Origin of the sequence: Corynebacterium sp. KPL1824 (assembly GCF_000478095.1) — a bacterium.
In the GTDB taxonomy this organism is placed as follows: Bacteria; Actinomycetota; Actinomycetes; order Mycobacteriales; family Mycobacteriaceae; genus Corynebacterium; species Corynebacterium accolens.
In genome coordinates, this window is record NZ_KI515750.1 from 99,512 (window position 1) to 156,836 (window position 57,325).

The following is a 57,325-nucleotide window of genomic DNA, read 5'->3' on the forward strand; positions in this document are numbered from 1 at the left end:
ACATCACTACGCAGTGTATGTGCCATCCGCAGCGCTCGTTCGACCAGGTATGTATCTTGCACGCTATCCATAGCCCAGCCCAGTACCCTGCGGGAATGACCGTCGCGAACTGCGCATAAGTACAACCAGCCCTCGCCGGTGCGCAGGTAGGTAATGTCCGACATCCATACTCGATTGAGCTCGCCGGTATCAAACATGCGCTTTACCAGGTCAGGAAGAGCAGATTTACGCTTAGATTGAATCGTTGTCACCGGCACAAAAGCACGCGGTGAAATCCCTTCAATGCCCATCAGACGCATCCGCTTGGCCACAGTCTTGCGATTCACACTGATCTGGTAGCGCTCACCTAGCTCTGCGGTGATCCGCGGAGCACCATAGACCTCATCGGAGTCTTTCCAAATCTGATGAATCTTGCGATCAACATCATCGTAAAATGATGCACGATCATCCTTACCGGTTAAGCGTTGCTGCTGTATATGGGTCCATTTGTAGTATCCAGACCGAGATACCTTCAACAAGCGTGCCATGCGCTTGATGCTGTAGTTCGCCTTCTCCTGCTGCATTAATTCGAACTTTTCTGCTCGCGTTGCTTTGCGGCGAAGAAGGCTGTCGCTTTTGACAAAAACTCATTATCCATCTTGGCTTCTGCCAGCTCACGACGCAGACGAGCATTCTCAGCACGAAGATCAGCCTCGCTTAATCCATCGGAAGATCCTCGGCGTTGACGCTCATTTTTTACCCATCGGCCTAAAAGACCAGGTGCGACACCAATTTCTTTCGCTACATGAGCAATTGGGCGCTGCGATTCGATTACCAGGTTCGCGGCTTCGCGTCGATACTCAGGTGTGTATTTCTGGCGTTGTTGACTCACAATGAACATCCTCTCTTACGGACACAAGATCCGCACTAATCGGGTGTCCACTAAACGAGGGTAACCTCACGATAGGCTAGATACACCATGGCTACTTCATCTACTCCCCGCCCTCTTGCCCTGTCGCCCTCGCGCGCCTCCGACTACCAGCAGTGCCCGCTGCTCTATCGATTCCGGGCCATCGACAAGATTCCCGAGCCCAAGACCATCGCCCAAGTTAAGGGAACCCTGGTCCACGCGGTCCTAGAAGAAACGCATAAACTCCCGCGTGAAGAGCGCACCTACCCGGCAGCGGTAAAGATGATTAAACCAAGCTGGGCCGCGATGACAGAAAGGGACGCTGAACTGCTCGAGCTCGTGCCCGAAGAAGAAACGTATGACTTCTTCGTCGCGGCCCGCGAGCTGCTCAAGGGCTATTTCCAGATGGAAAACCCGCAGGGCTTCGACTGCCAAGAAACCGAGATGTATGTCAATACGGTCCTGCCCAATGGCGTACCCGTGCGCGGGTTTATTGACCGCGTGGACCGCGCGCCCACCGGCGAGGTGCGCGTCGTGGATTATAAGACGGGAAAGAAACCGGCACCGCGCTTTTCCCACAGCGCCCAATTCCAGATGCGGTTTTATGCCCTGGTGTACTGGCGCCTGCTGGGCACCATCCCCCACCAGCTGCGGCTGATGTATCTCAAGGTGCTGGATTCGATGTTTTTAGCTCCTACCCAGGAGGAACTCGAATACTTCGAGCGCGATCTAGGCCAACTGTGGGCCAAGATTGAAGCCGATGGGCGCGCCGGGGATTTTCGCCCGAAGCGCTCCAAGCTCTGTGATTGGTGCGCGCATCAGGCGATCTGCCCTGAACTTGGCGGCACGCCACCGGAGTACCCGGGGTGGCCGGGCTCCGCGGCGGATTAACTCCTTTTAGAACAGTCCGGATACCGTGCCATCGGCGGCGACGTCAATATTATTGGCCGCCGGCTTCTTGGGCAGGCCCGGCATGGTCATCACGTTGCCGGTAAGCACCACGATAAACCCCGAACCGGTGCGCGGCAGTAGCTCACGCACGTGCAGCGTGTGGCCTTCCGGAGCGCCCAATGCGGTTGCTTCATCCGAGAAGGAATACTGCGTCTTGGAAATGACCACGGGTAATTTATCCCAGCCATTGTCCTTGATGTATTGCAAGTCCTTCACAGCCTTTGAGCCGTATTCCACGCGGTCCGCGCGGTAGATCTCGCGGGCGATGGTCTCGATGGAGGCCTCGATGCCTTCTTCCGGATCGTAGAGCTGCTGCGCGCCGCCCTCGAGGTTCTCCAGCAAGGTCTCGGCCAGCTTCGTCGCTCCCGCGCCGCCTTCGGCCCAGACGTTGGCCTCTTCCAAGGCCACGCCGAAGTCCTTGGCCCAATCGCGCATAAACTGGCGCTCCGCCTCGGTATCGGACCAAAAGAGGTTCAGCGCGACGACGGGCTTGATCCCAAACTTGCGCAGGTTTTCTACGTGGCGCTCAAGGTTGACGATGCCCTTCTGCAGCGCCTCAAGGTTTTCCTCGGTGAGCTTGTCCTTGGCAACGCCTCCGTTGTACTTCTGCGAGCGGATCGTCGCCACAACCACCGCGCCGGCCACGTCCAGGTCACCAAACCGGGACTTGATATCCATAAACTTCTCGCCGCCAAGATCCGCGCCGAAGCCGGCTTCAGACAGCACGATATCTCCGAACTGCAGGGCGGTCTGCGTCGCCAGCAAGGAGTTGCAGCCGTGCGCGATATTGGCGAAGGGACCACCGTGCACGAGTGCGGGAACCCCGCCGAGGGTTTGCACGAGGTTCGGGTTCAAGGCATCGCGCATCAATGCGGTCAGCGCACCTTCCGCATCGAGCTCGCGCGCGGTTACTGGGCGCTGGTCATAGGTAAAGCCGACGGTAATATCGCCTAGGCGCTGCTTGAGGTCATCGAGGCTCGTCGCCAAGCACAAAATGGCCATGATCTCGGAGGCCGCCGTAATGGTAAAGCCAGTTTCTGCCGGCACGCCGTGTGCCGATCCACCAAGGCCGGTCACCACGTTGCGCAGTGCGCGGTCGTTCACGTCGACGCAGCGCTGCCACGTCACGCGGCGCGGGTCGATGCCCAGCTGGTTGCCCTGGTGAATGTGATTGTCGATGATGGCCGCCAGCGTATTCGTTGCCGCGGCAATGGCGTGGAAGTCACCGGTGAAGTGCAGGTTGATATCCTCCATCGGCACAATCTGGGCGTAACCGCCGCCCGCGGCGCCGCCCTTGATGCCCATTACCGGGCCCTGGGATGGCTCGCGCAGGGCCACGATGGCCTTCTTCCCAATCTGGTCCAAGGCATCGGTCAAGCCGATAAGCACCGTGGATTTTCCCTCGCCGGCAGGTGTTGGGGAGACTCCTGTCACCAGCACGAGCTTGCCGCGCTTGTCTTTGGCGTAGTCCACCTTGGTGATATCCACCTTGGCCTTCGTGGAACCAAAGGGAATTACTGCATCTTCAGGGATACCTGCTTTGGCTGCGATCTCCGCAATCGGCTGCAGGTTATGGGCTTGTGCGATTTCAACATCGGATGGCTGCGTAGTCATAGCACCTACCCTACCGATTTCTGGCATAAGCCAAGTCGCATGGGGTAAGAAATGTGAGACACAACATTCTTCGGGTGGGGTTGCCACATAAAAGTGGCGCCCTCTCTGCGGAGAAGACGCCACTGGGAATGCGAATTGAAGGACTCGCTAGATGATTACCGCGCCGAGTGCGTAGCCCAAGAGCACGGAACCGAAAATGCTGACCACGCCGGGGATGAGGAATGGGTGGTTAAAGACGGCCTTGCCGATCTTGGTCGTGCCCGTATCATCCATTTCGACTGCTGCCAGTAACGTTGGGTAGGTAGGCAGGATGAACAGGGCAGATACTGCCGGGAATGCGGCCACGGCGGTAACCGGGCTTACTCCCAGCGCCAAGGCGGCGGGCATGAGTGCCTTGGTGGTGGCGGCCTGCGAGTACAGCAGGGCTGCGGCGAAGAAGAGCACCACTGCCAGCAACCATGGCGAAGCTTCGATGACGTCGCCGGCCAAGGCCTGAATATCGTCCAAGTAGTGGTTGATGAGGGTGGTTCCCAACCACGCGACACCCAGCACACAGATGCAGGCGGACATGCCCGATTTAAATACCGGGGTGTTGAGGACGTCAGCTGCCGGAATCTTGGTCTTGAGCACGATGATCGTTGCGGCCGAAAGCATGACGGTCATAATCGCCTCATTGCGCGGCAACGTGGGATCCGTAATGAGACCAACCTGCTCGGAAGAAATGGTAGCCCATGCCATGACGATAACGATGGCGATAAGAAAGATAACGACGGAAGACTTAGCGCCTTCCTTTGGCTCATATTTGCTAGCACCAATCGGCTCTTTGACTAGGCCCTGCGCCTTGCGCTCTTGGTAGACGGGGTCATCTTCCAGTTCCTTGCCAAACCTATTGGCCAGCCACGCTGCCGGGAAGATGGACAGGAAGGTAGCTGGAATCAGCACGCCGAGCACCTGGAGGTACCCCACGCCCATGGGCTCAAGTAGGCCGGCCAGGATGACCACTGCGGCCGAAATTGGCGAGGCACAGATACCCATCTGCGCGGCGACGACCGCGATAGACAGCGGGCGCGACGGACGAACCTTGCCCTCCTTGGCCACCTCGACGATCACCGGCAGCGTGGAAAAGGAGGTGTGGCCGGTACCGGCAAGGACCGTCATCAGCCACGTCACGATGGGTGCGTAGTACGTAATTTTCTTAGGGTTTTTGCGCAGGAACTTCTCGGCCACGTGAACCAAATAGTCCATGCCGCCGGCTTTTTGCATGGCGGCGATGGCCGCAATCACCGTCATGATGATGGCGATGACATCGAACGGAATGTCTTCCCTAGTTACGGGAACTCCCGAAACACCCAAAAGGAGAACGCCCAGGCCACCGGCCATGCCGATACCTATGGACCCAATTCTCGCACCCAAGATAATGGCCGCGAGAACGATGACAATATGAACAATAACCATGGATACACTCCACACGTTCTCAACTACACGTAGTGGACCCGCCTTGACCTGCCGGTCGTGGACCACCCTTACACTTCTATTTTGCCCTGAATGTGTTGTTTTATTGACACAATATGCCCGTTTGTGTCGGTTCCCACATGTGTTCTACCTCGCGTTATAAACCGTTCGGTATATTTCCATGGCACTGCGCTATGGAAGCGGGAGACACCAATTCGGGCATAGACGAAAGAGGCCGCACACACCGTGGAGTACTCCCCTCCCGTTTTCCACGGGAAGAGTGAGCACGGTGTGTGCGGAATGTTGCGCTATGGCTCGTGGGCTTTACTTAGTTTTCGTCCAAGAAAAGCTGGCCGCGGAATTCTGGGTGCATGAGGTTTTCTACCGACAGCACCTTGTTCAGCGTTGCCTCATCCAGAAGGCCCTTCTCCAGGACGAGTTCCTTGACGCCCTTGCCGGTCTTGAGGGATTCCTTGGCAATCTCGTCACCGTTGTGGTGGCCAATGAATGGGTTCAGGTAGGTGACGATACCGATGGAGTTCTCCACGTACTGGCGGCACACATCGGCGTTAGCGGTAATGCCGGTGACGCACTTTTCGCGCAGCGCATCAACCGCGTTGCCCATAATGCGGATGGACTGGAACAGCGCCTCACCGATGACCGGCTCCATCACGTTGAGCTGCAGCTGGCCTGCCTCTGCGGCCATGGTCACGACGTGGTCATTGCCGAAGATCTTGAAGCAGGTCTGGTTGACAACCTCTGGGATAACTGGGTTGACCTTACCCGGCATGATGGAGGAACCTGCCTGGCGGGCCGGCAGGTTGATCTCGCCAAGGCCAGCGCGTGGACCGGAGGACAGCAGGCGCAGGTCGTTACAGATCTTGGACAGCTTCATGGCGGCGCGCTTGATGGCGGAGTGCAAGAATACGTAGGCACCGCAGTCAGAGGTGGCCTCGATAAGGTCGCTTGCAGTCTTCATCTCCAGGCCGGTGACTTCAGACAGAGCGGCGGTTACCTGGTGGCGGTAGCCGGCTGGGGTGTTAACGCCGGTGCCGATGGCGGTGGCACCGAGGTTGATCTGCAGCAAGCGGCTCTGTGCGTCGCGCAGAACGGCCTGCTCCTCGTTCAGGTTATTGGCAAAGCCCTTGAATTCATCGCCCAAGGTCATGGGGACGGCATCCTGTAGCTGGGTGCGGCCCATCTTCAGGATGTCTTGGAACTCATTGCCCTTGTCTTGGAATGCGGAACGCAGGCTGTCGATGCGCACGACGAGGTCATCGATGGCAGCGTACAGGCCCAGACGGAAGCCAGTTGGGTAAGCATCGTTGGTGGACTGGGACATGTTGACGTCATCGTTGGGGTTGATGATGTCGTAGGAACCCTTCTCCTCCCCCAAGTGCTCAAGGGCTAGGTTGGCAACGACCTCATTGGTGTTCATGTTCAACGAGGTGCCGGCGCCGCCCTGGAATACATCGAGCGGAAATTGGTCCATGCAGCGGCCCTCGTCCAAGATCTGGTCACACGCCCAGATGATGGCCTCCGCCTTCTTCTTTGGCAGCACGTGCAGGCGACGGTTGGCCATCGCGGCAGCCTTCTTGACCTGCACCATGCCGCGGATGAAGTGCGGAATGGTGTTAATGGTCACGTAGGAAATCTGGAAGTTATCCATCGCGCGGACGGTGTGGACACCAAAGTAGGCATCAGCAGGAATTTCCAAGGCACCGATCAGGTCGGTCTCCGTACGAGTGTTCTTGCTCGACGTCTTTGGCTGCTTCTGCTCCGCTACCTTTTGCTGCGCAGAATGGGTGGTCTTATCCTCCTGCTGCTTTTCCTGCGCGTCCTTTGCGGCGGGCTTGGTGTCTTTGTCTTCTTTCTTAGACGACTTTGCCATGATGGCGCGGCTCCTTTGCCTGTCGAGAATGATGTCCGAGTAAATGTTCTCAAGCGCCAATGGTAGCCACGTTTCGCCCCAGTTGGGACGACCAAGAATTTAATACTCCCCCTAAAAGCGGGCAATGCGGAGATCGGAAGCCAAAATTGCCTCCGCACCGAGTTGGGAAAGTCGATCCATAATCTGGTTGGCTTCCTTCTGCGGAACCATCGCACGCACCGCCACCCAGTCTTGCCGCGCCAACGGTGAAACCGTTGGTCCAGTCAGGCCCGGAGTAACACCAGCTGCTTTGTCCAGGTTTTCTTCCGCGATGTTGTAGTCGATCATGAGGTAGGTGCGGGCGTGCAAAATTCCTTGGATGCGGCCCAAGACCACCTGCTCTTCCGGCGTCACCTCTGCATCGTGGCGTTTGATAACCACGGCTTCTGAGGTCACGATGGGCTCGCCAAAGGGCGCCAAACCCTGCTGCCGCAGCGTAGTACCAGTTGACACGACATCAGCAATGACATCGGCCACGCCCAAGTGGATGGAGATTTCTACCGCCCCGTCTAGGCGGATGACATCGGCGGAAATTCCCTTCTCCGCCAGGTCCTGGCGGACCAAATTCGGGTACGACGTAGCCACACGCTTGCCCTCCAGGTGAGAGATATCCCACCCCTCTCCTTGGGGTGCGGCGTAGCGGAATGTCGAGTCACCGAAGCCGAGCGAGAGGACCTCTTTAAATTGGGCATTGGAATCGAGCGCCAAATCGCGCCCCGTAATCCCTAGATCGAGCACGCCGCGGGCAACATAGATCGCGATGTCCTTCGGGCGGAGGAAGAAGAACTCCACCCCGTTATCCAGATCCACCACGTTCAGGGTTTTGGAGTGGCCGCGCCCCTTGTATCCGGCCTCACCAAGGATTTCTAAAGCCGCCTCCGATAAGGACCCTTTATTTGGTACTGCAATTTTGATCATGCTGTTCTCCAGGATTTTTGCTCCACCGCAGGTGGCAACAAGTTATAGGTATTTATAAATATCTTCAGGGCGCAGCCCGCGCTTGATCATCATGACCTGCGTCCAATAGATAAGCTGCGACATTTCTTCCGCCAGTTCCTCATCGGACTGGTATTCGGCGGCGATCCATACCTCGCCTGCCTCTTCGATGATCTTTTTGCCAATATGATGGGCGCCTTCTTCCAGCGCCTGGACGGTCCCAGAGCCCTCAGGCTTCTGGTCTGCTTTGTTTAGTAGCTCAGCAAAAAGTGTCTCAAAATCCTTCACGGCTACCTATTGTTCCACAGGTAAGCAGACAATGCGAAGGGTTTTATTTCATTTCCTGGATAGCCCGGAACCACTCGTAGACATCCGTGTGGAGCGCGCCGGCGAGGTGGCGAGAATCGCGCAGCCGAGAGATTTCTACTACCCCGTCCGGTACTTCCACTCCTTCATCTTCTGGCAGACCGATAACGGTGCATCCCGCGGCCACGGCAGCGCGCATACCTGCCGGGGAATCCTCAAATACGAGGCACTGAGCTGGATTAAGCTGCAGGCGCCGGGCCGCTTCCAAGTACATGTCTGGAGCAGGCTTGCCGGTGGGAACTTCATCGCCGCAAATAGTGTCTACGAAATACTCGCTGCCGATGACAGCAATGGCGGCGTCTGCAACGTCGCGGTCCGTATTCGTCGTAACCATCATCGGCATGCCGTCGTGGTGCAGCGAAGTTAAAAGCTCAGGGATGCCGGGAAAGATTTCGAGGCGGCCGGCAAAAAGAGTCTTCATATAATCAAACATCTTGTGCCGGTAGGCCTCGACATCGCCTGCGCCCAAGACAACCCCAGCGTTGTCGGCGCAAATGCGCAGCGTCGTCGTAAAAGTAGCCCCCACGGTATCCATCCGTTGGCTTGGGGTAAGGCGTTTTCCCAGCACTTCTGAAAGGTAGTACGTCGCCTCGCCCCACAGGGGCTCCGAGTTGGTTAAGGTGCCGTCCATGTCCCAGAAAATCGCCGCTGGACGGGGCAAAAGCTGGGAATTACTCACTGTGGTCATACACACTCCACCGGATTTTCCGACATAGAATTAAGGCTCAGCGAGGGAGAAATTCGCGCTGCGCGGTGATCGATCAACTTCACCTTAGGAATCTACCCACGGCGGGCTGGCGCCGTAAAGAGGCTTAGAAGTCCAACTCGGGAATCTGTGATAGCGCCTCATCATCGGCACCGGTTGCCGCGGAGGCGTTGTACATAAGCTCGGCGATTTCTTCTTTTTCCTCCGGCTCCACCACGGCATCGTGTTGCTTGCGATTAAAGGTGGCGAGTTTTTTAACGGTCTTATTCAGCACCGCGGCGAGCTGGCCGCCATCAGGATCATCCGGCAGCCCGTCTAGCCCGTCCAGCATCTGCTCGAGGTGGCCTTTAAGTTCTGGTAGCACCGCCGCGTTAAACGGCGCCTCCCAGAACTCTTTTTCCTCATCCTTGAGGTAATCACCGGTGGCAAAGGACTTCAGATCAGCAATGAACTCATCAACGGTGGGTTGGAAATCTGCGCGAATGCTCATGCTGTCGATATTGCCCTAAGTTGGCTAGGCCCGCACGCCGAGCAGCGAATCAAGTGCGGTACGCACCAACTGCGCAGCCCCTTCCTCGTCCTCGCCACGGTCACTGCCTGCCCAATTGTCGATGGCGCGCAGCGCGGCGGGGGTATCGAGGTCATCGGCAAGCGCTTGGCGAAGCCCCGCTACCGCATCCTCCGCAGCCGACAGGGCCCCAGGGGCCTCCAGGGCGGTCCGCCAGGTGGCCAGGCGGGCCTTGGCCTGGTCGAGCACCTCATCGGACCAGTCCCGCTCGGCGCGGTAATGGCCGGAGAATACGCCAAGGCGAATGGCGGAGGGATCCTCGCCCTGCTCCACGAGCTTGTGGACGAAGACCAGGTTGCCCAGGGACTTGGACATTTTCACGCCGTCGAGGCCAATCATTCCGGTGTGGACATAGAACTGCGCCATGCGGTCTACGCCCAAGGCGGCCTCTGCATGCGCGGCGGAAAATTCGTGGTGCGGGAACTTCAGATCGCTGCCGCCGCCTTGTATATCAAAGGTGCTGCCCAAGTAGTTGGTGGCAATGGCAGAGCACTCGATGTGCCAGCCAGGGCGGCCTGGACCGAAGGGAGACTTCCACGCCGGTTCGCCTTCGCGGTGGGCGCGCCAAATCAGGGCGTCCATGGGGTGCTTCTTGCCTGGGCGGTCGGGGTCGCCGCCGCGCTCGGCAAAAAACTCCCGCATCTGTTCCATCGAGTAATTGGATTCGTAGCCAAATTCCTCGGTGGCATCGATGGAGGCATATACATCCGGGTACTCTGGGTCATCGACCACGTAAGCGGCGCCGTTATCCAGCAGCTTTTGCACCATGTCCACGATCTCATCGACCGCTTCCATGGCGCCGATAAAGTGCTGTGGCGGGATGACCGATAAAAGCTCCATATCGGAGCGGAAAAGGTCGATCTGGGAGGTGCCGAGTTCGCGCCAATCAACGCCGTCGCGCTCCGCGCGCTCAAAGAGTGGGTCATCGACGTCGGTGATGTTTTGCGCGTAATTGACCTTCTTGCCAGCGTCCAGGAACTGCCGGTAAATCAGATCGAAGGTGAGATAGGTGGCTGCGTGGCCCAAGTGGGTCGAATCATACGGCGTAATGCCGCACACGTACATGGTGGCGGTATCCCCCTTTACCTGCACAGGGGCCTTGGTTTGATTCGCGGAATCGTAGAGATAGAGCTGCGCCGCGTCGCCTGGGACGCGACTATAAGAAGGTGTTGGCCAAGAATGCATGGCACCTATCCTAACGCGAACTTATGGGGTGCTTTAAATGGGCTGTAGGACTCCCAAGGCCAGCAGAATCATCACGAGGATGCCCACTGGGATGCGGTAGGCCGCAAACCATGCAAAGGAGTGGTTGCCCACGAAGTTCAGCAACCAGGCAATCGACGCGTAGCCCAAGGCGAAGGCAATTCCGGTGCCGACGAGCAGCTGCATACCGGAAGCGGCTTGACCGGCCTCGGGCGCGAAGGCATCGGGAAGCGAAAAAAGCCCCGAAGCCAGCACTGCCGGAATGGCCAAGAGGAAGCTAAAGCGCGTGGCCACCTCACGATCAAGGCCCAAGAAAAGACCACCGGAAATGGTGCCGCCCGAACGCGAAACGCCAGGAACCAGCGCCAAGCACTGGCACAGGCCCATGATGATGGCATCCTTCATCGTGAGCTCGTCATAACCGCGCTTTTTGGAGCCCACGCGCTCTGCGGCGATGAAGACGAAGGAGAAAAGGATCAGCATCGCGGCGGTGATCCACAGGTTGCGCAGCGCACCGCGGATGGCATCTTCAAAAACCAACCCGATAACGCCGATGGGAATGGATCCGGCGATGACCATCCAGCCCATGCGCCAGTCCTGTCCGCGCGAGGCGGGGTTGGTCCACCCACGCAGCCATCCGGAGAGGATTTGCCAAATCATTGGAGCAAAATAGACCAGCACGGCAAGCTCGGTGCCGAGCTGAATGACGGCTGTAAAGGAAGCACCGGCATCGTTGCCCCAAAAGAGCTCGGAAACAATGCGCAGGTGCCCCGAGGAGCTTACCGGGAGAAACTCCGTAAGCCCCTGCACAATGGATAAAACGATAACTTGTGCCCAAGAAACTGCTTCGGTCGCGGTATCAGAAATCACCCGCCATACACTACCGCCGCGCACGGCTTCGGGAAATCGCAACGCGCGCTGTTAGGATAAGTATCCGTGAAATCACGATCCCGCTCCACACTCGTACTATCCAGCTTGCTAGCACTCTCCACTGCTGCGCTGGCCGCCTGCGATTCCACCGTGGGCGTAGGCGGTGATCCCGAAACCGCAGTGAAGGGCAACGCCACCCCGGCCGCTTCTCCGAGCGACATCGATCCAGCCGGCACGGTCATCGACCTCGATGAAGACATCACGGATCTGGCCGCGGTCAAAGATACGATTGCCGTTCGCACCGCGGACCAGGTGCGCATTGGCAGCCAGGATGACTTTGCCGCCAAGAAGGCCAAGAGCATCGATGTCGATTCCACCTGCGGCGATTTGAGCTCCTCCGAATCTGGATTCGTCTTGGCTTGCCCGGATAAGGTCCTACTCATTGATCCTTCTGCGCCGGAGTCACCGGAAGAAATCAAGATGGAGGAAGACTTCCAGGTCACCGCTGCGACCCAACTTTCCACCGGCGAAGTCTTTGTCACCGCAAGCGACTCCGCTGTGGTCGGCCGGTACAAGGATGGCACGCGGGACGGCGAAATCTCCGTCGAGGCCGGCTCGGACCAGATGCTCGCCGTTCCCAATGCGGACGGCGATGACGGGATTGTGCGCATTCAGCGTTCGGATTCCACCATCCAGAATATCGATTGGCCCAATGACCGCGCCGGCGGCCGGTTGCGCGCTGGCCAGGGTGTCGGCCAAATCGCGGTGGGTAATAACGGCGTCGTGCTCGCCTCCGATACCGAGGGCGGCCGGATCGCGGTCTATACCTCCGATGACGTCGTCCGCCTGCACCAATACGGCGTGGTCGACGGTACCCCGTGGGCGGTGGCCTGGGATGACTCGCGCGAGCTCGCGTGGGTTACCACCACCGATAACAACATCGCACACGCCTATTCCATTGACAAGGGCGTTCCCGAATCCCGCGGCGAGATTGCCACGCTTGCCGATGCCCAAAATATTTCCGCTCTTTCCAATGGCACCATCGTGGTTGCCTCCGCATCCGGCCAGGGGCTGCAGTTCGTGGCGGATCCACACCTGACAAAGGCAAAGGAGTCTTAATCCATGGTTTCGACCTTCGATTCGCTGCGCAAAGGCGCCTATCAGCTGGCGCTGCGCGGGATGTTTCGCTTAAGCCCCGAGCGCATCCACGGCATTATCAACTCTGGCCTCCACGGTCTGCACGCGGCAGGGCCTGCCAATCGCGCGCTTGGCCGCATCCTGCCGGTCAACGATCCGGTCTTGACACAGGAAGTATGCGGGATCACCTTCCCGCGCCCGCTTGGCCTGGCGGCTGGGTTTGATAAAAACGCCGCTGCCGCCGATGCCTGGTCGCCGCTTGGTTTCGGCTATGCCGAGCTGGGCACCGTCACGGCGCAGGCGCAGCCGGGCAACCCGACTCCCCGCCTCTTCCGCCTCAAACAAGATTCCGCCATCTTAAACCGGATGGGTTTTAATAATGAGGGTGCGGCGGCCGTGGCAGAGAATCTGCGCAAGCGCCGGTACAACGACGTCATCGGGATTAATATCGGCAAAACCAAGGTCACCCCAGCCGAACGCGCCGTGGATGATTACCGCCGCTCCGCGTCCGTTTTAGGCGGTCTGGCGGACTACCTGGTGGTCAATGTCTCTTCCCCCAATACCCCTGGGTTGCGGGACCTGCAGGCGGTCGAATCGCTTCGCCCCATCCTGCGCGCCGTGCAAGAATCCACCGATGTCCCCGTCATGGTAAAAATCGCGCCGGACCTTTCGGATGCCGATGTCGATGCCGTTGCCGATCTCGCCGTGGAACTGGGCCTTGCCGGCATCGTCGCCACCAATACCACCATCTCCCGCGAGGGACTGAACACTCCCCGCGCGGAGGTAGAAGCCCTTGGCGCCGGTGGTATTTCCGGCCCACCGGTGGCCGAGCGCTCCTTAGAGGTACTCCGCCGCCTGAATGCGCGCGTGGGCTCGCAGCTTGTCCTGATTTCCGTCGGTGGGATTACCACCCCGGAACAGGCGTGGGAGCGAATTGCCGCCGGTGCCAGCCTCCTCCAGGGCTATACCGGGCTCATTTACGGCGGGCCGGACTGGATTCGGGATATTCACAGGGGCATCGCCAAGCAGATTCGCGCCCATGGCCTAAGCAATATCTCTGAGGCAGTAGGCTCCAACCTGCCGTGGAAGGCAATAAACTAGCAGCTCATTAGATAGCACAATGCCACGTGTTTCCACACGTGGCATTGCTTATTTATAGGCCCGCTTAGGAGGTCGCCATAACGCTGCGCCGCAAAATTAAGGCACAGATGGCGGACATGCCGGCATAAAAGAGCAGCCAATACTGCTGCTGAATCAGCAAATCGTGTTGCGGAAGAAAGCGACTAGCAATAATCAAGAGCACCGCCACCGCCAAGGCGATGATCTGTGCGCGGCTACCGGCATGCTCCTTGCTCATCGTGCTGAAGGCACCCACCATCACCGCTGCAATAATGATCGCGAGGTTGCTGTAGGTCCAGACAAAGGGTGCGCCCCATCCTTCACTAAAAACGGAAATGAGGGCGAACAGGACCAGCACAAAAGCGACGACCAAAAAAGCGCCGCCCACCCGCAGCGCTGCGGGTGGGGTCACGGGATTCTTAGAAGCGGAGCTCGCCATTACTTGGCCTCGTACCAGCCCCAGAGGATTGCCCGGCCCAGTGCATGGAAGTGCAAGTTGAAGCCGAGGACGGTGGGGGAAGAATCCGGATCGATATCAAGTTTTTCGATGTCTACGGCGTGGACTGCGTAGAGGTAGCGGTGCGGAGCGTGGCCGGCCGGCGGGTTGGCACCGAAGTGGGTGCGGTTGCCGGAATCATTGCGCAGGCTAATAACACCGTCGATGCCAAGATCCTCTGCCGCACCGGCATTGGTGGGCAGCTCCGAGACATCGGTGGGGATATTAAAAGCGGCCCAGTGCCAGAAACCGGAGGCAGTCGGTGCGTCTGGGTCAAAGCAGGTTACCGCCAAGGACTTGGTTCCCTCCGGCAGTCCGGACCATGCCAGCTGTGGGGAGACGCTTTCCGGCGCGCGGTGCTTTTCTGGGATCTCATCGCCTTCTACCAAATCGGTAGAAGACAACCCAAAGCTGGGGAGATCGCGTAGCGGGGCGTACGGATCAGGTCCAGGGAATCGAGTGTCATCTGCATAAGAAGTCATGTACCCCTTTGTACCGCAGATCACACGCGCTTGTCGATGTCCCTCCCACTCACCCCACCACCGTCCAGCTGGTTTCAAACCGTGCTCCTATGTAGGCGCTGCGGCCACCCAAGTTACATGGATGTATTTACCCGCCTTGCGATCGTCCGGTTTATGAGCGCCTAACTGGCGATTTGTATTCCAAAGGACGGACACGATAAAGTTTCGAGGTGCCCAACCGAGAGGTTGCAAACACCCTGCCCGGGTGGCGGAATGGCAGACGCGCTAGCTTGAGGTGCTAGTGTCCTATTAACGGACGTGGGGGTTCAAGTCCCCCTCCGGGCACACTGTGAAGTCTCGAGACATCGTTCCTACGGTGCCTCGAGATTTTTCTATAAGTACTGCTCTTTTCTAAAAGCACGGCCGCGCCGACTACGATACGAACGCATGACCACTTTCCGGGATTGGATACGCAGCTTTGGTAGCTTCTGCGTTCAACTCGCCCACTCTGCGTGGGGCTCAGTCCGCGCGTGGTCACCGCGACGCTGGGCGCTTATCATCGCGCTCGCGCTTGCTGGAGTTGCGCTTTTTGTCTGGCTCGACATTCCCGATCTCTCCCAGATGCGGACGGCCGCTGCCCACCTGGGTGCGTGGTTTCCGGTTACCTTCACGCTAGGTTATGTCATATTTACGCAATTTCCCCTGCCTCGGACCATCTGGACGGTTGCAGCAGGCATCCTTTTCGGCCCCTGGCAGGGTCTTGCCATTTCGCTATTCGCGCTCACCATCTCGGCCGTATTATCGCTGCTGATTGTGCGCAGCCTGCTCGGAGAATGGATCAGGCCGCACCTTGCCCACCCCGCGGTTTATACCATCAATACCCACTTGGAGCGGCGCGGTTGGCTGGCCATCGCTTCCCTGCGCATGGTCGCGGGGGTGCCCTTTAGCCTCCTCAACTACGTCGCTGCGCTTACCCCCATCAGCGTTTCGCACTTTACGGTGGCTACGTTTGTGGGCTCGATTCCCACTACGGTCATCGGCGTCTTTTTCGGCGATGCGCTTACCGGTACGGCCAGCCCTGGGATCATCGCTGCCTTTATCGTCTTTGCCCTCGCCGGCATCGGCGGGCTTGTACTCGATTCGCGCCTGCCGACTCCCGTCCAGTCAAGGTTAAGCGGTAGACTGTAACGAACTGCTCGCAATAAAGGAGGATCCTCGTGCTCGCTGTCCATGCCCGCTACCGTGGGCGTTCCGTGCGCCGCGCTGAGCTCGTGCAGCGCTCGGCCGCCGCGCTATCCACCCTCGAGGGCGTCAGCGAGTTTCACGTCCTTGGCGTGGAGGATATTTGCGCCGTTGTCGATTCCGCCACCGCAGTCTGTGAGGTCGTCATGGCCTTGCTTGCCGATGGCGACTGGGCCATCGGCATCGGCATCAGCCCCGGCAACCAGGCAGACGAGGAAAGCGCGCGCCACGTGGCCACCGCTGCGCTGAAAAATTCCGCGCGCATGGGGCAGGTCTATACCAAGCTCAATAAGCGCGGCCGTTCCGCAGAGGCAAGCGATATCGCCGCCGCCTTCGCGCTCATTGGATACGTGCTGAATAAGCGCACCATCGAGGGCCGCGAGGCAACCTCGCTGGTACGGGCGGGGCTCAATCAAAATGAGGCCGCGGAAGAATTGGGCATTTCCAAACAGGCGATGTCCCAAAGGCTACAGGCTGCGGGCTGGAGCGCCGAGATGGCCGGGTGGCAATTGGCGGTCAACCTCATTGAACGCGCCAATCTAGCCTAGGCCCAGAAAACTCGGCCCGCGGCGGCTTAGACAAGGTCTGATTTGTGCAGCTCCGGCGTGGTCACAAAATCCACCAGCCGCTCGACCGCCCCGATAAGGCTCGAGTCCAAATCCCGGAAAGAATGGACCGCGTTATAAACGTGGCGCCACCCATCGGAGGGATCAGACCATCCCACGCGGCGGCAAATCCCCGTTTTCCAATCTTCACCGCGCGGTACCTCCGGCCATGCTTGCAGGCCTACCCGTTGCGGTTTTACTGCCGCCCAAATATCCACAAAGGGATGGCCGGTGACTAGAACGTGTTCCCCCACTGACTCGGTCATTCGCGTTTCTTTCGACCCCTTGACCAGGTGGTCCGCGAGCACGCCGACCCGGCGGCCAGGGCCAGGCTGAAATTCGGTGAGCCTTTCTTCGAGGTTGTCCAAGCCTTCTAGGTATTCCACGACCACGCCTTCGACGCGCAGATCGTGCCCCCACACCTTTTCCACGATGGCGGCATCGTGGACGCCTTCGACCCAAATGCGCGATGGCGCTGCTACCTTGGCCTCTACGTTTTCTACCCGCCTAGAGCCCGAATTCGATTTGCGGGGTGCTTGCTTGGGCACATACCGAGTGAGCGTCACCGGCTGGCCTTCTACTAAGAATCCGCCCTTGATGAGGTTAAATACCCGCTCGACACCGTGGCGGTCCTCTAACCGGACGACCTCACCAAAGACGGTCTTATCCACACCTAAAACGGCGCCCACAAAGTCATCACCGCGCACTTCCACCACCATGCCCGGCTCTGCCGGCACTTCTGGGTACTGGGTGGGCTTGCTGCGTCGGTGCCCAGCAAAAATATCTCCGCCATAAGGATCTAAACTCATGGCCCGATAGTCTATCTACTACACTTGCTCGCCATGGATATGCGCGCCGAAGTGTGGTCCCCTCTCCAAAACTCCGCCATCTGGCTCGCTGCGTGGTTGTGGGGACATGAGACAACAGATGAGCTGCTCGATGCCCTGACGGAGCTGGGCGGGCGCCCCGAATGCCTCGATGAATCCCCCTTCATCGATCTGCTCGCCCTGCTGCGGGCCGAAACGAATGAGCTCACCTCTCAGCCAGGCGCGGGCGGGGAGCCCCTCCTCCGGCTTATTTTATCCGGCCCAGGTGAAGCGCCGGCGCTTCCCGCAGGTTCAGAATCTACCCGTGCGGCGGCACAAAGTTCAGCGGGCGCCATCGTTGTGCGCACCAATGATCCGGAAGTCTCGCTCGTCCTTATCCCCCATCCCCGCCGAGCCCATACGGCATGGCAAGTGATCCGCGAGGATCAGCCGCTGCCCTCACCAGCCTGGCTGAGCCCCGGCGAAGCAGACGCCTTGTTAACAAAAGCAACGAATGAATCCGCCGATCTCATTACGGCCACCGGTTACCAGTCCACCGCGCTGACTAATCCCCGGCTCACGGTGGGTACCCTGAGCGATTTTTATGACACGCCCGGCCTGCCATCGGCCACCCCGCCCCGGGCCGCGAAGCTTTTTGCGCGCGCGGATCGCGTTGCCGCGATCATCGAAACCGTCACGGATAGGATCAACGATCACAGCCTCGACCCGGAGCTTCTCCGCCTGTGGCGCCATATCCGGCAGGCGCGGATGACGGGAGTGGCTTATTCGGCAGCGGAATTCGCTCGCTGAAGCAGGCTCGCACGCGGGCCCTTTAGTGGGCGCGGATATCGCAGCAGCCTGCAGCGCAGGGCGCGCCGTTGGTGGTACACCCCTGGACGGTGACATTCCCGCTGGTCTCCCACGGTTGCCCTTGTTCGAGTTCTTCCACCAGATCCACGATCATGCCGGCAAAACGCTGGGAGGGGCCAGCGGTACGGGCGCGTTCGACCTGTACGCCCATTTCATCGGCAGCGGCTTGCAGCTCAGAATCCAAGTCCCAGATGACCTCCATGTGATCGGAGATAAAACCGATGGGGCACACAACGACGGCGTCTACGCCGTCGTGGTCATGGATTGTGGTGGTGTGGTCCACGATGTCAGGTTCTAGCCACGGCGTCTTCGGATTGCCGGAGCGCGATTGCCACACCAAATCGTAATCCGAGATTCCGGCGCGCTCGGCCACCAAGCGCGAGGCTTCGGCTACTTGCCGGGAGTAGAGGTTCTTGTCCCCGTCGGCGCCACCGACATTATCGTGTGCATTCGGCACGGAGTGCGCCGTAAACAGCATGCGCGCGCTGTCCATCTTCTCGGCGGGGATACGCTGCCAGGCCTCGGCGACGGCATCGACCATCTCCGCGATGAACTTGGGGTGATCATAAAATTGCCGAATCTTGGTGAACTCGATTTCTGGCAGCCCCTTATCTGCAAGGTGCTGGCGCATCGCCGCAATGTCCTCATCGTATTGCCGGCACGCGGAGTAACCGCCCCAAGCCGAGGTGGCAAAGACGGCCACGTTGCGGATCCCTTCTTCCGCCATTTTCTCTGCGGTAGCCGTACCAAAGGGGTGCCAGTTTCGGTTGCCGAAATAAACCGGTAGATTATGTCCGCGTTTTTTCAGCTCGCTTTCGACGTTATGGATAATTTCCCGATTCAACCCGTTGATCGGGCTTACCCCATCAAAGTGGTAATAGTGCTTGCCCACTACTTCTAAGCGCTCGCGCGGAATGCCTCTTCCCCGCGTAACGTTCTCTAAAAACGGAACGACCTCCTCGTTTCCTTCCGGGCCACCGAAAGAAAGAACGAGGAGGGCGTCGAATTTTTGGGCAGGATGCTGTGCGTCAGTCATGCCCTAAATAGTAGCAACCACAAGGCTAAGAATTAGAGAAGGCGCACGACATCCGGGGTCGCACCAGCCCAGCGCACAGGGGAGACCTGTACGTTCTGCCCAGACTGCGGGGCTTCAATCATTTGGTCATTGCCCAAGTAGATTGCCACGTGCTGGCTGCCGCCGGCACCGTAGAAGATGAGGTCACCGCGTTGCATGTTATCGCGCGAGACCTTATTGCCCATTTGGTACTGCGCACCAGAATAGTGTGGAAGGTCTAGGCCGGCCGCGGCGAACGCGTACTTAGTCAATCCAGAGCAATCAAAGCCGGTTCGGGCGTAGTCGCCAAAGCTATCGGCAATGCCGCCGTCCCGGAGTCCACCGGTGGGGCCATTATTGTCGCCACCGCCCCACACGTATGGGGTTCCGACAACAGATTCTGCGCGAGCGATGACCGCCTCAATCTGGCTGCTGTTGCCCGGGGCAGCGCTGGATGGGGTTCCCGATCCCTGACCGAAGGCGGAAGGATCAGTGCTTGCCGATGGCGCCGTATCCGGGCTGCCAATCCCCAACAGGTCCGCAGAACCCGCCATCAGCGCCCGCACATCGTCCTGATCGACGGCTGCGGCGAGCTCGCCGGCAATGTCCATAACATCCGATGCCGAGGATCCGGTGCCGTAGTCCACCGTGTTAAAGGACGGCGTTGCCCCTTGGTTAAGCGCGGTGCCGAACTCTGCCTTCGGGGTAGTCGAGTGAGCCTGCCCCTCTACAGCGGCGCCATCGTTGGCCGCCTCAGGTAGTGGTGCTTCATCCGGAACGATTTCGTCGGTAAAGTCTTGGACCTTGTCTTTATTCAAGCTTTGGGATTTGACGGAATCATCGGCAAGCGCATCCGCATCTACCCTAAAATCAAGGTTATTATCTTGATTTTGCGCACTTGGAAGGTCGCCCTGGTGGGTCACTTCCCTTGCCTGCTGCTGGTGTGCAAAAGAGGCCTCGGCGAAGTTGCGCGTGGCATTCATTTGCGCTTCCCGCTGGGCCAAGTTGCGGCGGTGCTCGACCAATGCCGTCTCGGCCGCGCGCTTCTCGGCATACGCCTGGTCAAGCTCTGCCGCATCGTCTGCAACCTCAGGGTCGGCCGAAAGCTCGGCGATGCGATCCGTCGCGGCCGCTGCTTGTTCCTCTGCCTGGTCGAGCAGCTGCCGTAGCTGATCTACCTCCCGCTGCTGAGCATCAACATTGGATACAGCGCGGGCGATGGAGGCATCGGCATCGGCCTGGGCGGGATCGGGGTACTCTTCTGCTCCCGCGGGAGCGACGGCGGTCAGGGGTGCTAGCGCTGCGGTACCTGCGACTGCAGCAATGATTGCGCGAACGTGTCGAATGCGCGGTAAACGAATGGTGGCCACTGGAATTCTCCTTGTTGGATCACCTTCCTTTTTAAGATTGGGACACAATGAGCCGTAAATGGACATAGGAATGCCCGAGATCTTTAGCTTGCGCATTTCGCACAGCAGCAAGCCCTGAGTCTTTAGTGGTATATTCCACATCCGATAGCTACCTACCCAGAGGATTATGGGTAGGCGTCTTCGCCCTGGCAGCCCTCGGCTCCAGGAGGTAAACGGCACATGAGCCCGAAAATCTAGAGACTTCACCTAGGGAGTGCGCACGTCTAAAGCCCTATGCACTGATGCTTAACTGTGCTGCCTCACGGCTCAATGCCCATCACTCGCTACTATTTCCCCATACCAGCGACGTATATGGTGCACTTCTCCCACGTGTCTTACGCGGTTTATTGTGAGCGTGAGCGCCCTAGCCTTGCGGGAAGCATCTATGCTCCCATCGCAGTGCCAATCCGGGAGATCCGGAATTGGCGCATCTTCATCGAGCTTCGCTTATGGCGTGCGGTGAGTTTGGGTAGCTGGCAGAGTCCAGGCCCCCTCGCACGCTGCGCTTGGCATAGTGAGAACTGCCCTATGATCCTTGGCGCGACTCGCCGCGGCGCAGTGAAAATACAGCTCCAAATCTGGGCTTATCCCTGCGAGGGCAAGCGGCCACAAACCATGAACAGGCCACACGATGCTGGCCCTAGTGTGATTTCGGTTCCCTCTTTCTCTCATTCTGCGCGTACCCGACTGCGCTCCTCCGCGAACCTTGCGACCGGGTCCCGCTTCACCGGGAGTCCAACGTTGAAGGGTTCAGGGAGAACCACATCCGCATACCCACACGATGGAGCTCTAGCGAACTCGTCTCACCACTTTTAAGGAAGGTGGGTTGATGTTTATTTTTTCGAACATTGTCATCGCTCAAGTGAAAAGTTTTTCTACCCTCCCGTTCGAGAGGTCCCTCTGGTTCATTGACTTCCAAGTACCGCCAATTCCTCGATTCCCGCGAGGCGTGCTTCCCCACATACCCGTGTGAATCTTCAATTGACCGTCAAGGCTAAGCCCATGAACTCAAGAAGATATTCATGTCCCTTGAGTCGACACTCGAACCATACGTCACGACACGCCCTTTTCGCACACATTCCACTTAATTACGTGGAGTCAAGTTAAACCACATGACACAACAGGCGTACCTAACCTGCAATGATTTTGTTACCATCCCGTTATTGTGATGTTCATCACTTCAACTTCTAGATTTTACGGCCTACCCGGCCGTGAGTGTCGCCAAATTCAGGACCGATTCACCGCCCGAGAACCACTCCCCCGGCCCCAGTCAACCACTAAGCCTTTACTTGGACCCCTCCCCCGCTCCCCTGGCTCCCTTTAGGCGTGTGGAGTTTTCTTCATTCGCGGGCGCCCGGTGCCACCCGGCGGAGGCCTATAGCTGCCCCAACTATGACGCCGCCGCTTGACGATCATTTTCTATAAATCTCGGTGCGGCTTCCCCACGCCTTTCGGCGCGACGGGCCACGGGGACTCCCTCACCCTTGAAATTTCGGGCCCGCATCGGCGGATAATTTGGAGCCATCCTGGAGCCTCAAAGAGCGGAAAATGTCCACTATTTTTTCGAACAAACATGTCTGGAAGCTGGCTAGTTTCGAGGCCGCTTTTCGCCCTACTCCTAACTTCCCTGAGGGGTGCTACTTACCCTCGCGTTTCGCGATACCGGGAGGCGCGCCGGTAACTTAGGCCGCCAAAAACTAGGGCGAGAATTAAGACGGCGACGACGATAGCGATCATCGGAAAGCTGCTGTGCTCAAGCCCCGCGTAGTACCGCTCTAAGAGATCGACCTGATTGAGCCCCGGCGTTAACTGCGCTTGGGTGGATTCAATATCCGCGCGGCTATAGTTCTCGCTGACCGAGGAGACATGGCGCGGGGTCTGCACGATGACGGTCTGTAGTCCCGTGGCGTCATATAGTTCTTGCGCAATATCGCGCGCGTCTGCGGCCTTGGAGACAGAAACGTCGACGACGGCAAGCCCGTCACCCTCGCGCAGCTGCTTGGCGACGTCCGCATTCAGCTGAGCGTCCGATTCCAATGAGGGCGCGGAATAAGCAACGCCATCCTCCTTGAGCTGCTGGGCCAACTGTGGAACGTCCACTTCATCTGGAACCATTCAATCCCCTTCCCTCTTCTTCCCTATTACGGGGGCTTGTGCACCCGAGATCGGGGGTTATGCACTGCGCTTGTGCCTGGGCCTTTCTTCGTTAACGATAAAGGTTACTGCCATCGCACACACGGTTAACGCGCCGAGTGCAAGGAAATGTTTTAAACAGAACGCTTGTCCCGTTACAATGAGAGCAACGGAAGGTTTTTACCTCTACAATAAATAGGTGAACCATCGCGTTCTTTGCCGTCTTTGGCACTGCGGGCCCCATGGCTTCGTTTCGATCACTATGTGGTCACACGCCTTTTGCTTATCCCGCAACCCCAGTAGGCGGCGAGTACAAAACAGAACAAACTGTTTATCAACAAGGAATGGAGCTCCCTGTGACTGAAAGCTTGAACTCCTTCGACGCCAAGAAGACCCTTGATGTCAACGGTAAGTCTTACGACTACTTCGACATCAACACGGTTCCTGGCATGGAGAAGTTGCCGTACTCCCTCAAGGTGCTGGCAGAAAACCTGCTGCGCAATGAGGACGGCAAGAATGTAAACGAGGACCACATCAAGGCCCTTGCCAATTGGGACCCAAAGTCCGAACCGGATACTGAAATCCAGTTCACCCCGGCCCGCGTCCTCATGCAGGACTTCACCGGCGTTCCCTGTGTCGTCGACCTCGCAACCATGCGTGAGGCTGTGTCCGCTCTTGGCGGCACGCCAGACCAGGTGAACCCGCTGAACCCTGCCGAGATGGTTATTGACCACTCCGTTATCGTTGAGGCCTTTGGTTCCACCGACGCTCTTGAGAAGAACGTCGAAATCGAGTACCAGCGCAACGAAGAGCGCTACCAGTTCCTGCGTTGGGGTGCTGAGAACTTCTCCAACTTCCGCGTTGTTCCTCCGGGAACCGGTATTGTCCACCAGGTCAACATCGAGTACCTGTCCCGCGTTGTCTTTGACAACGAGGGCTTGGCATACCCAGATACCTGTATCGGTACTGACTCCCACACCACCATGGAAAACGGCCTGGGCATCCTAGGCTGGGGCGTCGGCGGCATCGAGGCAGAGGCTGCCATGCTCGGCCAGCCGGTATCGATGCTCATCCCGAAGGTCGTCGGCTTCAAGCTGACCGGCGAAATCCCGACCGGCGTTACCGCAACCGACGTCGTCTTGACCATTACGGAGATGCTGCGTGAGCACGGCGTTGTCCAGAAGTTCGTAGAGTTCTACGGCAACGGCGTTAAGTCCGTCCCGCTGGCTAACCGCGCCACCATCGGCAACATGTCGCCAGAGTTCGGGTCCACCGCGGCCATCTTCCCCATCGACGAAGAGACCACCAAGTACCTCGAGCTCACCGGTCGCCCGCAAGAGCAGATCGACCGCGTCGAGCAGTACGCTAAGGCCCAGGGCATGTGGCTGGCAGAGGATACTCCGGAGCCGGAGTACTCCGAGTACATCGAACTCGACCTGTCCACCGTTGAGCCGTCCATCGCCGGCCCGAAGCGCCCGCAGGACCGCATCCTTCTTTCGGAGGCCAAGGAGCAGTTCCGTAAGGATCTGTCCAACTACACCACCGACGAAGTATGCGTCGACGACTCCTCCGTTGAGGCTAAGCGCATGTCCGGTGAGGGCGGCGCGCCTGGCGATGATGATGTCACCGGTGGCTTGAACAAGTCTCGCGAGGGCCACGGCGAATCCGCCGCGGTTGGTGCTAAGGGACGTCACTCCAACCCGATCACCGTTGAACCTGACAACGGCGGCGAGTACACCCTTGACCACGGCATGGTGGCCATTGCCTCCATCACCTCGTGCACCAACACCTCTAACCCATCCGTCATGGTGGGTGCTGGTCTGATTGCGCGTAAGGCCGCTGAAAAGGGCTTGCGCTCCAAGCCATGGGTCAAGACCATTTGTGCGCCTGGTTCCCAGGTTGTCGATGGCTACTTCCAGCGTGCAGACCTCTGGAAGGACCTCGAGGCTATGGGCTTCTACCTGTCCGGCTTCGGCTGCACCACCTGCATTGGTAACTCCGGCCCGCTGCCAGAGGAAGTTTCTGCAGCCATCAACGAGAACGACTTGGCAGCTACCGCAGTTCTGTCCGGTAACCGCAACTTCGAGGGTCGTATCTCCCCGGACGTCAAGATGAACTACTTGGCATCCCCAATCATGGTTATCGCTTACGCTATTGCCGGCACCATGGACTTCGACTTTGACAACCAGCCGCTGGGTCAGGACGAAGACGGCAACGATGTCTTCCTGAAGGACATCTGGCCTACCCCGCAGGAGATCGAGGACACCATCCAGTCCGCCATCTCCCGCGAGATGTACGAGGCCGACTACGCCGACGTCTTCAAGGGCGACGACGCATGGCGCAACCTGGATGTTCCAGAGGGCGAGACCTTCGAGTGGGATGAGGACTCCACCTACATCCGCAAGGCTCCGTACTTCGAGGGCATGCCGACCGAACCGGACCCAGTTGAGGACATCAAGGGCGCTCGCGTTCTTGCGAAGCTGGGCGATTCCGTCACCACTGACCACATCTCCCCTGCTTCTGCCATCAAGCCGGGCACCCCGGCCGCGCAGTACCTGGATGAGAACGGCGTGTCCCGCTCTGACTACAACTCCTTGGGTTCCCGCCGCGGTAACCACGAGGTCATGATGCGCGGTACCTTCGCCAACATCCGCCTGGCTAACCAGCTGGTGGATGAGACCGGTGGTTACACCCGCGACTTCACCCAAGAGGGCGCACCTCAGGCATACATCTACGATGCATGCGAGAACTACAAGGAAGCCGGTATCCCACTGGTCGTTATCGCTGGTAAGGAATACGGCACCGGTTCTTCCCGTGACTGGGCTGCAAAGGGCACCAACCTCCTGGGTGTTAAGGCAGTCATCACCGAGTCCTTCGAGCGCATCCACCGCTCGAACCTCATCGGTATGGGCGTTATCCCGCTGCAGTTCCCTGAGGGCGAGTCCCACGAGTCCCTGGGTCTGGACGGCACGGAGACCTTCGACATCGAAGGCATCACCGGATTCAACGACGGCTCCATCCCGAAGACTGTTCACGTCACCGCTACCAAGCAGGACTCCGACGACGCCGTCGAGTTCGACGCTAACGTACGTATCGACACCCCGGGTGAGGCAGAGTACTTCCGCCACGGCGGCATCCTGCAGTACGTGCTGCGCCAGATGGTGAAGAACTAAGCCATTTGATGCGACGACAAAGTACTAAGTCCCTTGGGCTTAGTACTCGTCGCTGAGCTTGAAGACGCGGGGTCGCACCGCTCTCTCCCGTAGAGGGCTCTGCGGCCCCGCGTTTCTTCGTTGTCGTTCTATGTTCGTTTTAGAACATACTTAACTTGAAGCATTAAACATTCCTAAAAGGAGACGACCTCACCATGCCAATCGTGAGTGAATCTGAGTTAAATCGGCGCAGGCACGAAATTCTCGTCGGAGCTCGCCGGTGCTTTGCCGAACATGGCTATGAGGGCGCGACTGTCCGCCTCTTAGAACAAGCCACGGGGAAATCACGCGGCGCCATATTCCACCACTTTGGGGACAAGGAGTCCTTATTCCTCTCTTTAGCCCGCGAGGATGCCGCACGCCAGGCAGAAGTAGTGGCCAATAACGGCCTCGTCGAGGTTATGCGGGAGATGTTGCGTCACCCAGAACGCCACGATTGGCTTGCCACGCGTCTGGAGATCACTTCCCTCTTGCGCACGGACCCATCGTTTGCTGCTCGGTGGAAAGAACACCAGTCCATTCGTGACGAGGCTATCCGCGCCCGCCTCGCTTCCAACGCGGAACAAGGCCGTCTGCGAGACGATGTCGATATAGATACCCTGGTGTGCTATTTGGAAACCTTCATGGATGGGTTTATTAATAGGCTCGCCTTAGGGGATACGGATGGCCTGGAGCGTGTCCTCGATCTGGTGGAGCAATCCATTCGGAGTTCTAGGTCTCCACAGCGCTAACCGTGTTATGTCCATGAGGTTTTTGGACTTGGAGTCCAGCTACTTTGTGGACTCGGAGTCTTGGGACTTTGTGGACGCGGAGTCTCCCCGCTTTTTGGACGCGGAGTCTCCCCGCTTTTTGGACGGGGAGTCCACGGAGTTTTTGTACTGGTGCTAGCTTGGCTTCTTCCGGCGGCTTGGCCGTGGCCCAGAGAGGTTGGGTTTTAGCTCTGGGGGTTGTCGGTGCCACATGCCGACAACGTGGTTTATGTTGATTTGACCGCCGGGTGGACGCTGATTCAGTTGGATCGGTAGCGGAAATGAAAACAGTTTCTCACCGTCGTGATCAGTAAAAAATTCCACATAGTCATCGGCTACGCTGCTGTAGATGGCTCGATTTTTGAAGCGCAGCCCGACGTAGAGGCCGTGCCCCATAACGCGTACCACCCCGCTTTTGTTGATCCACAGCTTGTCCGGGATAGGCCAGAATGCATTTACACCGGTAGAGCTTGGCATTACGGTTGAGGAATCGGCATGGGGTGTATCTTGCTGGATCGCCTGAGTGTCGTTACTTGGTGCCCTGTCTGAAGCTGCAACTTCAGGCAGGGCATTATCTGTCGCGACCACTGTGTCGGCTGCTAAAGCATCTGCCTGGTTGTCGGGGTGAATCCGGTGATATTGTTTCGCGATTTTTGTCCATAAAACATCTGGGTCAATCGGCTGCGTCGGTGGCTGGGCATGCGAGATAATCTCCCAGGCTTGGGCTGGGGTGATGTGCATCTTGCCCCTGAGAAGTCCTTGGTGGCGACGGCGTGTGTTGTAGAAGTTGCGGTAGTCGACAATCAGCTGTTGGACCTGCGCCAGCGTCGTCGGGGTACGAGCATCCAAAAACCTGGTCATGGTTTGGTGCGATCGCTCGTCTTTGCCTTGCGTCGTGGGAGCAAAGCCCGCACTTGATTGAACTCCCAGGCTGGCGAGCCAGCGTTCGGTTTGCGACAGCCGGCCGCGATGGTAGGTGGCAAAGGCATCACCGTTGTCAGAGAGGACTTCTTGGAAAAGTCCGTAAGCATCAATGGCTCCACTTAGCGTGATGCGGGCATCGGTGCCGTTTTCTGGAGTTCCAAAAGCTTGGGAGCCGACGTCGAAGCGGCTGGCATCGTCGACGACTTGGTAGATAGTCACTTGCGTGTGAGGCACATCGAAGAGTCTGTAGGCAAACGCATCGATCTGCCACAGTTCATTGACTTCGCCCCTGGCAAAGTGCCTGTAGGACTTACGCGGTCGTTTACGTGCATTGATGTCAGCGACGCCAGCCTCGTGCAACCATTGTGCGATTAAAGCTCGTGACGGTGGTTGGTCGTAGCCGAGTTCGTCGAGGAAGAAGTAGAAGATTGACCATGGGCCGCAGTCTTGGCCGCGGGCTCTTAACGTACCGCGAGCTTGCAGGACCTGTTGTCGAATCTTGTCATCGTAGACCCGTCGCGGGTTCAGCGGTGCCGTGCTGTCGGGCACGATGCCAGCCCGCCCGCGTTCGGCGATACGTGCTTTGATGTTGTAGTACGTCTGCTTCGATACGCCGATGTTCTTGCAGAACTGCTGGACCGTGATGCCCTCACGGATGGGGTCGAAATCCGCTATCTTCTTGCGGAGAGTAATGGGAATTGCCATCCCCACATTGTCAAGAAGCCAGAGTCCAAAAAGTCACTAGACATCCTGTCCATAAACTTCCTGGACTCCGCGTCAAAAAACTAACTGGACTCCGCGTCCAAAAAGTCAATGGACTCCGAGTCCAAAAAGTCACTAGACATCACACCACAGCGCTAACCGAGCCCATTACGTTGCTCTTGGGGCCTGACCCCGGAAAGTGGACACGTCGGGGGTTAGGCTCGCAATTCTTTGAACGAAAGTGCAAGGAAGGCAAGCGTCACAACGCTGCGGTTGTAGCACTCGCCCGCAGATGAATCAACGTCCTCTGCGCCATGATGCGCAACCACGAGTATTACCGCGATCCCGCCCCAGCAAAGGAAGCCGCAGCAGCCTAACCTCTAACAACGAAACAAGCCGACTGGAAACCCCCAGTCGGCTACCAGCCACGCGCAAAACAACATACCTAAAAATCCCGAGTTGAGGATCCTCCCCCGTCAACCCCGTCCGCGAGACCGACAAATTTTTATAGGAACACCCCCGCTTTCGTCACTCCGCTTTTCTCACTGGGAGGCGAAGGCGCCAGCTGAACGCGGACTTGGTTAGTCGGTGCTCTCTGCCAAGCCACCGGTATTGGAAAGTTCTACTTCCTGGACGCTGACATACTGCGCGATCTCTGCGACGAACCCTGGATCATGGCACGTAAGGACGATTGCCGTTCCTGATTCCAGCGCCCTATGAATCAGTTGATGCATGAGTGCTCGATCCGTTAGCGAAAGCAAGCTATCGGGCTCATCCATGAGCAAGATGGCGTGGCCCATCCCCACCACATGTGCAGTTTGGGCAAGCCTCAGCCGGGAAGCGGATAGATCCAATGGGTGCTCATCGGCGTCAAGCTCTAGCAACTCCCTCAACGCGTCACTGGGAACAAAGTCACCCAAGGTGGAATATATTACCTGGTCATAAGGAGATTGTAGGACCAATCCCCTGGGCTCTGTTGGGCGCTGTGCCCCATCAAGACCTGCGGCGGAGCGCAGGAGTGACGTTTTTCCAGTGCCGTTTGCCCCGCGTAACCAGGTCACGCCTCCGCCGCGAATAGGGATGGTGACGGGTCCGACGCTAAAGGTAGTGCCGGAAGGCTTCGCCGATTGCCACCACCGCTTCTTTTCTTGTCCGCGGCGCGCAGTAAGCGGCCCGAGGTATTCTTGCGCCCCATAATCCGAAATCGATTGCAGGTGTATAGGAGCAGGTTGTGGGGTCTCTCCTACGACCATCCCGCCCAATTCGGGCCAGTGCATGGATGACACGGCGAGAACGCACGTATTGCGCAGCGAATGCAATAGCTGCACCATCATCGTCAGCGATGTGGGATCAAGCCCCGCACTCGGCTCACACATAATGAGCACCTCGGGCTCGCGGATCGCTACGCATGCAGCGGCGAGCCTCCGGGTCTGACCGCCAGAAAGCTGGGTGGGGTTTTTCTCCGCGTAATCGCTAAGCCCCACCGCCGCGAGCATTTCCTCTCCGCGTACCTGCATGCGGGCTGGGTCCTCACCCTGGTTTTCTAATCCTAGGACCACTTCTTCGATGCAGGTATCGCGCAGGTAGCTCATCTGCGCGGAAGAGTCAGTACCAATGATGGCGGATGATGAGAATTTTTCGCCCAGCTCTTGCGCCACGTTTTCTGTGATGGCATCCGAAGGCACAAGTACTTGGATGATGCTGCCTTGATCTGGCTGAATATCGTCTAAATCCATACAAAGACCATGACTCCTATGGTTCCAATGGGAATGATGTAGCGCAGCACGCGGGACACTGCTGAATCCGGCACCGGCCGCAAAAGGGTCCTGGTCCCCTCTTCATCAAAGCCCACGGCGGCAAGGGCGTGGCCGCGCTCGGTGCCTTGGATCAGGAGGCGCGAAATTACTGGGATGACCACCCGGGAAATGGTATTGCGCCACGTCACCTTGATTCCCGCCAGCTGGTTGGCATCGCGGACGGTCCGCCAGGCTTGCGCACCTTGCGGTAAGGACTGCAATGATGCACCAACGATGTAGGCGATTTTGTGCCCCGCGCGCGAGACTTGTAGCCATTTCGCAATATCGGAGATTCGCAGTACGGACATCGCCACGATGAAGCACACCATGAGTGCGAAAAAGCGCAGGGCTAGTGTGGCGGCGATGAGCAGGCCATCGCTTGTGACGAGCGGAATCAGTTGGTTATCGCCATAGGGGGCGTGGATCACCAACATCGATAAGGCCACCGGAACACAGAGCGCTGCAGAGGCCAAGACGATCGCAAGGGATCTCGTGGCCCACACGCCATAGGCAAGCATTGCGCCAGCTACCACTGCAGAGGCTAGTGGGCTATTGAGAGCGAGGATAAGTAGCCAACCGCACGCAGCAATGGTGAGGACCGTCGACGGGTGAAGGCGATACATTAGCGAGGCTGCAAGGATTCCCGGGTGCGCTTAGGCAAGGATTTCACGGCAGCCCACACGATGAGGAAGACAACGGCCTTATCCAATGGGTCAGAGATAAGTGATTGCATCGTCACGGACGCAATCAAGGAGTTGCCGAGTTCGCGGAAGAGGGACGTGAGCGCGCCGGTACCGACACCAGCCGTACCGCCGTAGACGAATGCGGCCACGGGTGCGGCGAGCATGCCGCAGATGATGCCGATGATGGCACCGCTGACGATGACCTTCCAGATCTTGGTAAACGCGCCCTTTTGGATGGCCCAGCCGGAAAGGAAGCCGGTAGCAGCGGACACCGCGGCGAATGGGAGCGCCATCGGGTTGAGCAATCCCCAGACCACTGAAGACAGCGTACCGGTAGCAAGCCCGGCAATGGGGCCTGCCAGTGCCGCCACCAGGATGGTTCCCACGGAGTCGATATACAGCGGAATGCCGCTCGATCCGATGATTTGGCCCACCACGATGTTGAGCACCAACGCGATGGGAATAATGGCGATGGTACGAGCTGGAAGGGATGGCACGGTGCCGGCAAGCAGCAGCGCTGCGCCAATGAGGTAGCCGGCCAAGGTGATCAACGCTTCGGCAGAGCCCGCTACGGACTCCCAATCGGTGGGGCGGAAAAGCACCAAGTAGATCCACGTGGCGACGACTAGCGCGGCGCCCGCGATGACCATCCCCCGGCGGGCAGGGGTAAGAGAAAGCTGAGGCATAGAGGTATTCCTAATCCATCAATGTGTAAAAGAGATCGGGGCACACTGCTTTTAGTTCCAGCCTATGTCACCTCAGCGTAGGAAAAATGTGGCGTATGCGCTGCGGATTAGGGTAAAAGATTTATTCGCCTAGAGCAACACGCGCGCTCAATGCGCGCAACGCCCTATCGAATTCACGGTGGGCGGCTGGAATATCCGCGCTGGTCACCAGCGAGGCATTAGCCGGCCGGCGCCAGTGATTGCGGAGGTCTGCGACGCTGGTCCCGCGCATCAGCGCAGAGTCCGCTTCCACGTCAATAGTCGTTTCTACCGCCTCGAACGGCACCTTCTTTAGCGCGATGATGCAGGTCAGCAGGTCATGGATCTGGGCTTGGTAGCCTTCTTCTTGCGCTTGATGGAATTCGAAGTAGAACCGCAGTAGCTCCGGCAGCTTTTCCGCCATTGGGTGTGTACCAAGAAGCCCTTGAATTTCTGCCAAGCGCTCTGGAGTGATGAGAAATTGCTCGGTGACCTCGAGCGAGCACAGCGTACTGTCCAATTCTGCTGAGGCTGAAAAATGACGTGCTGCCGCGTGGGGATCTACCCAGAAATTCCACTCCGCGGTCGGCGTCGTATTACCGCGGTAATTAACGGCACCGCCCATGATGGTAATCGAGCCGCACCGCGCGACGGCATCGCCGTGCTCCCGCTCGAAGTCCGCCAAATTAGTTACCGGCCCAGTAATGATGAGGTGCAGACCTGGGTTGCGGGCAATGGCGGTAGACCACAACTCCAGCCACTGCATATCGCCGAAATCGTGATCGGGCGCGGAAAGATAACCCAAGCCGGACGCACCGTGGGTTTCAGGTGTCGTGGTCAGCTCTACTTCGAGCGGGGCCGACCGCCCTGGGGCGACGGGGACCTCCGGTAATCCACAAAGATCCAAAATCCACCGTGCATTGGCGGCTGTCTGCTGGACCGCGACGTTACCAGCAGTGGTACTCACGCCCACCAACTCGATCTCGCCTGCGTGATGCAGCCCCGCCAGGTACATCAGGGCGAGGCAGTCATCAATGCCTGGATCGCAGTCGAGCAGGACGGCTGGGCGCGAGAGACTCATAGCTAGCCTGGCTAACTATTACTTAATCGAGCTGACTGGCTTGTCGCCGTCAACGAATACGACTGGAGACGTTGGAAGCTCCTCGCGGCCCAGTACCTCTACGATGACGTCTGCCACCAAGTCGCGGGAAGAGGTCTGGCCCTCCTGCAGCATCTTGTCCTCAACAAATTCCAGCCCCTGCGCAGGCTCCTCCGTCAGGCCAGCGGGTTTCAGGATGATGTGCGGGATAGAGCTATCGGCCAAGCGGTTGTCCACTTCCTTCTTGGACTCCACATAGGCGTACCACTTTTCATCGGCTGGGTCCGTCGTCGCAACCTGGGAGCCGACATAAGAAATCATGACGAACTGAGGAACGTCTTTGCCCAGCTTTTCCAGGGCCTCGATGGCGGCCAATGCGCCGTCGCGGTCGACGGCCCACGTCAGTTCCGCGCCGCCACGGCCGCCGTTTCCGGCACCCCATACAACTGCGTCATAATCTGCGAATAGCTCGGCCCATTGGTCAACGGACTGCTCGGTAATATCTGCAATAACCGGCGTAGCGTTGGCCTGCTCAATATCGGCCTTCTGGTCTGGGTTACGGATAAGCGAGTGAACCTCGTGGCCAGCTTCCGCTAATTTTGGAGCCGCCAGCAGGCCAACCTTGCCGTGTCCACCGATGTACAAAACCTTTTTCTTGGTATCAGCCATAGCGCCCCATGGTAACAGCGCGATTTTTATGCTGCAGCGGTTCTTTTCAGCAGTGCCAGAACATGCCGCGACCGTGGTGCGAGCGTTGCCCACCGAACCAGATAGAATACTGGTTATGTATGCCATTATGACCGTCACCGGTGCCGATAGCACCGGAATCATTGCCGCAGTGACCACGACTCTTGCTGATCTGGACATCAACGTCATTGATGTCTCGCAGACCATTATGGGTGACTATTTCACCATGATCCTCCGCGTTGAATTCGATGCGGATGCCGTATCCATCCAAACCATCAAGGAGCGGATGCGCCCGGTTGCGGAGGAAAAGCAGCAATCCATCCGCATTCAGTCCGAAGACCTCTTTACCGCCATGAACGAGATTTAACATGAGCACGCGTTTTAATACCACCAATATCTTGGACACCATCGAGATGATTGAAAACTATCGTCTCGATATCCGCACCGTGACGATGGGCATTTCCCTGCTGGGATGCACGCGCTCGACCATGGAGTCAACCTGCCAGGCCATCTATGACCGCGTAACGCAGCAAGCGGGCCGCTTGGTTGAGGTATGCGAGGGCATCGAAGGTGAGCTCGGCATCCCGATCGTCAACAAGCGCATCTCCGTCACCCCCATTTCCCTCGTTGTCGCAGGTGTGGATGGCAACCCCGTCGATGCCGCGCGGGCGCTGGATAAGGCCGCGAAGGAAGTGGGCGTTAACTTCGTCGGCGGCTACTCCGCGCTGGTAGAAAAGGGTGCGACGAGCGCAGAGCAAAAGCTCATTTCCTCCATCCCCGAAGCCTTGGCCGAGACGGACGTAGTGTGCTCCTCGGTCAATATCGCCAGCTCTCGCGCCGGCATCAACATGGATGCGACGAAGCAGATGGGCGAGGTCATCAAGGAAGCCGCTGAGCTGACCAAGGATAATTCCGCGATTGCCTGCGCCAAGCTCGTCGTCTTTGCCAACTCCGTGGGCGATAATCCGTTTATGGCCGGCGCCTTCCACGGCATCGAGGAGCCTGACTGCGTCGTCTCCGTTGGCGTCTCCGGCCCCGGCGTGGTGGACCGCGCCCTCGGCTCCTTGGAAGGCGCAAGCCTGGATCAGGTGGCTGAGGAAGTAAAGAAGGCGGCCTTCAAGATCACCCGCGCCGGGCAGCTCGTGGGCAATATGGCCTCCGAGCGCCTCGGCGTTCCCTTCGGCATCATTGACCTTTCCTTGGCCCCCACGGCAGAACTCGGCGACTCCGTGGCACATATCCTCGAGCACATGGGCCTCGATCAGGTGGGCACGCACGGCACGACGGCGGCATTGGCGCTGCTTAACGATGCCGTCAAGAAGGGCGGCATGATGGCATGCTCGCGCGTGGGCGGATTGTCCGGTTCCTTCATTCCGGTCTCTGAGGACAGGGGCATGATCGATGCCGTAAAGTCCGGCTCCATTTCCATGGACAAGTTGGAGGCCATGACCTCCATCTGCTCGGTCGGGTTCGACATGATCGCACTGCCTGGCGATACCTCTGCGGCCACGATTTCCGGCATGATTGCGGATGAAGCCGCGATCGGCGTGATGAATCATAAGACCACCGCCGTGCGCGTCATTCCGGTACCTGGCGCCAAGGTGGGCGACGAGGTCAGCTTCGGTGGGCTTTTGGGCTACGCACCGATCATCCCGGTCAATCAGGTGGGCAATTCGCAGTTCATCAACCGCGGTGGCTTTATCCCCGCACCGGTGCACGGATTCCGCAACTAGGCGCGGAGTAATCCACACCTAGGGGGAGAAGCGCGCCTAGGACAAGCGCAACAAGCTCCCCTTAGGACTCGGAGTCTTCATTCTCCTCGCCCGGCTTTTCGGATTCTTCCCACCGGGCGAGGTTTGCTTTGAAGTGCTGAAAAGAATCTTCTAGCTGGCGCAATTCCACCTCGCCGCCGACCTGGCGGCCCGCATCGGAGTAGATGGCCTCCGCTGCTTCATCTAGGACATTGCGGCGTTCCACGGTGCGAAGCAGCGCGACCACCTTGGCTAGGTTGTTGAGCAGGCTGAGGTAGATTTCGGCGTTATCGGCCGCATCGCGGCGGATTTGGGTGAACATCGCCTCAATGATCTGTTCGTAGCTAAAGGTTTGATAGTCCAAGCGGAACTCGCCATCGATATGCATAATCCCCTGCGGCAAGCGCTTGTCCCCAATGACCACCAAGATTTGCGTGAAGCGGTCAATGATGTCGATGACCGTATAAGGATCATTGACGCCGGTACTGAGAGCGCGAGCAGCAATCTCTGCGAGGTGCCGGGCAGTAAACCGAGGGTCGTGCGCAGAGGCATCCTCGCGGTGCTGCGTGACCACGATGTGCTTTTCAATGTTTTCCGGCATGTGCGGCACGCCGTGAGCAATGACCTCGCCTTCTAGCACGAGATCGCCCGGGGCAACACCCAGGTGAACCGCGCACTCTTCTTCGGCGGCCGCTTGGGCAATAGACTCGTAGTCCACGAATTTCAGGTAGCCCGTTTGGGAGCTGCGGGTTGCATCGGCGGATTCATAGAAATCCGAACCTGGTGCCTTGGCAACCTTTTCTTCTTCGCCGCGCTCAATGAGGCGCCGCATGTGCTCTTCCACATCCTGGGCCACCACGTGCACTACATGAGACATGCTAATGGACTGCGCGATATGGACGATGAAATAAATCAAAAAGACCACGCATATCAGCGCCAAGGCGATGTCGACAGCGACATTCAGCGAGGGAACGTGTTCTTGCTTGCCCTCGCCGCCGGCGCGCACGGCACGCAGAGAGAGCAGCGAGTAGGTAAAAAGTCGCCAGGTAGATCCCAGCGTGGACTGGATGGAACGGTCCTTTAAAAACTCGTGCAATAGGCGCGGGCCCATCACCGTCACCACGCCGGAAAGCGCGGTCAGGGTGATAAAGAACAGGGTGCCGGCCAGAGACAGCGTGGCGGTTGCTACGGCGGTGAGCAGGCCCTGGGCACTTTCCGCACTACCGTCGTAGAGTCGAGAGAACGCCAGATCGAAGTTGCGGTCGAGCGCCAACATGCCTTCGGCCGCCACGACGGCCACCGCTACCGCTACCGCGGGAATGACCCAAAACTTATCCCGCCAGGCGGGCATCCTCTCGATCAGCGTCTTCATCAGGCTTAAGCCAGCTCGACGATTTCCATGTACTCATCGGACCACAGGTCTTCATCGCCATCCGGCATGATGATCACCCGCTCAGGGTCGAGCGCCTTCACCGCTCCCGGATCGTGGGTTACCAAGACCACCGCGCCCGTGTACGTATTGAGCGCGTCAAGCACCTGCTCGCGAGAGATGGGGTCGAGGTTATTGGTCGGCTCATCCAGAAGCAGCACGTTCGCGCGGCTGGAGACCAACGTAGCCAGCGACAGGCGGGTTTTCTCACCGCCGGACAGCGTTCCGGCGGGCTGTTGCAGTTTATCGCCGGAAAACATGAACGCTCCCAGCAGCCCGCGCAGCTCTTGCTGGTCCGCATCGGGGCAGGCCTCGATGGTGTTTTCCCATACGCTCTTATCCGGGTGGATATTGTCGTGCTCCTGCGCAAAGTAGCCAATGCGCAAACCATGGCCACTGACGATGCCACCTTCGCCATCGGTGCGCTCCTCCCCCGCCAAAAGCTTGAGCAAGGTGGTCTTACCGGCACCGTTATACCCCAGGACAACGACGCGGGAGCCCTTATCAATGGCCAGGTCCACGCCCGCGAACACCTCCAACGAACCGTACATCTTAGTCAAGCCTTTGGCGTTCATGGGCGTCTTGCCGCACGGGGCGGGCTCGGGGAATTTAATATTGGCTACCTTATCCGCAACGCGCACCTCATCGAGGTCATTCATCATGCGCTCGGCGCGGTTTAGCATCTGCTTCGCCGCTGCGGCCTTGGTGGCCTTGGCACCCAATTTCGCGGCCTGTTTTTGCAGCGCGGAGGCCTTCTTTTCCGCATTCGCGCGCTCGCGGCGCCGGCGCGCCTCATCAGTGGCGCGGGCATCGAGGTACTTCTTATAGCCCATGTTGTAGACATCCGCCTCGCCGCGCACCGCGTCGAGGAACCAGACCTTATTGCACACGGCCTCGAGCAACTCGACATCGTGGGAAATCATGACCAGTCCGCCCTCGTGCTTGGACAGGAACTGGCGGAGCCAAACGATGGAATCCGCATCTAGGTGGTTAGTGGGCTCATCCAGGAGCAACGTGGTCTGGGATTTACCCGAGCCTTCGCTGGCTGCAAAAAGGATCTGCGCCAGCTCCACGCGGCGGCGTTGGCCACCCGATAGTGTCTTGAGCTTTTGATCTAAAACGCGCTGAGGCAGGCCTAGGTTATCGCAGATTTGGGCGCATTCGGAGTCGGCCTCATAGCCGCCCAAGGAGTCAAATTGTTCTTCCAAGCGGGAGTATTTACGGATGGCCTTATCGCGGAACTTCTCATCCGTGGCCGTTTCCATCAGCTCTTGCTGCTTGGCCATGCGCCGCTTAATATCGTCCAACCCGCGGGCAGAAAGCACGCGCTCGCGCGCTGTTTGCTCGATATTGCCTTCGCGAGAATCCTGCGGAAGGTAACCAATCAGACCCGAACGAGAGACAGTACCGCCATAAGGCTCGGTCTCGCCTGCCAGGATGCGCATGGTCGTGGTCTTTCCCGCACCATTGCGGCCCACTAGCCCGATGCGGTCGCCGGGCTGGACGCGGAGGTGCTGTCCGGGGGCATCGAGAAGCGTGCGGGCGCCTACGCGTACCTCAAAATCATTGGTCACAATCACGACAACCCAGTCTAGCAATCAAAGCCCAAGGCACTAATTCACGCAAAAAAGCGGCGGTAATACTACCGCCGCTTTCCCACTATTCCGTGGTGATTAAACCGCAAAGCCCAGAGCTTGGAGCTGCTCGCGGCCTTCTTCGGAAATCATGTGTGGGCCCCAAGGCGGCATCCACACCCAGTTGATACGCACGCCATCGGCAAGCTTCTTGCCGGTAACGATGTCTTCGACCTGCTCCGCAATGACGTCGGTCAAAGGGCAGGCCGGCGAGGTAAGCGTCATGTTGATCATGGCTAGCTCTTTGCCGTCCTCTTCTTCCAGCCACAGGTCATAGACCAAGCCCAAGTCAACGACGTTGATGCCGAGCTCCGGGTCGATGACATCGCGCATGAACTCGGTGATGTCAAAGGCCTTCGACAGCTGTTCTTCCGTCTGCTCTGGCCGCTCACCGCCTGCGCTGAAGGACGAATTCTCGTTCTGGTAAGGATCTACGGGATCGGTCATTTACTTCTCCACTTCATTGAGCGCATCTGCGGTGGCGGCCTGAAAAGCCTTCCACCCTAGCAGCGCGCATTTAACTCGTGCCGGGTATTGAGAAACACCTGCAAAGGCAACACCATCGCCGATGATGTCCTCATCGCCTTCATCCTGGCCACGCGAGGTGACCATCTTTTCAAACTCGGCAAGCTTCTTATTGGCTTCCTCCAAGGGCAAGCCGACGATCTCTTCCGCCATGACGGACGTCGATGCCTGCGAGATGGAACAACCTTCGGCGTCGTAGGACACATCTTCAACGGTCTTGCCGTCCGCGGAAAGGTTGACGCGCAAGGTGAGCTCATCGCCGCACGAGGGGTTCACGTGGTGAACCTCCGCTTGGAACGGCTCGCGCAGCCCCGCGTGTTGCGGATTTTTATAGTGATCCAAGATCACGTCTTGGTACATCGAATCTAGATTCATTAGGCAACTCCAAAGAAATCGCGGGCGGCCTTAATGGCTTCTACCAGCTTATCTACTTCGGCTTCCGTGTTGTACAGGTAAAAGCTAGCGCGCGCGGTCGATTGCGCACCGCAGGCGCGGTGCAGCGGCCACGCGCAGTGGTGGCCTACGCGAATGGATACGCCTTGGTCATCAAGAACCTGTCCCAAATCGTGCGGGTGCACGCCCTCCACGGTAAAGGAGATGGCCGCGCCGCGGTCTTCAGCGGTTTCTGGGCCGATGATGCGCAGGCCTGGAATCTGGCGGAGCTGTTCCAAGGCATAAGCAGTGAGCTTTTGCTCGTGGGCATGGATATTATCCATCCCCACCTCCTCGAGAAACTTCACCGCGGCACCGAGGCCGACGACCTGGCTGGTCATCTGGGTTCCCGCCTCAAATCGCGTGGGTGGTTCCGCGAAGGTGGTTCCTTCCATCTTCACTACCTCGATCATGGAGCCACCCGTGAGGAACGGGGGAAGCTTGCGCAGCAATTCGTCCTTGCCGTAGAGCACTCCCACGCCATTGGGGCCACACATCTTGTGACCCGAGAATGCGGCGAAATCCACATCCAAGGCATGGAAATCTACCGGCATATGCGGGACGGACTGGCAGGCATCGAGCACCACCATGGCGCCGACCTCGCGAGCACGGCGCACCATTTCCTCGACATCGGAAACCGCGCCAGTGACGTTGGACTGATGGGTAAACGCAACGACCTTGACGGATTCATCGAGCTCGAGCGAATCCAAGTCGATGCGGCCATCGTCGGTCAACGAGTACCACTTCAAGGTGGCACCGGTTCGCTCACAGAGCTCTTGCCACGGCACGAGGTTGGCGTGGTGCTCGAGCTCCGTGATGACGACGGTATCGCCCTCTCCTACGTACAGCTCGCCCGCGCGCTCATCGGAAAGCGTATAGGCAACCTCATTGAGCGCCTCGGTGGCGTTTTTCGCAAAGGCAATCTCATCGCGGTCGGCGCCAACAAAGGCGGCAATGGCCTGCCGGGCCGACTCATAGGCGTTATCCGCCTCCTCAGCCAGCTGGTACGAGCCGCGGTGGACGGGGGCGTTGGTATGGAGAACGAACTCCTCCTCTGCCTTCCACACCGGCAGCGGGCGCTGGGAGGTAGCCCCCGAGTCCAAGTACACCAACGGCTTATCGCCGCGCACGGTGCGCTGCAGGATCGGGAACTGCTCCCTAATTGCGTTTACATCAAATCCAGACATAAAACTTCTTCGATTCATCGAGGATGAACCAGCGCTGGGCTGGTCTTTACTGCAGGAACTGGTCGTAGCCGTCAGACTCAAGCTGGTCTGCCAGCTCGGCCCCGCCGGTCTTCACAACCTGGCCGTTAGCGAATACGTGCACGAAATCAGGCTGCACGTAGTTCAGGATGCGCTTGTAGTGGGTAATCATCAGGATGCCGCCATTGGTGTCATCCTGGTAGCGGTTGATGCCATCAGAGACAATGCGCAGCGCGTCAACGTCCAAGCCGGAGTCGGTCTCATCCATGACCGCGAACTTGGGCTTTAGGATGTCCAACTGCATGACCTCGTGGCGCTTCTTCTCGCCACCGGAAAAGCCCTCGTTGACGGAGCGGGAGATGAAGGACTTATCAATCTTCAGGTTCTCGCGAGCCTCAGTAAGTTCCTTATTCCACTCGCGCAGCTTGGGGGCCTCGCCGCGGATAGAGGTCACGGCGGAGCGCATGAACTGCGATACCTTTACGCCCGGCACCTCGGTGGGGTACTGCATGGCCAAAAACAGGCCGGCGCGAGCGCGCTCGTCAACGGGCATGTCGAGGAGGTTCTCGCCATCGAGAAGCACCTCGCCCTCGGTGACCTCGTACTTCGGGTGACCAGCAATGGTGTAGGACAAGGTGGACTTGCCGGAGCCGTTCGGGCCCATGATGGCGTGGATCTCGCCGGAGTTGATGGTGAGGTTGACGCCCTTGAGGATTTCCTTGGGCTCGCCGTTTTCTTCATTCGGCAGAACCTGGGCGTGGAGATTCTTAATTTCCAGAGTAGACATAGTTTTGTGGGTTTCCTTCTGTAAGTGCGTTAAGCGGAGATCTTTTCCAGTTCTTCAGAAATGCGGTTTTCCAGTTCCTCGGACAGGGATTGCACCGGAATGCGGTGGATGACCTCGTTGAAGAAGCCACGAATGATGAGGCGACGAGCCTCTGCCTCCGGAATACCGCGCGACATCAGGTAGAACAGTTCGATATCGTCAAAGCGGCCAACCGTTGCGGCGTGGCCGGCGCCGGTGATTTCACCGGTCTCAATCTCCAGGTTCGGAATGGCGTCTGCGCGCGCACCGTCCGTGAGGATGAGGTTATTATTCGTCTCATAGGTATCGGTGCCCTGTGCGTTGGAGCGGATAAGCACGTCTCCTACCCAGCAGGTACGAGCCTCGTTCTTCTTCTCACCCTGCAATGCGCCCTTGTACAGGACATTGGAGCGACAATTCGGAACCGAGTGATCCACGAGCATGCGGTTTTCGAAGTACTGACCAGAATCGGCGAAGTACACGCCCAGCAGCTCGGCGTCGCCGCCGGGAGCGGTGAAGTTCACGCGCGGGACAATGCGCACGACCTCGCCGCCGAAGATGGCGGAGTTGTGGCGCAGCACGGCATCGCGTCCCACCTGGGCCACCTGGTTAGACAGGTGCACCGCGTCGTTTTCCCAGTCGACGTCCACGATGACGGTCAGGTGTGCGCCATCGCCAAGGATGAATTCCACGTTATCCGCGTGGGTGCCAGAGCCGACGTACTTCAGCACAACGGTGGCCTCCGCATGGTGGCCAACCTCGATGGAGGTGGCGCCGAAAGAGGTCACGTCTTCGCCCTTGCCCGTAAAGGTAATGGTGATGGGATCTTCCACCTGCACCTCAGGGTCAACGGTTACCACTTGACCTTCCGGCATGGAGGTCCATGCCTGGGCGGCCACGCGGTCAGAAGGCTTGCCCACGCGGCCAAGGCGCTCATCGTCGCGGTCTACAGTCTCCGCAGAAACGCCTGGGTGCTTGCTTACCTTGACGTCCTGGGCAACCGCTTGAGCAAATTCCCCGTTGTGCAGGCCCCGCAGCTTGCGCAGGGAAACAAAGCGCCATACCTCGTCGCGGCCATGCGGTACCGGGAAATCCTCCACGTTGGTAGAGGTAAAGACGTCACCCTTGGTGATCTTATCCGGATTGAATTCGTTCGAAGCGACCATTTCTTTAGCCGACCGATCCTTCCATTTGCAGTTCGATGAGGCGGTTGAGCTCGAGGGCGTACTCCATCGGCAGCTCCTTAGCAATCGGCTCAACGAAGCCACGCACGATCATTGCCATTGCTTCTTCTTCCGCAATGCCGCGGGACATGAGGTAGAACAGCTGCTCTTCAGAAACCTGCGACACGGTTGCCTCGTGGCCCAACGTGACGTACTCGTTGCGGATGTCGTTATACGGGTATGTGTCCGAACGCGAGATATTGTCCACGAGCAGGGCGTCGCATTCCACGTTGGACGTGGAGTGGTGCGCATTCTGGTTGACCTGCACCAAGCCGCGGTAAGCAGCGCGGCCGCCGGCGCGGGCAACGGACTTGGAGACGATATTGGAGGAGGTGTAGGGCGCCATGTGCGTCATCTTCGCACCGGTGTCCTGGAACTGTCCCTCGCCAGCGAAGGCGACGGAGAGTACCTCACCCTTAGCGTGCGGACCGGTCATCCACACGGCCGGGTACTTCATGGTGACCTTGGAGCCGATGTTGCCATCGACCCATTCCATGGTGCCGCCCTCTTCCACCTTGGTGCGCTTGGTCACCAGGTTGTAGACGTTGCTGGACCAGTTCTGAATCGTCGTATAGCGGCAGCGGCCGCCCTTCTTCACGATGATCTCAACTACTGCGGAGTGCAGGGAGTCCGACTTGTAGATGGGCGCGGTGCAGCCTTCCACGTAGTGAACGTAGGCATCTTCATCCACGATGATAAGGGTGCGCTCGAACTGGCCCATGTTCTCGGTATTAATACGGAAGTAGGCCTGCAGCGGGATGTCAACGTGCACGCCCTTCGGGACGTAAATGAAGGAGCCGCCGGACCACACTGCAGAGTTAAGCGCGGAGAACTTATTGTCACCGGCAGGAATAACGGTGCCGAAGTGTTCCTTAAAAAGCTCTGGGTAATCGCGCAGCGCGGTATCGGTATCGACGAAGATAACGCCCTGGCTTTCCAGGTCTTCGCGAATCTGGTGGTAGACAACCTCAGACTCGTACTGTGCGGCCACGCCGGCAACCAAACGCTGCTTTTCTGCCTCAGGGATGCCCAGCTTATCGTAGGTGGCCTTAATATCATCCGGGAGATCGTCCCAGGTCTGCGCCTGCTCTTCGGTGGACTTGACGTAGTACTTGATCTGGTCAAAGTCGATGCCGGAGAGATCCGCGCCCCAGGTAGGGATGGGCTTCTTATCAAAGATATTCAGGGCCTTGAGACGCTGGTTCAGCATCCACTCGGGCTCGCCCTTCTTTGCGGAAATATCGCGGACAACGTCCTCGTTCAGGCCACGGGCGGCAGAAGCGCCGGCCGAGTCAGAGTCGTGCCAGCCGTACTCATACGCACCAATAGAATCGATGATCTCATCATCGGTCATCTTGTTATCAGGTGCCGATTGTGCCTGGGTCATGACTCGCTCCTTTCAGTATTAGTTTTGACAGGTGTCAAGGGGATATTCGTGGTACAAATTCCGTGGCCATCTGCGATAGAAGCCAAAGGTTGTACGTGTTTGCCTAAGAGGGCGGAAAAGACTTCCTGCTCTGCCTCGCACAGTTCAGGGTGCTCGGCCGCCACATGGGCAACCGGGCAGTGGTGTTGACAGATTTACACGCCCTGGCCCGCACGGTCCACGGTTGCGGCGTACCCGTGCTTATCCAGGGTTTCAGCCAGTTTGCGCGCTACTTCCTCGACCGATTCTTCCGCGTCCACGAAGGGACGCACATCGGCGATGATGCGCTCAAAACGAGCCTTAGCGAAGTTCTTCACAGCCTCTGAACCGCCCGCAGAGCGCAGCGCGGTCAACGCTTCAGAAGCCAATTCATCATAGGCGTGGCCAAATTGCGCACGCCCACGATCCGTCAGGCGGAAGTGTTTTGCCGGTCGCCCACGACCCGCTCCGGAGTGCATCCGCGAACGAGAAGCTGGACGGCGCTCGACAACTTCCGTTAGTTCTTCTTCCACCAGAATGTCTAAATGCCGGCGGATCCCGGCGGTCGAAAGACCAAGGCGCTCACCCAGGTAAGAGGCGGTTACAGGGCCGTCCTTAAGCAATAGCAGCAGTACCTGGCGGCGGGTATCACCATCCGTGGACCGTGATTCTTTCACCGCCACATGCGCCGCTGCCGCGCGCTGTGAGTTAGCCATGCCCTAAAACCTCCCTTCCTTAGGTCAGTTGCCTGCAGTCACCGTGCTCCGTCGCGCCGGAAATGCCGTCGCTACGCAAGCGCCATAACTGCGCTTTCATCATTAGACAACACTAGTGTTCCTTAATTCATTCCGGAATGCCACCATTGCAGTCACCGGGCGTGGCGGCGGGGGTGAATTTCCCACCCCACGGTCCTCGCGTAAGGTCTTAAGCCATGAAAGGGAAACTACGGGGAGTGCTCGAGAGCGTAAAGGCGGAATTGCCACGCTTAGGCACCGCAGGTTCTCGTTCCGCGCAGCTGCACGCCGAAGGCACCGGCGCGCAAGCCGGGGATACTCGCTACGATTTCATCACCCAGGCGCCAGAGGAACTGCAGCACACCACGGTCTCCCAAAAGCGCACCTTTTTCATCTTGCGGTGGGCCGGAACCGTCGGTTCCCTCCTCATTGCCTTTGGCGCTTTGGGAGCAGGCGCACTGCCTGTAGTGGGCAACCCCTATGACAATGTGCCCTTTGGTTCGCTTATGTCGCGCATGCTGCAGACCTCGTCTGCGCTTGTCATGGTGGGCGTGGGGCTTTTAGTAACGGCCTGGATTTTCCTCGCCCCCTTCGTGGGCACCCCGCTGCGCCAGGCGCGACCCGGCGAGCCCGCCAGCGATCGCTCCCGCCGGCTGGTCTCCCCGCGCCAGCTGTGGATCACGTGGGCTGGGTGGATCATTCCCCTCATCTTTACCGCACCCTTATTTACCCAAGACATCTATTCTTATTTGGCCAATGGCTCCATCGTGGCCCAAGGGATGGATCCCTATTCCGCCGGCCCGGTGCAGCTCTTGGGCGCTGGCAACGAGCTCGCGCGCTCCGTTCCGTTTATCTGGGCAAATTCACCGTCACCATATGGGCCCGTTGCCTTGGGGCTGGCGGCCATCGTCAGCATCATCACCGGAAATTCCATTGTTTTAGGTGTGATCGCCCACCGCCTACTTTCCATCGTGGGCATCATCGTGGCCGGCTGGGCCATCACACAGCTTGCTCAGCGATGCCGCGTCTCCCCTGCCTCCGCACTATGGCTCGGCATCTTGAACCCGCTGACCATCCTTCACCTCGTCGGCGGTATCCATAATGAATCCATCATGCTTGGATTGTCGTTGCTGGGCATGGAGCTTGGATTAAGGGGCATCGATAAGCTGGGCCGCGATAATAAAGGAGCATATGTAGCGCTCATAGCCTCTGGATTTTTCCTATCCTGCGCCGGAATGGTCAAGGTCACCGGCTTTATTGGGCTCGGCTTTATCGGCATGGCGTATGCCCGCCACCTGCACGTGCAGGCACGCGTACCGCGCTGGCGGGCTTTATTTATAGCCATTGCCGTGCAGGGCGCGGTGCTCGTAGTCACCATTGCGGTCATCAGCCTCATCACGGGCATTAACCTCGGTTGGATTACCGGGCAAGGCGGCGCCGCCACGATTCGCTCCTGGCTTTCCCTATCCACGGCGGTGGGAGTGGGCGCCGGTTTCCTCGGCATGTTTTTAGGCCTTGGGGACCACACCGATGCCATATTGACCATCACGCGCAGTTTCGGCGTCTTGGTCGCCGTCGCCTTCATGTCCCGCATGCTCTTTGCCACGCTGCGCGGATATATCCACCCCGTGGGCGGGCTGGGAATCTCTACCCTCGTGCTCGTTATCTTCTTCCCAGTGGTCCACCCGTGGTACATCCTCTGGGCCGTTTTGCCGTTGGCGGCGTGGGCGAACCGGCACATCTTCCGGTTTAGCGTCGTTGCCTATACCGGCGCGATGAGCTTTTTCGTCCTTCCGCGCGGCTTGGGCCTGCCCGCTGGGACGGTGCTTTCCATCTATATCGCCGCTGCCTGCGCATTCGCCGTGGTAGTCGGAGTGTGGTGGGGTGCAATGCGCCGACACGGAATCCGTGTCTTAAACTAGGCACCCGTGAATGCAATTCCAGCTGAAAGCCCCGCCCTGTCCTTGGATGGTGTGGTAAAGAAATTTGGCCCCACGGCAGCCGTCAATGGGCTCAGCCTGAGCGTTGCACACGGCGAAATATTTTGCCTGCTCGGCCCCAATGGTGCTGGTAAATCCACCACCATCGAAATGTCTGAAGGCTTTATCCACCCCACCGCCGGATCCATTAAGGTCTTAGGCCTTGATCCCAGCACCGAGCCCGATAGGGTGCGCGAAAAGGTGGGAATCATGCTGCAAGGCGGCGGTTCTTATTCCGGCATCCGCGTGCTAGAGATGTTGGAATTGACCGCGCTCTATAACGCCAATCCTCTACCGCCGGAATGGCTGCTCGAAACGTTGGGCCTGCAAGGTGTTGCGCGCACGCCTTATCGGCGGCTTTCCGGCGGGCAGCAGCAGCGGCTATCGCTCGCGCTCGCGGTCATCGGCAGGCCAGAGCTAGTTTTCCTCGATGAACCCACCGCGGGCATGGACGCCCAATCCCGGCTCGCCGTGTGGGATTTGATCCGCGCCCTGAAGCGCGACGGGGTCACAGTGATATTGACCACCCACCTGATGGATGAGGCCGAATCGCTGGCAGATCACATCGCCATCATGGATCACGGCGCGCTCGTGGCACAGGGAACGCCGGCAGAACTTACCTCCCAGGGCGAGGGCGCCGGGTTTAGTTTTACCGCCAACTCCGCAGTTGACCTGGACGCCTTGCAGCGAATTGGCATCCCCACGACCGCCTCGCGGCCGCTGCACTACAGGGTGAGCCAGCCCAGTTCGCCGGAACTGATTTCCGCCCTCGCCGCCGAGCTCGCCCGCCAAGGCGTGCTTTTGCGAAGCCTGGAATCCCACCACCGGAACCTCGAGGAAGTATTCCTCGACCTCACAGGCAGGCACTTGCGCAGTTGATAAAACCCTGTGTCCTGTCTTCATCTTAGAATCACCAGTACCTAAAATCGCCACTTCAAATTTTTCAAGGAATAGGCCCCGATTATGAGCGCAACGTTTTCCCCCGGCACCTTCAGCCCGGCACCCAAACGAGCGAGTGCGGGCGCCATCATCTTTGCCCAAGGCGGCATGGAGGCCAAGCTCATGCTGCGCCACGGGGAGCAACAATTGCTCAGCATCATTATCCCGCTCGCCATCCTGATTGGGACCGCCCGCCTGGAATCATCTACCGGGCATGGGCTGCACGAGGTCTTTCCCATGGTGCTCGCGGTGGCGGCAACCTCGGCTGGTTTTACCGGGCAAGCCATTTCCCTGGCCTTTGACCGCCGCTACGGGGCCTTAAAGCGCACCGGCGCCTCCGGCGTGCCGGCGTGGGCGATCATTGGCGGCAAGATTATTGGCGTGCTGACGATGGTGGTATTCCAGATTCTCGTGCTCGGTGCCACGGCCTTTGCCTTGGGCCTGCGCATCAGTGCGCCCGGCATCCTGCTCATGATCGTCTCGCTCATTTTCGGCGTCGCCGCCTTTACCGCCATGGGTTTGGTGCTTGGCGGCACCCTTAGCTCTGAGGCCGTACTCGCGCTGGCGAACCTCATTTGGTTTATCCTGCTGGCGATCGTCGGCTGGGCCCTGTACTCCCAGGGCTTGGGCGATAATGGCCTGCTCAACATCGTGCCCACCGTGGCACTAGCGGGCGCGCTTGCCGATGCCTCCAATTCCACCTTTCCTGGCATCGAACTCATTTCCTTGACCGCGTGGCTGGCAGTCGCGTCGTATGCGGCCGTTCGTTGGTTCCGTTTCGACGGCTAAATGTGAGTTATACCCAGTTCCCCGCGAAACAGAGCCAAAGGTTTCGGCTCGCTACACACCCCCTAGTAAGATGCACCTTGTGAATTACTGGACCAGAACTAAACGCTTTTTTAAAGAAGCCGTCCCTACCGTGGAGCAACAGCGCCTCATCGCGCTGATCCTGATCTTCTGCCAAGGCGGCATCACCGTATCTGGTTCCATCGTCCGCGTCACCGGTTCCGGCCTGGGTTGCCCCACCTGGCCCCAATGCCAGCCTGGTTCCTTGGTGCCGGTAGAGGGCGCAGCACCGGCAATCCACCAGGTCATTGAGTTTGGCAACCGCCTGCTCACCTTTGTTGATTCCGCCGCCGCCGGCGCGGCAGTCATCGCCATGTATATGGCGTGCCGCCGCCCTGAGCTCAGGATCTATGCATGGCTGAACGTGGCCGGCATCGTCCTGCAGGCCGTCATCGGCGGCATCTCCGTGCACCTGGATCTGCGCTGGTGGTCCGTGGCGCTTCACTTCCTGCCCTCCATGGTGCTGGTGTGGCTTGCCTGCATGCTGTATGCCCGCATCAAAGAACCCGATGATGGCACCGCCCAGCCGCGGTTCCCGCAGGCAATTCGCATTATCGCCGTCATCGCGACCATCGCCCTATCGGTTGTCCTGATTACCGGCACCATGGTGACCGGTTCCGGCGTGCATTCCGGCGACTCCGGAGTGGGAATGGAAGGCCGCTTGGATGTGGATACCGAGTCCATGGCCATCGCCCACGCCATGTGCATGTACGTCTACCTCATCTTTACCGCCATCACCGTCTTCCTGCTGTACAAGCACCGCACCCCGCAGGAGACCAAGAAGGCCGGGTGGGTCCTTATCGTCTGCATCCTCATCCAGTGGGCCGTGGGCGTCTTGCAGTTCTACCTGGGCGTGCCGCGGTGGACGGTCCCCTTCCACATCGGTATGTCCGCCGTGGTCACCGGCTTTACCGCCCTGCTCTGGGCACACGGGCGCCACCGCGTCGGCGGCACGCCAGACCTCATCTCGGGCTCTCCCGCCGGCGACGATAAATACGCCGTTCGCCAGCAATCATTAAATGAGGAACGCGCCGCCGTCTAGGACCTAGGCAGCACCATTTTCCTGCAGCTACTGGGCTTTGTGGGATAGCATGGCCTTATGCATGCTATCCAGATCACAGAAACGGGCGGGCCGGAAGTCCTGCGCTACGCCGAGGTTCCTGCGCCCACGCCCACTGAGGACGAAGTCTTAGTCGATGTCACTGTGGCGGGTGTGAACTATATCGATACCTACTACCGTGAGGGTATCTATAACGCCCAGACGCCCTTTATCCCTGGCTTTGAGGGAACCGGGCGCGTCGTCCACGATCCCAAGGGAGAAATTGCGGAAGGCTCCCTGGTGGCATGGCACCACGCCTTTGGTTCCTATGCCGAGCAGGTCTGCGTCCCCCGGAACGGCCTTGTCGCCGTACCGGATGATTTCCCCACCGAGATCGCTGCCTCCATGCTGCTACAAGGCATGACCGCCCACTTCCTTTCCCACGGCGTGTATGAGCTTGGTAAAGGCGCCACGTGCCTCATCACCGCTGGTGCGGGCGGTGTGGGCCAACTGTTGACCCAAATGGCTTCCTCTTTGGGCGCAACTGTTTATACGGTCGTTTCCACCGATGAAAAGGAAGAGATCTCGTACAAGTGCGGCGCCGACCACGTCTTCCGTTACAGCGATGGTCTGGGCGAGCAGGTTCGCCGGTTTAATGGCGGACGGGGCGTCGATGTGGTCTATGACGGCGTGGGCCAATCCACCTTCTTCGAATCGCTCGAGGCCGTTCGCCCGCGCGGCACTGTTGCACTCTTTGGCGCCGCTTCTGGCCCTGTTGAGCCCATCGATCCCCAGCTGCTTAATAAGCATGGCTCCATCTTCTTGACCCGGCCTTCGCTCGGCGCGTGGACGGCGCAAGAGGGCGAATTCCAGATGCGCGCGCAAGCGGTCGTCCAGGCCGTGATGGACGGAGACCTCAAGTTCAACGTATCGGCCTCCTATCCCTTGGAAGAAGCAGAGCAGGCCCACCGCGACCTACAATCGCGCAGCACCACCGGTTCTATTGTTCTGCGGGTAAAGCAGGATTAAGACAAAAAGAAGCGCGAGCCACGAAGGCTCGCGCTTCAGCGTGCTACCGGGATTTAGAACAGGGTGGCGGACCAACCAAGCATCCGGCCGATTGGCTCCCAACCTATGACGGCATCGATGGACAGGCCAATAAAGAGTACCGACAGGTAGTTATTTGAATAGATAAACAGGCGCATGGGTTTTACCTTTGCGCCTTTCTTTACGCCTTGGTGCAGGCGGATAGCTAGCCATAAGAAGACCGCGCCAGAAGTTACGGCGGCAATGAGGTAAATCCACGATGCCGCAGGAACGATAAGCAGCGTGACGATGACCGTGCCAACGGAATACCACACGATTTGGCGGGTTACTTCTTGTTCCGTCGCCACGACCGGCAACATCGGCACCCCGGCCTTGCGGTAATCTTCCTTGTATTTCATGGCCAAGGCCCAGGTATGTGGCGGGGTCCAGAAAAAGATAATGAGGAATAGGACTATTGCCTGCCACCAGCGGTCGGGCTCTCCCGCCGGCGCGTTATCGCGGATGACTGCCCAACCCACCATGGCCGGCATGCACCCCGCTAAACCGCCCCACACGATGTTTTGGGCATTGCGCATCTTCAAAAACTTGGTGTAGACGAATACATAGAAAAAGTTCGTGAGGATGACGAAGAACGCCGCCAACCAAGAATTTGCCAGGATGCCCAGCCACAGCACCGACACCACGAGCATGATCCAAGCAAAGATCGCCGCGTTCCGCTTCGAAATCGTGGCGCGCACAAGTGGGCGCGCGCGGGTGCGTTGCATCTTCTGGTCAATTTCATAATCGACCACGTTATTAAAGGTATGGGCGGCCGCAGCGCCCATCCATCCGCCGAAAATGGTGGAAATGATGAGCCAGATATTCTCAGAAACCGCCTCAACGCCCCGTTGCGCTTGGAGCATCGCCGGAATTGCGGCCACGAGGAGGAGTTCAATAATCCTCGGCTTCGTTAGCGCAAAATAGGCCTTGATGGTCTCCAAGGAATTCCTCCACTATCTGAACAGACGTTGATCTACAGCACACACGCTACACAGTGCGCTATGCCCACGGTGTAGTGGTCGCACACTCCGGCGCAAAAGTTCCGGAGAATTAATTCACACTATGGCTTACATATAAAATGCGCTACACATGGATCGTAGCAATGCAGCGGAAACGCAGAGAGTAACTAATGCTGTGCCGTACACCGCTTAGCCATGCCAGCTTACCGGTTCCCCGCGGCTTTCAATAATTCCGCACCGCCGTCAAAAAAGTAACTAGACTGTGTGGAGTTCAGTAATTAACGCCTAGATTTAAGCGAGGCCTTATACCGTGTCGAAAGATAATTTGTCCCCAGACCTGCAAGCTATGGTCGAGCGCCGTTATCCGGACGACTGGACAGACACCGATACTCGCGCGGTCGACACTGTGCGCGTGCTTGCTGCCGATGCCGTCCAAAACTGCGGCTCCGGGCACCCCGGCACGGCGATGTCACTGGCTCCCCTCGCCTATACGCTCTACCAGCGCGTCCTCAATCACGACCCCAATGACGTGAATTGGGCCGGCCGCGACCGCTTCGTGTTGTCTGTCGGCCACTCTTCCCTGACCCTGTACATCCAGCTTTTCTTGGGTGGGTTCGGCTTGGAGATGAAAGATCTCCAGCAGCTGCGCACCTGGGGCTCTCTCACCCCGGGCCACCCTGAGGTGCACCACACCGATGGCGTGGAGATCACCACCGGCCCGCTCGGCCAGGGTCTGGCATCTTCGGTAGGTATGGCGATGGCTGCCCGCAAGGAGCGCGGCCTCTTCGATCCTGAGGCACCGGTCGGCCAATCCCCCTTTGATCACTACGTCTACACCATTGCCTCCGACGGCGACCTGCAGGAAGGCGTTACCGCTGAGGCATCGTCTTTGGCTGGCACCCAGAAGCTGGGTAACCTGATTGTCTTCTGGGATGACAACCGGATTTCCATTGAGGATGACACCAATATCGCCTTCAATGAGGACGTCGCTGCGCGCTATGAGGCATACGGCTGGCACGTCCAGACCGTTGAATCCGGCGAGGACGTCGTTGCCATTGAAGAGGCAGTGCGCAATGCCCAGCAGGAAACGGAGCGCCCCTCCTTCATCCGCGTGAAGACGGTCATTGGCTACCCTGCCCCGACCAAGATGAACACCGGGGGCGTGCACGGCGCGGCGCTTGGCGATGACGAAGTTGCCGCCACCAAGGAAGTGCTCGGCTTCGACCCGGAAAAGACCTTCCACATCGATGATGAGGTCTTGGCGCACACCCGCAAGCTGCGCGAGCGCGGCGCCAAAAAGCACGCGCAGTGGCAAGAAGAGTTCGACGCGTGGGCGGCGGACAACGCCGAGAATAAGGCGCTGTTTGACCGCATGAGCGCCCGCGAATTGCCGGAGAACTTCGATGCCGAGCTCCCCGTATGGGAGCCAGGTGATGCGATCGCCACCCGTAAGGCCTCTGAGGCGACCATCCAGGCGCTGGCCGCCGCCTTGCCGGAAATGTGGGGCGGATCGGCCGACCTGGCGGGGTCCAATAACACCGTGATTAAGGGCGCGGATTCCTTCGGCCCTGAAAACATCACCACCAATAAGTGGTCCGCGCAGCCTTATGGCCGCAACCTTCACTTTGGCATCCGCGAGCACGCGATGTCCGCCATCATGAACGGCATCGCCCTCCACGGAAATACCCGCGTGTATGGCGGTACCTTCCTGATCTTCTCCGAGTATCAGTACCCGGCGGTGCGCCTCGGCTCGCTGATGTCTACCGATACTTACTACGTGTGGACGCACGACTCTATTGGCTTGGGCGAAGACGGCCCTACCCACCAGCCGGTAGAAACCCTGTCGGCCTTGCGCGCCATTCCGAACCTGTCTGTAATCCGGCCTGCCGATGCCAATGAAACCGCGCAGGCTTGGGCCGCAGCGATGGAATACAAGGCAGCCCCGAAGGGACTTGCGCTTAGCCGCCAGAACCTCCCTATTTTGGAAGGCACCAAGGAAAAGGCACGCGATGGCGTTCGCCGCGGCGCCTACACCTTGGTCGAAGGCTCCAAGGACGAGCCCGATGTTATCTTGCTGGCCACCGGCTCGGAGGTACAGCTCGCCGTGGAGGCCGCCCAGCAGCTCGAAAGCGAGGGCACGGCCGCTCGCGTGGTATCCGCGCCGTGCCTGGAGTGGTTCGACGAGCAGGACGCAGAGTACCGCGAATCGGTCCTGCCCAGCAGCGTGAGGGCCCGCGTTTCCGTCGAAGCGGGCCTCGCTCAGTCCTGGCACAAGTACACCGGTACTTTCGGCCGAAACGTCTCCCTAGAGCACTACGGGGCCTCTGCGCCCGGCGATGAGCTCTTCGAAAAGTTTGGCTTTACCTCTGCTGCGGTTGCCGATGCCGCACGCGAGAGCATCGCCGAAGCCCAAAGCTAAGCCCCACCTCACCGACGCTAAAAGGAATGACTATGAACAACATTTCTGAACTTGCCCAATTGGGCACCTCCACGTGGCTCGATGATCTTTCGCGCCAGCGCTTGGAATCCGGAAACTTGAAGGAGATTATTTCCTCCAAGTCCATCGTGGGCGTAACCACCAACCCGGCTATCTTTGCCACCGCCATGACCAGCGGCACGGCCTATGACGAAGACCTGGCAGCCTTGAAGGAGAAGAACGCTTCGGCCGATGAAGCCGTCTACTCCCTGGCCATTACGGACGTGCAAAACGCCTGTGATCTTTTTGCCGATATTTATGCCGAGACCGACGGCCAGGATGGCCGCGTATCCATCGAGGTGGATCCGCGCATCTCCGACGATGCCGCGGCAACACTCAAGCAGGCCCGCGAACTGTGGGACCAAGTGGACCGCCCCAATGCGATGATCAAGATCCCGGCTACCAAGGGCTCCCTCCCCGCTATCGAGGATGCCTTGGCAGAGGGAATCAGCGTCAACGTCACCCTGATCTTCTCGGTCTCCCGCTACCGCGAGGTCATCGCCGCATTCCGGGCCGGGCTCAAGCGCGCGGCTGGTAACGGCAAGGACGTCACCAAGATTCACTCGGTCGCATCGTTCTTCGTCTCCCGCCTGGATACGGAAGTGGATAAGCGCTTGGAAGCTATCGGTTCCGATGAGGCCCTGTCCCTCCGCGGCAAGGCCGGCGTTGCCAACGCGCAGCGTGCCTACGCCCTCTTCCAAGAGGAATTGCTCGGTGATAACGGCCTCCCCGAAGGCGCACCTGTACAGCGTCCACTGTGGGCTTCCACCGGCGTGAAAAACCCCGACTACCCAGCAACGCTGTACGTGACCGAGCTGGCTGGCCCGCACACGGTCAATACCATGCCGGAAAAGACCATTGATGCGGTCCTGCAGGAGGGTGGATTCCACGGCGATACCCTCCCCACTGCCGGCGAAGAAGCCGAGAAGGTCTTCTCCCAGCTCGAATCGGTGGGCATCGACCTAGAAGATGTCTTTGCGGTCCTCGAGCGCGAGGGCGTCGATAAGTTCGTCGCCGCGTGGAATGACCTCCTTGATTCCCTCAAACAACAACTCGCGTAAACTACGACCGTGGTCCTAGCCCCGCCGGATAGCCGGCGGGGCATTATGCCGCCACTAGTTGAAAGACTACTTAGCTTTTCCCTCTAGGAAGGATAATCCGTGACGGACTCAGCCGCTTGGGTCAATCCCTTGCGTAATGCCGCCGATAAACGATTGCCACGCATCGCGGGCCCCGCGGGCATGGTCATCTTTGGTGTGACCGGCGATTTAGCTTTCAAAAAGCTCCTGCCGGCCATCTATGACCTTGCTAGCCGCGGTCTCTTGCCCGCTGGCTTCACGCTCGTCGGCTATGGCCGCAGGGACTGGGATAACGCGGACTTCTGCGATTATTTCCGCAGCGCGGTAGAAGCCGGTGCCCGCACTGACTTTAACCACGACGTGTGGGAGCACTTATCCCAAGGAATCGAGTTCGTGCAAGGCTCCTTCGATGATGAGGGCTTCGACAAGCTTTCTGCGCGGTTGGCCGAGCTGGATAAGGCCCGCGGCACGGGAAGCAACTGGGCATACTACCTTTCGGTGCCGCCAGAGTTTTTCTCCGATATCTGCCACCAATTGGAACGCGTGGGCATGGCCAATTCCATGGAGGACTCGTGGCGCCGAGTGATCATCGAAAAGCCGTTTGGCCACGACCAGGAATCTGCGCGCGAGCTCAATGAGATCGTCAACGCGGTCTTCCCAGAATCTGCTGTCTTCCGCATCGATCACTACCTGGGTAAAGAGACCGTGCAAAACATCATGGCGCTGCGGTTTGCTAACCAGATTTTTGAGCCGATGTGGAACGCGCACTATATCGATCACGTGCAAATCACCATGGCCGAAGATATCGGCCTTGGCGGGCGCGCTGGCTATTATGACGGAATCGGTGCCGCGCGGGACGTCATTCAAAACCACCTCCTGCAGCTGCTCGCCCTCGTGGCAATGGAGGAGCCTTCCTCCTTCGAGCCGGAGGCGCTGCGCGCTGAAAAGGTCAAGGTGCTGCGCGCTACGCAGCCGGTCCATCCGCTCAATAAAACCACCGCCCGTGGCCAGTACACCGCCGGTTGGCAGGGCTCGGAATACGTGAAGGGCTTGCGCGAGGAGGAGGGCTTCGATCCCGCCTCCACCACAGAGACCTATGCGGCGTGCACGTTGGAGGTCAATTCGCGGCGTTGGGGAGGCGTGCCTTTCTACCTGCGCACGGGCAAGCGGCTGGGGCGTCGCGTCACCGAGATCGCCTTAGTCTTCAAGGCCGCGCCGAACCAGCCTTTTGTCGATGGCGAAACCGATGCCCTTGGCCAAAACGCCGTGGTTATCCGCGTTCAGCCCGATGAGGGCGTGACCATGCGCTTTGGCTCAAAGGTGCCTGGTTCCACCATGGAAGTCCGCGATGTAAACATGGACTTCGCCTACGCCGAGGCATTCACCGAGGAATCTCCCGAGGCCTATGAGCGCCTCATCTTGGATGCCCTCCTCGATGAATCATCGCTGTTCCCCACCAATGAAGAAGTCGAACTTTCGTGGTCGATTTTGGATCCGATCATCGATTACTGGTCCAAGCATGGCGAGCCCGAAGATTATAAGGCGGGCACATGGGGGCCCACCACAGCCGATAAGATGCTGCGCCGCCGGGGTCATTCCTGGCGTCGCCCGTAGAAGGGACGTAGTCAATGATTATTCCATTGCCTAATACCACCACCGGTGAAATTGCCAAGAAGCTTGTCGATGCCCAGGAGCACTACACCCGCACCACCGGCCGGGTGCTCACCCTGATCGTGGAGGCACAAGAAGGCGACGATCTGGAACAGATCCTTGCCTCTGTGCGCGATGCCTCTCATGAGCATCCCTCCCGCGTGCTCGTCGTGGTTCCGGGCGACCCGAAGTCCGAGACCCAGCTCGATGCCCAGCTCCGCGTCGGTGGTGAGGCCGGTGCGTCCGAAACCGTAGTCATGCAATTGCACGGGGCACTCGCGGATCAAGCCGAGTCCGTGCTGACCCCGCTCCTGCTGCCGGATACCCCGCTGGTTGCGTGGTGGCCCAACGTGTGCCCGCAGGTGCCCTCGGAAAGCCCCGTGGGCAAGTTGGCGCAGCGTCGCATCACGAATGTGGCCCATAAAGGCACCGTGGGTGAGCAGGATCTGCGCGCGCTTTCTCATGGCTACTCCCCCGGCGATTCCGATATGTCCTGGGCCTCCATCACCTTGTGGCGCGGCGTCGTCGCATCGGCGCTCGACCATCATCCCCATGAAAAGGTGCAATCGGTAGAGGTCGCCGGCCCCGCCGGGCATCCGGCACCTAACTTCGCTGCGGGGTGGCTGCTTGACCGCCTGAGCGTCCCAGTACAGCGCATGGCCGAGGAAACCAATAGTGACTATTTCCCGGTTACCCACCTGCGCTTTAACCGGGAGACGACCCACGTGGATGTGGATGTCGTGGACGAGCGCACCG

Annotated in this window: 52 protein-coding genes, 1 tRNA gene and 2 pseudogenes (1 of these 55 only partly in view); 22 read left to right on the forward strand and 33 right to left on the reverse strand. The window is 58.8% G+C overall.

Translation table 11 applies throughout. The features are described from left to right. Positions 1 to 563: IS3 family transposase (locus HMPREF1267_RS06775; protein ID WP_023028814.1), on the reverse strand; the 563-nt coding region annotated here is incomplete at its 3' end. Further along, positions 563 to 871, reverse strand: coding sequence for a transposase (locus tag HMPREF1267_RS06780; protein WP_232215123.1), 309 nt, complete (start codon positions 869 to 871; stop codon positions 563 to 565). The genes HMPREF1267_RS06780 and HMPREF1267_RS06775, both read right to left, overlap by 1 nt. An 87-nt stretch (positions 872 to 958) precedes the next feature. Between HMPREF1267_RS06780 and HMPREF1267_RS06785 the strand changes: the two genes are divergently transcribed. Further along, positions 959 to 1,780 carry a RecB family exonuclease gene (locus HMPREF1267_RS06785; RefSeq protein WP_023028815.1) on the forward strand — a complete coding sequence of 274 codons (822 nt, stop codon included), beginning with the start codon at positions 959 to 961 and terminating at the stop codon, positions 1,778 to 1,780. A gap of 6 nt (positions 1,781 to 1,786) precedes the next feature. Here HMPREF1267_RS06785 and HMPREF1267_RS06790 read toward each other — a convergent pair whose 3' ends face one another. The 9 genes from HMPREF1267_RS06790 to HMPREF1267_RS06830 form a co-directional block, all read right to left on the reverse strand. Continuing rightward, entirely contained in the window at positions 1,787 to 3,454 is a 1,668-nt protein-coding gene (locus HMPREF1267_RS06790) for a formate--tetrahydrofolate ligase (RefSeq protein ID WP_023028816.1), read from the reverse strand. A 147-nt stretch (positions 3,455 to 3,601) separates the two neighbouring features. Next, positions 3,602 to 4,909, reverse strand: a complete 1,308-nt coding sequence (locus HMPREF1267_RS06795) for an anaerobic C4-dicarboxylate transporter (RefSeq protein ID WP_023028817.1) — start codon at positions 4,907 to 4,909, stop codon at positions 3,602 to 3,604. Between the two features lie 325 nt (positions 4,910 to 5,234). Continuing rightward, entirely contained in the window at positions 5,235 to 6,797 is a 1,563-nt protein-coding gene (gene aspA, locus HMPREF1267_RS06800) for an aspartate ammonia-lyase (RefSeq protein WP_023028818.1), read from the reverse strand. Positions 6,798 to 6,908: 111 nt separating this feature from the next. Beyond that, a complete protein-coding gene (gene hisG / locus HMPREF1267_RS06805) occupies positions 6,909 to 7,754 on the reverse strand; it encodes an ATP phosphoribosyltransferase (protein WP_005279189.1) in 846 nt (281 codons plus the stop codon). 42 nt (positions 7,755 to 7,796) lie between these two features. Then, on the reverse strand, positions 7,797 to 8,060 hold the full coding sequence (locus tag HMPREF1267_RS06810; protein ID WP_005279188.1) for a phosphoribosyl-ATP diphosphatase: 264 nt from the start codon (positions 8,058 to 8,060) through the stop codon (positions 7,797 to 7,799). A gap of 43 nt (positions 8,061 to 8,103) precedes the next feature. Beyond that, complete coding sequence (locus tag HMPREF1267_RS06815; protein ID WP_023028819.1) at positions 8,104 to 8,826, reverse strand: HAD family phosphatase; 723 nt, start codon at positions 8,824 to 8,826, stop codon at positions 8,104 to 8,106. 124 nt (positions 8,827 to 8,950) lie between these two features. Then, positions 8,951 to 9,334 (reverse strand): hypothetical protein, encoded by a 384-nt coding sequence (locus HMPREF1267_RS06820; RefSeq protein WP_005279186.1) that lies wholly within the window; start codon positions 9,332 to 9,334, stop codon positions 8,951 to 8,953. A gap of 24 nt (positions 9,335 to 9,358) precedes the next feature. Beyond that, positions 9,359 to 10,597 carry a cysteine--1-D-myo-inosityl 2-amino-2-deoxy-alpha-D-glucopyranoside ligase gene (gene mshC, locus HMPREF1267_RS06825; RefSeq protein WP_023028820.1) on the reverse strand — a complete coding sequence of 413 codons (1,239 nt, stop codon included), beginning with the start codon at positions 10,595 to 10,597 and terminating at the stop codon, positions 9,359 to 9,361. A gap of 33 nt (positions 10,598 to 10,630) precedes the next feature. Then, a complete protein-coding gene (locus tag HMPREF1267_RS06830; protein ID WP_034654042.1) occupies positions 10,631 to 11,485 on the reverse strand; it encodes an undecaprenyl-diphosphate phosphatase in 855 nt (284 codons plus the stop codon). A gap of 66 nt (positions 11,486 to 11,551) precedes the next feature. Here HMPREF1267_RS06830 and HMPREF1267_RS06835 point away from each other — a divergent pair, with 66 nt between their 5' ends. After that, positions 11,552 to 12,604: a hypothetical protein gene (locus HMPREF1267_RS06835; RefSeq protein WP_023028821.1), complete on the forward strand. Its 1,053-nt coding sequence runs from the start codon at positions 11,552 to 11,554 to the stop codon at positions 12,602 to 12,604. A 3-nt stretch (positions 12,605 to 12,607) separates the two neighbouring features. Continuing rightward, a complete protein-coding gene (locus tag HMPREF1267_RS06840; RefSeq protein ID WP_023028822.1) occupies positions 12,608 to 13,723 on the forward strand; it encodes a quinone-dependent dihydroorotate dehydrogenase in 1,116 nt (371 codons plus the stop codon). Between the two features lie 64 nt (positions 13,724 to 13,787). Here the strand turns inward: HMPREF1267_RS06840 and HMPREF1267_RS06845 are convergent, their stop codons facing one another. Together HMPREF1267_RS06845 and HMPREF1267_RS06850 are read right to left on the reverse strand one after the other, a co-directional pair. Next, complete coding sequence (locus HMPREF1267_RS06845) at positions 13,788 to 14,180, reverse strand: hypothetical protein (protein ID WP_023028823.1); 393 nt, start codon at positions 14,178 to 14,180, stop codon at positions 13,788 to 13,790. Continuing rightward, positions 14,180 to 14,719 (reverse strand): YbhB/YbcL family Raf kinase inhibitor-like protein, encoded by a 540-nt coding sequence (locus HMPREF1267_RS06850; protein WP_023028824.1) that lies wholly within the window; start codon positions 14,717 to 14,719, stop codon positions 14,180 to 14,182. The genes HMPREF1267_RS06845 and HMPREF1267_RS06850 overlap by 1 nt, the downstream gene beginning before the upstream one ends. A 238-nt stretch (positions 14,720 to 14,957) precedes the next feature. Between HMPREF1267_RS06850 and HMPREF1267_RS06855 the strand changes: the two genes are divergently transcribed. The 3 genes from HMPREF1267_RS06855 to HMPREF1267_RS06865 all read left to right on the forward strand — a co-directional run bounded on the left by HMPREF1267_RS06855 (position 14,958) and on the right by HMPREF1267_RS06865 (position 16,488). Further along, a tRNA-Leu gene (locus HMPREF1267_RS06855) sits at positions 14,958 to 15,043 on the forward strand. A 102-nt stretch (positions 15,044 to 15,145) separates the two neighbouring features. Further along, a complete protein-coding gene (locus HMPREF1267_RS06860; protein ID WP_023028825.1) occupies positions 15,146 to 15,886 on the forward strand; it encodes a TVP38/TMEM64 family protein in 741 nt (246 codons plus the stop codon). Between the two features lie 29 nt (positions 15,887 to 15,915). Continuing rightward, positions 15,916 to 16,488 carry a hypothetical protein gene (locus HMPREF1267_RS06865; RefSeq protein WP_023028826.1) on the forward strand — a complete coding sequence of 191 codons (573 nt, stop codon included), beginning with the start codon at positions 15,916 to 15,918 and terminating at the stop codon, positions 16,486 to 16,488. Positions 16,489 to 16,514: 26 nt separating this feature from the next. On the opposite strand, the gene HMPREF1267_RS06870 is transcribed toward HMPREF1267_RS06865, so the two are convergent. After that, positions 16,515 to 17,354, reverse strand: coding sequence for a DUF3097 domain-containing protein (locus HMPREF1267_RS06870; protein WP_023028827.1), 840 nt, complete (start codon positions 17,352 to 17,354; stop codon positions 16,515 to 16,517). A gap of 33 nt (positions 17,355 to 17,387) precedes the next feature. Here HMPREF1267_RS06870 and HMPREF1267_RS06875 point away from each other — a divergent pair, with 33 nt between their 5' ends. Further along, complete coding sequence (locus HMPREF1267_RS06875; RefSeq protein WP_023028828.1) at positions 17,388 to 18,161, forward strand: hypothetical protein; 774 nt, start codon at positions 17,388 to 17,390, stop codon at positions 18,159 to 18,161. Positions 18,162 to 18,183: 22 nt separating this feature from the next. On the opposite strand, the gene HMPREF1267_RS06880 is transcribed toward HMPREF1267_RS06875, so the two are convergent. From HMPREF1267_RS06880 to HMPREF1267_RS06890, 3 genes are all read right to left on the reverse strand, one after another. After that, positions 18,184 to 19,257, reverse strand: a complete 1,074-nt coding sequence (locus HMPREF1267_RS06880) for a ferrochelatase (RefSeq protein ID WP_023028829.1) — start codon at positions 19,255 to 19,257, stop codon at positions 18,184 to 18,186. Positions 19,258 to 19,289: 32 nt separating this feature from the next. Continuing rightward, positions 19,290 to 20,645, reverse strand: a complete 1,356-nt coding sequence (locus tag HMPREF1267_RS06885) for an NlpC/P60 family protein (protein WP_023017480.1) — start codon at positions 20,643 to 20,645, stop codon at positions 19,290 to 19,292. Between the two features lie 1,680 nt (positions 20,646 to 22,325). Then, entirely contained in the window at positions 22,326 to 22,799 is a 474-nt protein-coding gene (locus HMPREF1267_RS06890) for a DUF6676 family protein (protein WP_023028830.1), read from the reverse strand. A 374-nt stretch (positions 22,800 to 23,173) separates the two neighbouring features. Between HMPREF1267_RS06890 and can the strand changes: the two genes are divergently transcribed. The 3 genes from can to HMPREF1267_RS13160 all read left to right on the forward strand — a co-directional run bounded on the left by can (position 23,174) and on the right by HMPREF1267_RS13160 (position 26,917). Next, positions 23,174 to 25,990, forward strand: coding sequence for an aconitate hydratase (gene can, locus HMPREF1267_RS06895; RefSeq protein ID WP_023017477.1), 2,817 nt, complete (start codon positions 23,174 to 23,176; stop codon positions 25,988 to 25,990). Between the two features lie 194 nt (positions 25,991 to 26,184). Then, positions 26,185 to 26,760, forward strand: a complete 576-nt coding sequence (locus tag HMPREF1267_RS06900) for a TetR/AcrR family transcriptional regulator (RefSeq protein ID WP_005279159.1) — start codon at positions 26,185 to 26,187, stop codon at positions 26,758 to 26,760. Positions 26,761 to 26,767: 7 nt separating this feature from the next. Beyond that, positions 26,768 to 26,917 (forward strand): hypothetical protein, encoded by a 150-nt coding sequence (locus HMPREF1267_RS13160; RefSeq protein WP_023028831.1) that lies wholly within the window; start codon positions 26,768 to 26,770, stop codon positions 26,915 to 26,917. Here the strand turns inward: HMPREF1267_RS13160 and HMPREF1267_RS06905 are convergent. Continuing rightward, positions 26,914 to 28,407 (reverse strand): integrase core domain-containing protein, encoded by a 1,494-nt coding sequence (locus HMPREF1267_RS06905; protein WP_023028832.1) that lies wholly within the window; start codon positions 28,405 to 28,407, stop codon positions 26,914 to 26,916. The genes HMPREF1267_RS13160 and HMPREF1267_RS06905 overlap by 4 nt on opposite strands. A 221-nt stretch (positions 28,408 to 28,628) precedes the next feature. Here HMPREF1267_RS06905 and HMPREF1267_RS12740 point away from each other — a divergent pair. Continuing rightward, positions 28,629 to 28,781 (forward strand): annotated as a pseudogene (locus tag HMPREF1267_RS12740) (IS110 family transposase); the annotation flags it as partial. 204 nt (positions 28,782 to 28,985) lie between these two features. Here HMPREF1267_RS12740 and HMPREF1267_RS06910 read toward each other — a convergent pair. The 5 genes from HMPREF1267_RS06910 to HMPREF1267_RS06930 form a co-directional block, all read right to left on the reverse strand. Then, on the reverse strand, positions 28,986 to 30,140 hold the full coding sequence (locus HMPREF1267_RS06910) for an ATP-binding cassette domain-containing protein (RefSeq protein WP_023017475.1): 1,155 nt from the start codon (positions 30,138 to 30,140) through the stop codon (positions 28,986 to 28,988). Further along, complete coding sequence (locus HMPREF1267_RS06915; RefSeq protein WP_023017474.1) at positions 30,131 to 30,823, reverse strand: energy-coupling factor transporter transmembrane protein EcfT; 693 nt, start codon at positions 30,821 to 30,823, stop codon at positions 30,131 to 30,133. Before HMPREF1267_RS06915 ends, HMPREF1267_RS06910 begins: the two co-directional genes overlap by 10 nt. Further along, a complete protein-coding gene (locus HMPREF1267_RS06920; protein ID WP_005283022.1) occupies positions 30,823 to 31,569 on the reverse strand; it encodes an ECF transporter S component in 747 nt (248 codons plus the stop codon). The genes HMPREF1267_RS06915 and HMPREF1267_RS06920 overlap by 1 nt, the downstream gene beginning before the upstream one ends. Before the next feature lie 121 nt (positions 31,570 to 31,690). Continuing rightward, complete coding sequence (locus HMPREF1267_RS06925) at positions 31,691 to 32,668, reverse strand: nucleoside hydrolase (RefSeq protein ID WP_023017473.1); 978 nt, start codon at positions 32,666 to 32,668, stop codon at positions 31,691 to 31,693. A gap of 18 nt (positions 32,669 to 32,686) precedes the next feature. Then, complete coding sequence (locus tag HMPREF1267_RS06930; protein ID WP_023017472.1) at positions 32,687 to 33,355, reverse strand: NAD(P)-binding oxidoreductase; 669 nt, start codon at positions 33,353 to 33,355, stop codon at positions 32,687 to 32,689. A 115-nt stretch (positions 33,356 to 33,470) separates the two neighbouring features. On the opposite strand from HMPREF1267_RS06930, the gene HMPREF1267_RS06935 reads away from it, so the two are divergent. Together HMPREF1267_RS06935 and HMPREF1267_RS06940 are read left to right on the forward strand one after the other, a co-directional pair. After that, a complete protein-coding gene (locus tag HMPREF1267_RS06935) occupies positions 33,471 to 33,740 on the forward strand; it encodes an ACT domain-containing protein (RefSeq protein ID WP_034654051.1) in 270 nt (89 codons plus the stop codon). A gap of 1 nt (position 33,741) precedes the next feature. Continuing rightward, entirely contained in the window at positions 33,742 to 35,106 is a 1,365-nt protein-coding gene (locus HMPREF1267_RS06940; RefSeq protein WP_023028833.1) for a PFL family protein, read from the forward strand. Between the two features lie 61 nt (positions 35,107 to 35,167). On the opposite strand, the gene HMPREF1267_RS06945 is transcribed toward HMPREF1267_RS06940, so the two are convergent. The 9 genes and pseudogenes from HMPREF1267_RS06945 to HMPREF1267_RS06985 form a co-directional block, all read right to left on the reverse strand. Beyond that, positions 35,168 to 36,496: a DUF2254 domain-containing protein gene (locus HMPREF1267_RS06945; RefSeq protein ID WP_023028834.1), complete on the reverse strand. Its 1,329-nt coding sequence runs from the start codon at positions 36,494 to 36,496 to the stop codon at positions 35,168 to 35,170. Between the two features lie 5 nt (positions 36,497 to 36,501). Next, positions 36,502 to 38,133, reverse strand: a complete 1,632-nt coding sequence (locus HMPREF1267_RS06950; protein ID WP_023017470.1) for an ABC-F family ATP-binding cassette domain-containing protein — start codon at positions 38,131 to 38,133, stop codon at positions 36,502 to 36,504. Positions 38,134 to 38,226: 93 nt separating this feature from the next. Continuing rightward, positions 38,227 to 38,634, reverse strand: coding sequence for a metal-sulfur cluster assembly factor (locus HMPREF1267_RS06955; protein ID WP_005279145.1), 408 nt, complete (start codon positions 38,632 to 38,634; stop codon positions 38,227 to 38,229). Beyond that, on the reverse strand, positions 38,635 to 39,087 hold the full coding sequence (gene sufU / locus HMPREF1267_RS06960) for a Fe-S cluster assembly sulfur transfer protein SufU (RefSeq protein WP_005279143.1): 453 nt from the start codon (positions 39,085 to 39,087) through the stop codon (positions 38,635 to 38,637). Then, the gene (locus HMPREF1267_RS06965) at positions 39,087 to 40,331 is read right to left on the reverse strand and encodes a cysteine desulfurase (RefSeq protein WP_023017469.1); all 1,245 of its coding nucleotides are present in this window, start codon (positions 40,329 to 40,331) and stop codon (positions 39,087 to 39,089) included. Before HMPREF1267_RS06965 ends, sufU begins: the two co-directional genes overlap by 1 nt. 46 nt (positions 40,332 to 40,377) lie before the next feature. After that, positions 40,378 to 41,136: a Fe-S cluster assembly ATPase SufC gene (gene sufC, locus HMPREF1267_RS06970; protein WP_005279139.1), complete on the reverse strand. Its 759-nt coding sequence runs from the start codon at positions 41,134 to 41,136 to the stop codon at positions 40,378 to 40,380. A gap of 29 nt (positions 41,137 to 41,165) precedes the next feature. Further along, entirely contained in the window at positions 41,166 to 42,320 is a 1,155-nt protein-coding gene (sufD, locus tag HMPREF1267_RS06975; protein WP_005279137.1) for a Fe-S cluster assembly protein SufD, read from the reverse strand. A gap of 4 nt (positions 42,321 to 42,324) precedes the next feature. After that, entirely contained in the window at positions 42,325 to 43,764 is a 1,440-nt protein-coding gene (gene sufB / locus HMPREF1267_RS06980) for a Fe-S cluster assembly protein SufB (RefSeq protein ID WP_005279136.1), read from the reverse strand. Continuing rightward, positions 43,761 to 44,498, reverse strand: a pseudogene (locus HMPREF1267_RS06985) (helix-turn-helix transcriptional regulator). Before HMPREF1267_RS06985 ends, sufB begins: the two are co-directional and overlap by 4 nt. Before the next feature lie 215 nt (positions 44,499 to 44,713). Between HMPREF1267_RS06985 and mptB the strand changes: the two are divergent. The 5 genes from mptB (at position 44,714) to HMPREF1267_RS07010 (ending at position 50,348) form a co-directional block, all read left to right on the forward strand. Then, positions 44,714 to 46,438, forward strand: a complete 1,725-nt coding sequence (gene mptB, locus HMPREF1267_RS06990; RefSeq protein WP_023017468.1) for a polyprenol phosphomannose-dependent alpha 1,6 mannosyltransferase MptB — start codon at positions 44,714 to 44,716, stop codon at positions 46,436 to 46,438. A gap of 6 nt (positions 46,439 to 46,444) precedes the next feature. Next, positions 46,445 to 47,374: an ABC transporter ATP-binding protein gene (locus HMPREF1267_RS06995; RefSeq protein ID WP_023028836.1), complete on the forward strand. Its 930-nt coding sequence runs from the start codon at positions 46,445 to 46,447 to the stop codon at positions 47,372 to 47,374. 84 nt (positions 47,375 to 47,458) lie between these two features. Then, positions 47,459 to 48,223, forward strand: a complete 765-nt coding sequence (locus tag HMPREF1267_RS07000) for an ABC transporter permease (RefSeq protein WP_005279129.1) — start codon at positions 47,459 to 47,461, stop codon at positions 48,221 to 48,223. Between the two features lie 70 nt (positions 48,224 to 48,293). Continuing rightward, complete coding sequence (locus HMPREF1267_RS07005; RefSeq protein WP_023017466.1) at positions 48,294 to 49,322, forward strand: heme A synthase; 1,029 nt, start codon at positions 48,294 to 48,296, stop codon at positions 49,320 to 49,322. Between the two features lie 57 nt (positions 49,323 to 49,379). Continuing rightward, positions 49,380 to 50,348: a quinone oxidoreductase gene (locus HMPREF1267_RS07010; protein ID WP_023017465.1), complete on the forward strand. Its 969-nt coding sequence runs from the start codon at positions 49,380 to 49,382 to the stop codon at positions 50,346 to 50,348. Positions 50,349 to 50,401: 53 nt separating this feature from the next. On the opposite strand, the gene HMPREF1267_RS07015 is transcribed toward HMPREF1267_RS07010, so the two are convergent. Further along, complete coding sequence (locus tag HMPREF1267_RS07015; protein ID WP_005279123.1) at positions 50,402 to 51,346, reverse strand: heme o synthase; 945 nt, start codon at positions 51,344 to 51,346, stop codon at positions 50,402 to 50,404. A gap of 364 nt (positions 51,347 to 51,710) precedes the next feature. Here HMPREF1267_RS07015 and tkt point away from each other — a divergent pair, with 364 nt between their 5' ends. The 4 genes from tkt to HMPREF1267_RS07035 form a co-directional block, all read left to right on the forward strand. After that, positions 51,711 to 53,783, forward strand: a complete 2,073-nt coding sequence (gene tkt, locus HMPREF1267_RS07020) for a transketolase (RefSeq protein WP_198010379.1) — start codon at positions 51,711 to 51,713, stop codon at positions 53,781 to 53,783. A 32-nt stretch (positions 53,784 to 53,815) separates the two neighbouring features. Next, positions 53,816 to 54,901 carry a transaldolase gene (tal, locus tag HMPREF1267_RS07025; protein WP_023017463.1) on the forward strand — a complete coding sequence of 362 codons (1,086 nt, stop codon included), beginning with the start codon at positions 53,816 to 53,818 and terminating at the stop codon, positions 54,899 to 54,901. A gap of 99 nt (positions 54,902 to 55,000) precedes the next feature. Then, the gene (gene zwf, locus HMPREF1267_RS07030) at positions 55,001 to 56,533 is read left to right on the forward strand and encodes a glucose-6-phosphate dehydrogenase (protein WP_005279119.1); all 1,533 of its coding nucleotides are present in this window, start codon (positions 55,001 to 55,003) and stop codon (positions 56,531 to 56,533) included. A 14-nt stretch (positions 56,534 to 56,547) separates the two neighbouring features. After that, positions 56,548 to 57,325, forward strand: partial view of a glucose-6-phosphate dehydrogenase assembly protein OpcA gene (locus HMPREF1267_RS07035; RefSeq protein ID WP_023017462.1) — the 5' portion only. The gene runs 158 nt beyond the window's last position; only the first 778 of its 936 coding nucleotides appear in the window; it begins with the start codon at positions 56,548 to 56,550; its stop codon lies off the right edge, out of view.

Bases quoted from the DNA above. Each gene is read 5' to 3' on its own strand.
- HMPREF1267_RS06785 (WP_023028815.1), top strand. From the start codon at position 959: ATGGCTACTTCATCTACTCCCCGCCCTCTTGCCCTGTCGCCCTCGCGC.
- HMPREF1267_RS06790 (WP_023028816.1), bottom strand. From the start codon at position 3,454: ATGACTACGCAGCCATCCGATGTTGAAATCGCACAAGCCCATAACCTG.
- HMPREF1267_RS06795 (WP_023028817.1), bottom strand. From the start codon at position 4,909: ATGGTTATTGTTCATATTGTCATCGTTCTCGCGGCCATTATCTTGGGT.
- aspA (WP_023028818.1), bottom strand. From the start codon at position 6,797: ATGGCAAAGTCGTCTAAGAAAGAAGACAAAGACACCAAGCCCGCCGCA.
- hisG (WP_005279189.1), bottom strand. From the start codon at position 7,754: ATGATCAAAATTGCAGTACCAAATAAAGGGTCCTTATCGGAGGCGGCT.
- HMPREF1267_RS06815 (WP_023028819.1), bottom strand. From the start codon at position 8,826: ATGACCACAGTGAGTAATTCCCAGCTTTTGCCCCGTCCAGCGGCGATT.
- HMPREF1267_RS06820 (WP_005279186.1), bottom strand. From the start codon at position 9,334: ATGAGCATTCGCGCAGATTTCCAACCCACCGTTGATGAGTTCATTGCT.
- mshC (WP_023028820.1), bottom strand. From the start codon at position 10,597: ATGCATTCTTGGCCAACACCTTCTTATAGTCGCGTCCCAGGCGACGCG.
- HMPREF1267_RS06840 (WP_023028822.1), top strand. From the start codon at position 12,608: ATGGTTTCGACCTTCGATTCGCTGCGCAAAGGCGCCTATCAGCTGGCG.
- HMPREF1267_RS06845 (WP_023028823.1), bottom strand. From the start codon at position 14,180: ATGGCGAGCTCCGCTTCTAAGAATCCCGTGACCCCACCCGCAGCGCTG.
- HMPREF1267_RS06850 (WP_023028824.1), bottom strand. From the start codon at position 14,719: ATGACTTCTTATGCAGATGACACTCGATTCCCTGGACCTGATCCGTAC.
- HMPREF1267_RS06860 (WP_023028825.1), top strand. From the start codon at position 15,146: ATGACCACTTTCCGGGATTGGATACGCAGCTTTGGTAGCTTCTGCGTT.
- HMPREF1267_RS06870 (WP_023028827.1), bottom strand. From the start codon at position 17,354: ATGAGTTTAGATCCTTATGGCGGAGATATTTTTGCTGGGCACCGACGC.
- HMPREF1267_RS06875 (WP_023028828.1), top strand. From the start codon at position 17,388: ATGGATATGCGCGCCGAAGTGTGGTCCCCTCTCCAAAACTCCGCCATC.
- HMPREF1267_RS06880 (WP_023028829.1), bottom strand. From the start codon at position 19,257: ATGACTGACGCACAGCATCCTGCCCAAAAATTCGACGCCCTCCTCGTT.
- HMPREF1267_RS06890 (WP_023028830.1), bottom strand. From the start codon at position 22,799: ATGGTTCCAGATGAAGTGGACGTTCCACAGTTGGCCCAGCAGCTCAAG.
- HMPREF1267_RS06900 (WP_005279159.1), top strand. From the start codon at position 26,185: ATGCCAATCGTGAGTGAATCTGAGTTAAATCGGCGCAGGCACGAAATT.
- HMPREF1267_RS13160 (WP_023028831.1), top strand. From the start codon at position 26,768: ATGTCCATGAGGTTTTTGGACTTGGAGTCCAGCTACTTTGTGGACTCG.
- HMPREF1267_RS06905 (WP_023028832.1), bottom strand. From the start codon at position 28,407: ATGGCAATTCCCATTACTCTCCGCAAGAAGATAGCGGATTTCGACCCC.
- HMPREF1267_RS06910 (WP_023017475.1), bottom strand. From the start codon at position 30,140: ATGGATTTAGACGATATTCAGCCAGATCAAGGCAGCATCATCCAAGTA.
- HMPREF1267_RS06915 (WP_023017474.1), bottom strand. From the start codon at position 30,823: ATGTATCGCCTTCACCCGTCGACGGTCCTCACCATTGCTGCGTGCGGT.
- HMPREF1267_RS06920 (WP_005283022.1), bottom strand. From the start codon at position 31,569: ATGCCTCAGCTTTCTCTTACCCCTGCCCGCCGGGGGATGGTCATCGCG.
- HMPREF1267_RS06925 (WP_023017473.1), bottom strand. From the start codon at position 32,668: ATGAGTCTCTCGCGCCCAGCCGTCCTGCTCGACTGCGATCCAGGCATT.
- HMPREF1267_RS06930 (WP_023017472.1), bottom strand. From the start codon at position 33,355: ATGGCTGATACCAAGAAAAAGGTTTTGTACATCGGTGGACACGGCAAG.
- HMPREF1267_RS06935 (WP_034654051.1), top strand. From the start codon at position 33,471: ATGTATGCCATTATGACCGTCACCGGTGCCGATAGCACCGGAATCATT.
- HMPREF1267_RS06940 (WP_023028833.1), top strand. From the start codon at position 33,742: ATGAGCACGCGTTTTAATACCACCAATATCTTGGACACCATCGAGATG.
- HMPREF1267_RS06945 (WP_023028834.1), bottom strand. From the start codon at position 36,496: ATGAAGACGCTGATCGAGAGGATGCCCGCCTGGCGGGATAAGTTTTGG.
- HMPREF1267_RS06955 (WP_005279145.1), bottom strand. From the start codon at position 38,634: ATGACCGATCCCGTAGATCCTTACCAGAACGAGAATTCGTCCTTCAGC.
- sufU (WP_005279143.1), bottom strand. From the start codon at position 39,087: ATGAATCTAGATTCGATGTACCAAGACGTGATCTTGGATCACTATAAA.
- HMPREF1267_RS06965 (WP_023017469.1), bottom strand. From the start codon at position 40,331: ATGTCTGGATTTGATGTAAACGCAATTAGGGAGCAGTTCCCGATCCTG.
- sufC (WP_005279139.1), bottom strand. From the start codon at position 41,136: ATGTCTACTCTGGAAATTAAGAATCTCCACGCCCAGGTTCTGCCGAAT.
- sufD (WP_005279137.1), bottom strand. From the start codon at position 42,320: ATGGTCGCTTCGAACGAATTCAATCCGGATAAGATCACCAAGGGTGAC.
- sufB (WP_005279136.1), bottom strand. From the start codon at position 43,764: ATGACCCAGGCACAATCGGCACCTGATAACAAGATGACCGATGATGAG.
- mptB (WP_023017468.1), top strand. From the start codon at position 44,714: ATGAAAGGGAAACTACGGGGAGTGCTCGAGAGCGTAAAGGCGGAATTG.
- HMPREF1267_RS07000 (WP_005279129.1), top strand. From the start codon at position 47,459: ATGAGCGCAACGTTTTCCCCCGGCACCTTCAGCCCGGCACCCAAACGA.
- HMPREF1267_RS07005 (WP_023017466.1), top strand. From the start codon at position 48,294: ATGCACCTTGTGAATTACTGGACCAGAACTAAACGCTTTTTTAAAGAA.
- HMPREF1267_RS07010 (WP_023017465.1), top strand. From the start codon at position 49,380: ATGCATGCTATCCAGATCACAGAAACGGGCGGGCCGGAAGTCCTGCGC.
- tkt (WP_198010379.1), top strand. From the start codon at position 51,711: ATGGTCGAGCGCCGTTATCCGGACGACTGGACAGACACCGATACTCGC.
- tal (WP_023017463.1), top strand. From the start codon at position 53,816: ATGAACAACATTTCTGAACTTGCCCAATTGGGCACCTCCACGTGGCTC.